The organism is Mariniflexile sp. TRM1-10 (assembly GCF_003425985.1).
GTDB lineage: Bacteria > Bacteroidota > Bacteroidia > Flavobacteriales > Flavobacteriaceae > Mariniflexile.
Genome location: NZ_CP022985.1, coordinates 3,630,416 through 3,688,086, shown reverse-complemented (window position 1 = coordinate 3,688,086; position 57,671 = coordinate 3,630,416). Strand labels below are relative to the sequence as shown.

Below are 57,671 nucleotides of genomic sequence, written 5' to 3'. Positions count from 1 at the left end.
TTGATTTTAGAACCTTGGGATATCAAATTATTAGGAGAGAGACTGAATACTGTTAAACAGCATAAAAAAATAAATGCTTTCATAATGATTTTTAAAAGCCGTTTTCTGAAGAGAAAACACACATTTGTTAATTTAATTTCCATAAATTTGCTTGTTATTAATTAGTTATACAATGGTTAATTAGTAATGGCATAAGGGGATAAAGTTTAACTTTTAGCGAGGTCGTTACTTTGTTCCCTTTATATTTTTATTTAATAATTATTGTTTTATTGTTTATTTCGTAGTTTTTTATTGAACTTGAATTTTTAATTGCAAGCATAATTTCTTCAATATTTTGCTCCTTACCCAACACCCCTCTAAAGTTCTTTTTCTCAAGTGATTTATCTTTAAAAACAACATCCATATCGTACCATCTGGACATTACTTTCATAATTTCTGCCAATGATTTTTCTTTAAAAGCAAATACTCCAGATCTCCATGAAGTTTCATAATAAACATCAATTTCATTTAATGTTATTTTGTTAGTGGTAAGATTTAAAATTGATTGCTGGTTTGGCTTTAACACATAAAGACTACCACGGCGGTTTACATTAACTTTACCATGAACCAATGTCGTAACAATGTTGGTCTCATCTTTATATGCTTTTACGTTAAACCCTGTTCCTAAAACCTCTATATCTTGTTCTTTATGGTTAACCTTAAAGCGCATTCCGTGGTGTTCTGTACTTGGAGATACCTCAAAATAGGCTTCACCATATACAAGTTCTACTTTCCTTGTTTCACCTTCAACAAAAGCTACCGGATATTTTAGTTGCGTTTCAGAATTTAACCAAACTTCTGTGCCATCGGATAATATTACATGAAACTGGCCACCTCTAGGAATGGTTAAGTAATTATACAAAACTTCAGAGGTGTTATTGGTGTTTGTAGATTTATAAACCAATGCTTCTCCCGTACTCTCTAAATTACTTGAAATATACTTTTGTCCTTTTTCTAAAGGTATTACAGTACCATTCTCTAAAGTTAAAGTTGCTTTATCGGTGCCTATTTTAATATTGTTATTTACAATTATTGGCTGTTCATTTAATTTATCATTGCTGTTCACAAAAAAAGTGAGAGCAACTAAAATTAAAAATGATGCAGCTACACCATATTTAAAAAGCTTTTTCTTGAAAAAAGGTATGGTCTTATGTGTTTTTTTATGTGATTTTTCGTTTAACTCTAATTTGATTTTATTGAAAATTTTTCTTTCAATAGCTTCCGCACTAGAGAATTCTTTTGGCCAACTGTCAATTTTTTGATTATTTATAAAGAAACGGAACAATCCATCTCTTTCTTGCTTGGTAATTGAACCATCAACAAGTTTATTTATTAGTAGTAAAAGAAATTTTTTGTTTTTTTTTCTCATCGCTTAAATTAATGACACTTTATATATATGTCGATAAAATAAACGAACACACCTGTTTATAAAACGTTTTTTTTTAATTATTCTTCATTTTTATTAAAAAAAGAATAAATTCTAAACTAAGCGATACACCAATGGATCCCCTAAGAATACTTAAAGCCTTTGTAATATGGCCTTCTACAGTTCGTTGGGAAATTTGTAGCTTTTCAGCGATTTCCTTATTACTCAATTCTTGTTCTCTACTTAGTTTAAATACAACTTTACACTTTTCGGGCAATTGCTCTATAATTGAATCGACATGTTGCACTAGTTCGTCATGTAATAACTTTGTCTCTGGTGTGAAAGACTGAATCTTTTCATTAAAATCGTCTAAAAGTTCAACTTTTATCATTTTTTTATTCTTCCTAAAAAAATCATAAACTTTATAGATCGTACTTGTATATAAATAACTTTTAAGAGAAATACTTATGTTTATACTATCTCTTTTGTTCCATAATTTAACAAAAATATCTTGGACAATATCTTCGCAAACCTCTTTATCTTGAACTAAATTATAAGCAGCCAAATACATCATTTGCCAGTACTTTTTATAAATTAATGAAAGTGCCTCTTCTTTTCCTTGATGGAGCAAATTTATTAATTCCCTATCATTATTGATAATAGCACTAGACATGGTTATCGTATTTTTTATAAAAAAGTCCAAATACCCCTATTGGATAGTTTTAGTATGATTTTGGAAATAAAAGTAAAAATTATTTGAATAAAATTCTATAAAGCTGAAAAATGTTTTCAAAATATACTGTTTTTTAAACTAATTATTACGAATTCTCTAAAAAATTTATTGTTTAGAGTACAGTCTTGACAAGATCCATAAGGGTATTAACAATTCTTTTAATGAGCGTACTAGTTGTTAAGCGAGAAAAGCAAATGGGTTATATTAGAATTGGTTATGCCATGCCTGTTTTTCGATGCCCCGAAAAACAACAAAGGCTCCATCCATTATAAACCCCTTAAAATGTGCAAGGCAAGAGCTTGGTTTTTAAAGTTACCGAGCAAAGTCCCTCTTTAGCCTTTGCCGGGAATTCTGTTAAGAAAATCAAGGCTTTGACTTTCCAATCAAAAGCGGACTTGACTTTAAAGAAGGAGATTGGAATGGAGTTTGAACCCTTCCCGAATTTTATCGGGAACGGGTGGGCAAGTGGAATGGAAATCGAAACCTTTGAAGTTGTGTCCAAGACCCCTTACCGAAGCGCTTTTCCCAAAATGGAGCCTGTCGGAATGCAGGGGAATGGGCTGAGGGTACTAAGGGTAGAAACGGCATCCTTTTGTGGTCCCTTAGAGAGATAACCCGGCCCGCTTGCATTTTTGCGGAGGCTGCTGTGCGTGGGCAGAATGCGGTCGGTGACACGCCCAAATAAAACTAAAAGCTGTAAATTAGGAAGTGTTCGCCAATATTATATAGGCAATGGCATAGATGGCAAATTTGTTTTTTAACTTGCAATACTTATCCTCCATTGAATATATCCAAGCTTCAACAAAATTTTAAACTACTTGTATTTTTCAATAAATATTTGAAAGAAATTACATGCGATATAGTTAATTAAAAAAGTATCATTCTTATGGAAATAGCTTGGTCTCTTTTTGAAGATCTTTCCCATTTCATCAAATTTTTTAAGAAGAACGTCAATATTACCCCAAATGTATTCAGAAAAAATTTTGATAGCACAACTAATTCTCTTATAGACAGTATAGACTGACAACTTAAATACCGATTAAAAATTGTTAAGCTCAATTAAAAACTATTTATTAATTTATACTAAAAGAATTTAAAAAAGTCTTTCTGTTTTATTTAAAAAACTCTCGACCGACTCACTGATATCTATTCCAGATCTTTCAGCTAGGACAATCAGCCACCAAATATTCTCACCTAATTTATGTTTTAACTCTTCTTCTGAACCACCTTTTGGCCAGCGTTGTTGCTGGGACATAATATTTCTGCCTATCAAACCAGCATCGGTTAGGTAGGCCAAAGCATCCTCTTCAACCGACCATTTACTTCCGTGGTGCTGTAGTTCCAACTCGTGGTATCTTTTTCTTAGTTCCAAAGAACGACGAATGATTTCGTCAAAATTGTTGTAGTTCATTTTGTTTTTATTTAGTCAATTAAATCTGCTTTTAAATATGAAATCTTATTGTTTTTGATGGTTATTTCAAAAGTCCCTCCAATTTCTCCCTCTGGAAAGTTACCTGTAAATTTCACTTCCAAATACACATGATGCTCGTCTGAAATATCCAAACTAACGATTTCAGTATTTGTATTATAACCAATAAAATAACTACTAAAATAATCTTCGATTCCTTCATGTCCTAGAAACTTCTTACCCACGGACAGATCGTCTAAAACAGCATCAGTAAAATAAAAATTTAAATATTTTGCGGTATTAAAAGTATTACCAGCCTCAATCCAGTCATTTATAAAAGCCTTTATATTCATACTTATTTTCTTTGTAACCACATAGGGTTGGTTTTTAAAATTTCATGGTATACGCTGCAATTTTCAGAGTGCGCTCCTTTAAGATAACCAATACTCATTAGAAACTCATTTACAATTTCACCGCCGGTAAACTTGAAAGTTTTCTTAAATAATTTCACCCATTCTTCTTTGTTTTTGGGGTGGTGGTATTCAAGCCATTTTTCAAAACTACCAAACTTATCCTGCAATTGAAGTATAGTTTTTGCATTTTCAATTGCGGCATTTACTTTGAGTTTATTGCGGATAATTCCAACATCATTTAATAATCGTTCACGATCTTTTTCGGTGTAATACGCAACTTTTTTAATATTGAAATTATCATAGGCATTGCGAAAACTTTCCTCTTTTTTCAAAATAGTTTCCCAGCTCAATCCTGCTTGATTGATTTCCAATATCAAACGTCCGAATAATTCGTTGTCATCATGAATAGGAAAACCATAGTGATAATCATGATAGTTTTGATGAAGAGTTCGACTGGGTTCTTTCATCATCGGGATATAATTACAGTAACTCATGTTTTATATTTCAATTGATATCATACAAAGGTGCTTAAAATATCTAAAATTCTATTCGCCAAAACGCCTTTAATTGTAGCCATTTTGGCGAAAATATATTTATATTAATTTCTTATAAATCATAAAGATATAGGTTAGGAATATCATTCAAAATCTCTTCACCATATGCAGAACCTGGTGACTGATAACCAATTTTAAAATCATTATTCAAGATACGGTTAGCAACTGCCACAACAGAAATGGGCGTTAATGTATACCCTGATGGCGCATCTATATAGGCTTTTACAACTTTTCCATCTTTCCCAGTTATTTCTGCTGAAAGTCCGTTTCTTCCTGAAGCACGCTCTTCTTCTGATGGACCATCCGGAAGATTTTCTGCTTTCAAATCAGGCATACCTAAGGCCGGTAATTTTAATGAGAAGTATTCTTCTATATTGGGTATTCCTGTTGATTTATAGGTCAAAACAATTCCTCCTAAAGGAGTGGGAAGACATTCAACAGCTTCGTCACCAAAAGAAAAAACCTTGAGTTCCGGGTTTGGGTTTTCTTTTATTTCTCCATTCTTTCTTACCAAAATACCCAAATCTGCAATGTTTTTACTGCTTAGTATCGAACCTTTAGAAAAGCCCCCATAATGTCTGAAACCAACCTTTAATTCCTGTGGATCTTCAACCAATTTTGATAAGTGAACAGCAAGCGCATCATAACTCACAAAAAGTCCAGCTCCGGAAATCAGTTGTATGCCTACGGATTTTGCTTCTTTATCTAATGATTCAGCTAATTGATACGTTTCTAATTCAGCACTGATATCTAGATAATGTACCCCTGCTCTCAAACAGGCATTCATTGCTTGTTTTGCAGTAAACTGAAAGGGACCAGCCGCATTAATCAAAACGAATTTATCAGTCAGGGATTGCTCCCACCCTTTTTCGTCCTCTACATTGAAAATATGAAAAGGTACATTTAATTCTTTTGCCAAAATTTTGATTTTATCATCTTCGCGGGCTGCTATTTCAAAATCAAGGTTTAGCTCTTTGGCTCGAGCGGCTATTATTTTTCCTGTATAACCTGTAGCTCCATAAATGAGCAGTTTGTTTTTTGTAGTATTCATTTTATTTGTAAGTGTTTATTAAAATTATTTTTTTAATGGCTGGATTCAATTCACCACCCATTGCATATTAATTTTTTTTCATTTGAAACAATTGTTTCAAATGAAGCAAAAAAAATTATTGTTTAAGAACTTCTATTAGGAATTGCGCCATTTTTTTTATTCTTTTTTTATCTTGATTAATAATAAATGACTCGTGCCATCCGGTAAAGTTATTGATAATATAATCTGTCAGCATTTTTGCATCATTAGTGATTTTAATCTCATTATTACCAATAGCTTTTTCAACGAAACCTAATATCAAATTATAAGTAAAAGTACTATCACTTCTGAGTATTTTTTGAACTTCTAAATCATCAATAGCCATCTCAAAGGTGGTTTTTATAGCCAGACAGCTGTTTGGTTCATTCGTGATACTATGCACAGCACCATTGATAAACTGCTCAATAGCATTTATTGGACTTGCAACATTTTGAAATTGTTTTTCAGCAGCGTCCCTTCGTGACTCCGTGTAATTCTTAATACACTTTACAAATAATTGGTGTTTATCACCAATTGTATTATAAAGACTGCTGCTATTGATTCCCATCGCGTCGGTAAGATCACGCATAGACGCACCGCTATAGCCTTTCTTCCAAAAGACATCCATCGCTTTAGAAATTGCTAGTACTTCGTCAAATTTTACATTTTTTGGCATATCTGGGACAAATATAGTATTTATTTGAAACAATCGTTTCAAAAGATAAACTATTTTAATTTTTAAAAATTAACTCTTTAAATTTAAGTGGCGTAAGATTGGTTTTATTCTTAAATAACTTCGTAAGCGACTGCGGATGCTCAAAGCCTAGATGATAAGCTATCTCAGCAATATTTAGTTCATCCTTAGCCAATAGTTCCTTAGCTTTTTCTATTACTTTTTCATGAATATACTGCTGGGTATTCTGTCCAATCAAATGACGTAATAAATCACTTAAATATCGAGGTGTCAGTTTTAATTCTTCAGCAGCTGCACTAACTGAAGGCAGCCCATTTGTTAATGACTCTTCATTATTAAAGTAGTTATCCAGATATGTTTCCAATTGGCTTAATATTTCATTATTGAGCAATTTTCTGGTAATAAACTGCCGGTCATAAAAGCGATTTGCGTAATTAAGCAATAGTTCAATCTGTGAGATAATCACATCCTGGCTGAATTTATCAATACGTTCACTCAATTCTTCCTCAATAAATTTATAGATGCTTAAAATTGTTGCTTTTTCTTTTCCAGAAAGATAAAGTGCCTCAGCCGCTGAATAATTGAAAAATCCATATTGTTTAATGTTTGCATTTAATGAATAGGATCTAAGAAAATCAGGATGTATGTGCAATGACATGCCGCTGTAGTCTGCCTCTTCAGTCTGCATTCTTAACAATTGCCCTGGCGCAATGAAAGACATCCCACCTTCTTCAAAATCATAAAATCCCTGACCATACTTCAGCTGGCCTGTAAAATTGGTCTTAAATGATATTTTGTAAAAATTTAATATTATTCCCTGTTCAAAATCCTTAGGATCAAACGCTGCTTCTCCATAATTCAAAATACTGATCAGGGGATGATTGGGAGCGTTTTGTCCCATTGCTTTGTGAAGTTGGGAAAGGGAATTGAATATTACTGGATTGTTTTTCATTTACAACAAATTTATAAAATTATAATTATTATGTCCCTGACATATCCATTTCTGAAATCGACAGGGACTTCACATCATACTAAAATAAAAATTGAGACTTGATTTTTTGAACTTGCTTCTCAGGTCCCAGTTCTAAACGTTCGGAATATAATGCTGCAGCATCTTTTCCTGCTATATATCTTAGCTGATTTTTGTTATCCGTAGCTGCATCAAAAATAACCTGAGCAACTTCTTCAGGACGTGTATAATTGGCAATCTGTTCAGCACTGTACCCTTCACTTACTTTGGTTGCAAGTTGATTATATGCTTCATGCATACCGCCTTGTAGGGAGCGTCCCGCGAAATCGGTCTGCATACCGCCTGGAGCAACTATCTTCACTTTTATTCCAAACTGCGCTACTTCATATAAAAGCCCTTCCGAAAATCCATCGACTCCGAATTTTGTTGCACTATACACCGAACAAGTTGGAAAGCTCAGCAGGCCAAAAGAAGATGTTACATTTATAAACGTGCCGTTTCTCTTTTCTCTAAAATTAGTTACAAAAGCCCTAGTCAAGTTGATAACACCAAATAAATTAGTTTGAATTTGGGTATTGATCTGCTCGTCGCTAAAAGCTTCTAATGGCCCAACTAATCCATAACCAGCATTATTAAGTACGACATCCACAGATTGTGTGGCCAATATTTTCGAAACAGCAGCCTTGATTTGATTTAAATCCGTTACATCAAGAGACAGTAACGTAACATTTTCCAGCTGATTTAATTCTGATTCTCTTTCTGGATTTCGCATTGTCGCGATAACATTCCATCCTTTGCTTTGAAATAACTTGGCCACAGCCTTTCCCAGCCCGCTTGAAGCTCCCGTAATAAAAATTGTCTTTTGCATATTTACTTTGTTTAATTGTACAATGCAAAATTCACACTATTGAGCTGGGAAAAAGTAACCAAAAAAGAAAAAAAGTTAGCCAAAATGACAAATATGGAGAAAACCAAATTTTCAAATTCCCAGCACTGAGCTCTATATAACCGACAAGTTAATTTAAAAATTGGTAAATTCTTTTGTTTGATTGCGACTTGGGACTTGCTGTTAAAATTGCAGGAGTATTTTCAGAAGCTTATTTAGTGGATATTCAACCTTGGATTGCATTAAGGCCTCATATGAAAACTTTATCAGCTTAAGTGCAAATGCAAAAAAATCGGAATGGAATTTTCACTACCATTCCGCTCATTTTGTTATTGAATTTCTAATAAGATTAATTTCCGACGTAGCGGAATAAACGCTTGAAGCGGCACTCGGATTAGAAACTAAGGTATAGAGTTAATAATTATAATACTTACCATTATTGCCTATAAGTTTTACAACCTCTTAAGTTGCCAAAAGGTAGCCAATACATTTAAATGAAATTGTTTGTGGAATGCCCAATTAGTTAAATCATGCAACTAGGAACTAGGTAGGGGGATTAATTATTCTTAAATATTTAATGAAGTTTTATTGTTTATTGTATTCGCAGGTTTAATGGCTGCTTTTTAATGAGTGATAAAAATTCGTCCTTGATACCATCACAAATGGTTACAGAATTATGGGTACAGTTTTTTGATGTAATAGGATCAAAACTGTTGATGGTTATTTTTGACGGCTTGAACTCTTTACATTGCAAATGGGTAAACATGTTCAGTGCTGCTTTGGAGGTAGCATAGGCGGTCATGCAATAATTGGAATAACAAAAGTCTTCATCCTTCATTTTGTTTATATCACCCATTGCACTTGTTATATTAATAATGCTAGGGTCATCACTTTTTTCAAGCAGTGGCTTTAGCAACTTTATCATTCTAATGACTGCAAACAAATTTGTTTCATACACCTGCCTTACGTCATCAATATTGATTTGGTCTATTTTTTGACCAAAACCATTGGCAATTTCTGCATTGTTAATCAATAAGTCCAACCTGCCAAATGTGGAAACAATCCTATTTTTTAATTCCAGAACGCTTTCTTCGGATGTGAAATCTGTTTTAACCAACATATATTCCTGGAGCGATCCAGCTTCCTGCGAAAGCAGCTCATAGCTCTTCTTACTAGCTGCAAGAATTACATCATAATCATTGTTCAATAAAATATTGGCAAAGGTCTTTCCCAAACCATTTCCTGATTCCGTAACAACGGCTATCCTATTCTTTTTCATGGCACTCATAATTTACTTATACAAAAGTAACTAAAATCAATCTCAAAAAAGAACCACTTTCCTTTTATAAATGACCCAAACACACACATTGCAATTCAAGTGCAAATAGCGTTCCAATTCCACTTTATCAATCCATTTGACGGAATTTGTTAGGAGTGGTTCCGCTTAATTGTTTAAAAAACCTCGTAAAATGTGTCGGTTCCTGAAAATTCAATCGGTATGCAATTTCCGCTATGTCCAAGCCGGAATATTTCAATAAGCTTTTACTTTCCAACAGCAACCTTTCCCGAATGATATCTTTTGCACTTTTCCCTGTTAACTTTTTAACCGTGGTTGTAAGGTAATTTGGTGTAATGTTGAGTTGTTCTGCATAATCACCTACATTCTTTGTGTCAACGTACATCTTATCCACCAATATTTCAAATTTCTGGGTAATCATTTGTGCTCTTGTCAGATGATTTTCAGTGGATTTGTAGCGTTCATATACGGCTTTACAGAAATACAAAAAGGATACCAACATCCCTTCGAGCATTTTTTCTTGGTACGGATGGGGATTTTTAAATACGGAATGGATTCTTTGCGCATCGAAATGAAGGGATTCTTGCTCTTCCTTTGTTAGCATCAACACATTGTTTTCAGACATTTTCAAAAACGGAAACTCTTCAACTACATTTGACAACACATTCGTTAAAAACTCTTTTTTGAACATGATATGGAATCCCGCCATTTTTGAATCGCGAACCCAAGAGAACACTTGACCTGGCACTACAAACAATAGAGGGTATTCCTCTAGTGTCAACCAATCTGTATTGAGGTTTAATTTACTATCTCCTACATAGGTCATTAATCCAATTTGATAAAATCCCTGCCTGTATGGGGGCATACATCTTCTGGCCGAAGGCTCTAAACGATCTAATGCATATACGTCAAAATTGGGAATATGGCTTCGGTGAGGAAAGCCTATAGCCTCATGTAAATCATTACTGTTTTCAAAAACAGGGATCTCAGTTTTGGTCATCATATAAAAGTATAAAATAATGACTGAACTATGATGTTTGTGGTCATTAAAATATGTGTTGAAATAATCTTAATTGTTAAATTACTAAAAATGGAACCACGGTGTCCATACCTGAATACCGTAGTTCTAATCAACCAACCAACTACTAAACAAAACTTTTTATTCTGAAACCGTCTCTGTAAGTTTCATGTTTTCAAATTTGTCATTTAATTCCTTTTCAGAAATAATTTCCCATCCGCCCCCCAATGCTTTATAAATTGCAATAAGGGATGTCGCTGAAGAAATTTCGCTAATGGCCAATAAATTTTCGGATTGCAACAGTGTGTTATCTGCTCTTAAATAATCTATAAAACTATCCAAGCCTGCATTAAACCGTTGTTTGGCAAATTTGGCCGCCTCTGCACTTGCTTCAGAAGATTTTCTTAATATGTCCCTTCTTTGCAGTTCATTGGAATAATTTGTCAACGCTGTTTTTATTTCTTCCAAAGCTTGTAATACTGTTTTTTCATACTGATTGAGTGCTGCCAAGGTCAATGCATCCTCTCTTTTAATTTGTTGTTTCACCCTTCCCAAGTTAAATGCTGCCCAGCTTATGTTGGGCATTATACTCCAAGTAAATGACTCCTTGCTACCAAAGTTTGAAAAATCAACTGCAGAAAAACCTATAGACCCGCCAAATTGGATTTTGGGATATAGTTCTGCCACCGACAGGTTGTATTTAGCGATTTGAATCTGCAATGCAGCCTCCGCTCTTCGGATATCCGGTCGACGACGTACTAATTCGTTGACATCACCCAACGCCACCGATGACTCTAAACTTGGTAATGGTTGGTTTTCTACAACGGTTGGATCCAGTTGACCTGGTACTTCTCCTATGAGAACACTTAAACTGTTTTTTAGTGCTTCAAGCCTTGCCTTTAGCGGAGGTACCGAAGCGCGTGTATTTTCCAATTGTGCCAAAGCTCTGGAAACATCCAGATTGTTACTTGTTCCTGCATCTGATAATTTTACCGTTAAATCATAGGTGTCCTGTTGACCTTTCAAATTTCGGGTTGCAATATCCATTAGATACTGTGTCCCTCGCAGTTCCAAATAGGTGTTTGCCACTTCTGCAAAGATGCTCACATAGACCGCTTGCAAATCGGCTACTGATACTTGATTATTGGCATAGGCTCCTTTAACTCGATTGGAAACCCTTCCAAAGAGATCTACCTCCCAAAAAGCGTCAAAACTGCCGTTATAGTTACTAAATGTTGGATTGCTTCCTTGTACGAACACATTTTCCCCCAATCGTGTCCTGGTATAATTACCGTTTGCCGTTACCGTTGGCAACCTATCGAATTTTGTTTCTTTCAACAAGGCTCGCGACGCATATACGTTTGCTATAGCAACATTGATATCTAAATTGTGTTTTCTCGCCTTTTCAATCAGGGTATCCAAAATTGGGTCATTAAATTCCGACCACCAATTTTCAAGTGTTTCGGTTGCCGACATTAATGAATCGAACACCCCATCCTTAAGAAAACTTTCTTGTACTTCTACTCTTGGATGGGCATCAAACTCCCGTTTGTTAATGCCACAGGCCATCAAAAACAAAGATAGTATTATAATAAAAATTAGATTTTTCATGCTTTATGTTTTAAATTATCTCCACATTTTCCACCGTTGGTGGTATAGGTTTTATTGGATCTGTCTTTGAGGACTGTGTTGTCCATTTTCTTCCCAAATAATAAAATACGGGTGTCAAGAAAATTCCAAATACAGTTACTCCCAACATCCCACTAAATACCGCTATTCCTAATGATACCCGAAGCTCTGCTCCTGCACCAGTGGCGATTGCGAGTGGCACCACCCCTAAAATGAAAGCCATAGCGGTCATTAATATAGGTCGTAATCGAAGTTTTGAGGCTTCAATCACCGCTGTTTTTAAGTCCACACCTTGATCTTCCAATTGCTTGGCAAACTCCACTATAAGAATGGCATTTTTACTTGCCAATCCAACCAATACAATCAACCCTATCTGCACCATTATATTATTATCCAATCCTGCCAAATCTATCCCTATCATTGCGGACAATAGCACCATTGGGACAATGAAGATTACAGCTAGAGGCAATACAAGACTCTCAAATTGAGCCGCTAGTAATAGGAATACAAAGACTACTGCCAAGAAAAACGCGATCCCAGCTGTATTGCCCGTTTGTTTTTCCTGATAGGCCAATTCCGTCCATTCATAAGAAATACCTTGAGGAAGGATTTCATCCGCCAACTGTTCCATTCTTTCCAATGCTTCACCGGAACTATAGCCAGGGGACACATTTCCATTTAATGACGCTGCAGGATATAAGTTAAACCTTGGTATCCTTGAAGGTCCGGAAATGTCTTGCTGACTTGCAATTGTGCCCAATGGGACCATTTCACCTTTATCATTACGTACCTTGATGCGTGAGATATCATCTGGAGTGAGTCGGTTGGGTGCATCTGCCTGGGCCGTGACCTGAAATGTCCTGCCTAAATAATTGAACTCATTTACAAAGGCAGAACCCATATAAATCTCCAGTGACTGGAATACGTCCCCTGCATTGACGCCCAATTTTTCAGCCTTTACACGGTCAATATCCAAAAATAATTGAGGTGTTTGGTTATTAAAAAACGTAAAGACATTGCTCACAATTGGGTCTTGATTTGCCGCAGCAGCCAAGGCATAAGTTGCTTTAATAAGTTCGTCCGTCCCTAAATTTGCCCTATCCTGTACCATCATCTTAAACCCACCGGCATTTCCAACACCACGGACTGATGGTGGAGGAATTACAATGACAATGGCATCGTCAATTTGAGCTAATTTTTGTTGGATGGTCGCCAACAGGTCTTCATATTTCAATCCTTTCTTTCTTCTCACTTCAAAATCCTCCAACGGTAAAAATATCGCCGCTGAATTTGAGGCATTTGTAAATGATGCTGCATCAAAACCTGTAAAAGACACAGCATTTTCCACACCATCAATTTCCAATGCAATATCCAAAACCTCTTTCATCACATCATCCGTTCTAGATAATGAAGATCCTGGGGGCAATTGCACCAGTGTAATGAAATACTGTTGGTCCATGGCCGGGATAAATCCTTTTGGGACCCTATTGAATTCAAAACCGGTTATGGCCACCAAACCTCCATATACCAACAGTACCATCAATGACATTCTCACGAGTTTTTGGACACTGTTTCCATAATTTCTAGAGACCCTGTCCATGAAGCCATTAAATCCATTCCCTATATAGGCGAAGGGTTTCAACAACAATGGTGTCTTTTTAGTTGTATTTTTTTCTTCGTGTCTCATGAGTAATGCTGCCATTGCAGGACTCAAGGTCAAGGACACAAAAACAGAAATGGTTGTGGCAACTGCTATGGTCATCCCAAATTGCTTATAAAATTGGCCTGAAATACCGTCCAAGAACGTTGTTGGTATAAAAACGGCAATCAAGACCAAACCTATGGCTATCAATGCCCCACCAACCTCATCCATTGTTTTTCGAGCCGCTTCCTTTGGTGATAATCCTTTAGCTAAATAGCGTTCCATATTTTCTACCACCACAATGGCATCGTCCACCACAATTCCAATTGCCAAGACCAAACCAAATAGCGTCAGGTTATTCAATGAAAAGCCAATCGCTTGCATGACCGCAAAAGTTCCAATAAGGGATACTGGAATGGCCAAAATTGGAATGATTGCTGCCCTCCACGACTGGAGGAACAATAAGATTACCAGAACCACCAAAATGACCGCTTCAAAAATGGTACGGTACACTTCATCTACTGATTTTTGAATGAATTCCGTTGGATTATAAGCAATTTTATATTCTAAATCTTCGGGAAAATTTTTGGAAAGCTCCACCATCCTCGACTTTATTTCTGCTGATGTTTCCAAGGCATTTCCACCTGGCTGTTGAAATATGGGCATCGCTATGGCGGGTTCTTTACCCAAATATCCTTTGGTCGCATAATTTTGAGCCCCTAATTCGACCCGACCAATATCTTTTAACTGGACAATCCTTCCATCACCATCCGATTTGATGATGACATTTTCAAACTGTTCGGTTGTCACCAATTTTCCCTGTGTCTGGATGTTTATTTCGAAAGCGGATTGACTTCCGGAAGGGAGTGTATTTAATGTACCACTGGCGATTTGAACGTTTTGGGAACGTAATGCCGCAACGACTTCACCTGCGGTCATGTCTAAATTTGCTATTTTATCGGGATCCAACCAAATACGCATCGCATATTCAGCAGCTCCAAAAATCTGAATATCCCCAATTCCTTTAATACGTGCCAACTCATCCTTCAACTGAAGTGTGGCATAGTTGCCCATGTATGTTTGGTCATAGGTTTTATTGGGTGAATACATGTTTACCACCAACAAGATATCCGGTGATATTTTTTTTGTTGTAATCCCTAATCTACGAGCAGATTCTGGCAACCTTGGTTCTGCAATTGCAACCCGATTTTGAACCTGTACTTGTGCCCTGTCCAAATCTGTCCCCAGTTCGAAGGCAATTTGAAGTACCACTCTACCATCCGCAGATGATTGTGAGGTCATATATAACATGCCCTCTACACCATTAATTTCCTTTTCCAAAGGTGCCGCCACCGTTTCTGACAGTGTTTTGGCATTCGCTCCCGGGTATAATGCCACCACCTCAACAGTTGGAGGTGCTACATCTGGAAATTGGGATACTGGCAGTGAAACATATGCCAGACCACCCACAATAAGTATGAGTACACTCAATACCGCCGCAAAAATGGGTCTTTTTATAAATATGTGACTAAATTTCATAATTTTCTTTACTAGTTGAGAAATCGAATCCCTTTGCCCCTTCATACAAGCACGTTACGAATGATGAGGAGTCGTTAAAGAACTGCTATCTATTATATTAGAATTATTTGAAGAGGGTAGGGATCACTCTACTTTGGCAACTGCCAATTCTCCTGCCTTATTTTTTATCCAGAACGTTTCAATTGGAGTGACAGCAATCCCTGGACTTATTTTTTGAATGTTGTTAGTAATCAATTTATCATATTGGGTAATCCCATCCCTGATTATCCTTAGTCCGTTGGAATGCAGTGGTCCTAATATTACGTTTTTAGTTGTTACTACATTATCTTCACCCAGCACATATACAAATCGAATGGATTGGTTGGTGCCAATGATATTATCTGGAATCATGATAGCTTCATGTTCTGCGCTGCCCATGATTCTGGCCTTGCCAAACATTCCTGGCTCCAACAAATGATCTTTATTTTCAAGCACCGCCCGACTTTCAATAGTGCCCGTGCTCCTGTCAATTACATTATCAACAAAATCCATCTTGGCCTCGTGGACAAACGCTTCTTCATCCTGTAATTTTATAATCACAGGAATCCCTGAAGTACGAACGGAACCACGTTCCCCTGCCCTTGCTAAACGAGCGTATCTTAAGTAATCGGATTCACTCGCCGTAAAATAAAAGTCTATCGGGCTTGTGGTCACAATCGTGGTTAACAAGGTAGAATTGGAAGTTCCTCCATCTATTAAGTTACCTTCATTGACCATATCCCTGCTGACCAAACCAGTTATTGGGGCTGTCACTCTCGTAAACTCCAAGTTTAACTGTGCATTGTCTACTCTTGATTGCGATAATTGAATGCTTGCTTTTGCAAATTCCAATGCCTGTTTTCTGCGATCATATTCCTCCGTTGAAATTGCTCCAGATTCGCGAAGTGTTTCCACTCTGTCAAAATTATCTAGTGCCGTTTTTAACGAAGCTTTTGCCTGACCAAAATCTGCATTTGCTTGATCGAGAGCAATCCGAAAAGGTCTATCGTCAATGGTAAAGAGAACATCCCCTTTTTTGACCATTTGTCCATCAACAAAGTTGACACTTTCCAAAAACCCACTTACTCGGGCCCGCACTTCCACTTTATTGCTTGCTTCAAAACGGCCAGTATATTCATCCCATTCCGTAATTTTTTCAAAAACTGGAATAGCAACCTCTACCGGCATAGCCTGTACAGTTGATGCAGGAGCCTTGTCCTCTTTGTTGTTTGCAGCAAAGGCTGCTGTTACAATTATGACTATTAATAGCCCTATCACTGTTAGCACAGTTTTGGACATCCTATTCGTATTTACATTAAATTTTTTCATGACTTGTTTGTTTTTTGCTTCATTGATTTTGATTCAACAAATTTATTCTTTGATGGCTTCGTATCGGTAACCAATATGTTTGTATAAATGACCATAATCTAATCAATTTAAAAATTGATTAGAATAAAAAATTTCCAGAAAACAGATTATCCTCGGAGGCAGAGTCATAGAGGTATACTTCGACTAGGCTCAGTACAGGTTTCGCCTGTTTCATTTTGACCTCTGTGCCAAAAACCGAAATTTTGTGTTTTACCTCACCCAGAACTGCCCGAAAAGGCAGTTCTGGCCTCTCCAAAGGAGAGGTGAATTAGACACCCCGCAGATCCTTTAGGGAATTATTTAGATTAATTACGATATCAAATCGGTCACATTGGTCATAAATTTTCATTTCAAATTCATTAATAGTGTTGTACCTAAGCTAGAGTAGTCTCTATACCTAAGAATGGTTTTTAAATATTTAAATATGAAAATTACCTGCTCATTCTTGTTTTACAATTATTGGTAGGTTTCCGAACAGTTTTAATTGTGAAGTGGTTTTAAACTAAGAGACTGTCTAAATACCTAAAAACAAAAAACACTGCTAACTTACAGTTACCAGTGTTTTGATATTTCCTATTTTTAGGTTCGTCGGGATAACAGAACTAACTTACAAATTTTAAGATGCTGTTTATCAGTAATTTATATGGTTTTATTGGGTGGATTCACCGAATTGTACACTAAAGTCAAAAAGAGCTATTTAAAAACAAAATTTTATTTGTTTTTATTGGTATAAATATACAAATTTTATCAGATATCCATAAACTATATTAAGAGAATCCTCATAGTATAAAATTTTGGTTCAAAGATTTTATATAATATCATTTGTATTCATTCCTTCTTAATTACAATAAATTAAGTGTTTATTTGGTTTTAATACATAAAAATCTAATATCTGTACAAAACAAAAATCTAAAATCCATCTAAGTGCTTTTGAAATTGTTCATCAGTAAGTTTTAGATAGGATTTCTCGTTAAGATTCTGAAATGTCCCACCGTTCATTTTATGTGCCTAAAAACGATATGGGTCATAAAAATAAGTGGCATATAGCCCGATTTGTTTCCTTTCTCTCAACGAACTGCAAACACATCTTAACGTCCTTTAAAGAGGGTGCAGAAGATGTTGGTTTTGTTGGGAGTGTGTTCATTCATTTCTAAAAAAAAGTTCTATGCTTATTTCAAACGGTTGACAATATTTTGAAAGTTTGACCAAATTATTTTTTTTACATCTTCTTCATTTATTTTCCATTCTTTAGCTAAAAATGAAATTACAGTTTGTACTTGTCCAGGTTTTAGAGGAGAATTATTTTCTTCAATAAATGGGCCATCAGTTTCAGTCAAAATGAATTCTTTAGGTATTTTAGAGATTATCTTTCTTCCTGACATAGATTTTACCATTGCAGGATTAATAGAGAAATAATAACCCTCTGGAACAATTTCATCAATTAAATTAAGTCCACCAGAATACCAATGAAAAATTGCATTTCTGATTTTGTACTTCTTTAGTAGATTCAAAACTTCCTTCTCGGCTTTTCTTGAATGAATGCTTAAAAGTTTTTTTTTGTCCGCAATTATACTCAAGATACTTTCAAATGTTCGAATTTGTATTTCTTTAGTATCAATACCTTCTTTTGAGAAATCTAATCCAACTTCTCCAATGTATGATGTTTTTGAAAGATTTTGTAGAAATTTTGGGAATTCCTTTTTATAGTGCTGGGCATACAAGGGATGCATACCTAATGCTTGCCTTACTTTATTCTTATTCTGAAAAAATGGAAAGCCCCTCTCAAAATGACTCGGTAAATTAGTCATTGAAAGAATAGCAAATCCATTCTTATCACATTCGTTAAGAATTAATTCCGGCTTGGGGTATAAATCAATGTGGCAATGTGTATCTAACATCTAAACTCCTGCTTTTGCTTTAACCGTTGAGTTTCCGACTTTTTTAGTCCATAGTTTTAATTCTTCTCTAGTCCGCCAAACAACCTCGACATATTGATTGAGCTTAGACAAATTCTTCACCCCACCTACAATCAATTCTTGCTTAATTTCTTCTTTGGTGATTGGATTATTTAAAAAATCTAACATAGCTCCAGAATCTTGAGATTTGTCACGCTTTTCTTTTATAGGAAATAAGTTATTGATTAAATCTCCATACTTTGATTTGTCCTTTAGAGTTAATAATGATGCTTGTCTATATATACAGGGCATACAAACTCCACAATGATTTGCGTTTCGATTCGTCCAATCTTTCACGTGACCCCTTTTTCCACAGGAGTTAGAATGTTCAATTAAATCTAAAAGATTAGAATTATTTTTTAAACACTCTTGTACCATTTGCCCTTTCGTTTTAAACTCATATGGGTTGGAAATGTGAGTATTAATAGAAAGTTTATTCCATATAGAAATCAAGATTTCTAAAACATATGGATGTGTTGTTCTTGTACTGCAAGAACTTCTCCTTGAAGCACTAAGCGGAAAATTTAAAGAAACAGTTCCATTTTCAGGAATTATAATATTTTTTGTTTTCGTAGCCTCTGCAGCTATTAAAGCCAATCCAACAAACAAAATTGACCTGCTTCTAAAAGTTTTTTCTCTTCCAATACCTGCTTCTCTTTGCAACGTGACTTTAATGGAGTCTATGTATGCAAATTGATTTGGATAGATTTTTACTAAACTAGGAATTATTTTCCCTTGATCTTTTAAAACCCCTCTCATTTGAGGATCGTAATGCGAAACGAATAAAACTCTTTTTTTAGGATTTTGCTTTAGAAAATCCAAAGCCCCAATAAGCGAATCCAAGCCACCCGATAACAAATTAACTTGTTCAAACGGAACTGAATATTCCTTGTCTAAGGGTATTTTGGGTATATCAAAAGTTTCATTCCTAAATCCAACATCCCAATAGTCTCCGGTTAAGAAAGATAATAATCTATTTAAATCAGCCTTACATGCATTCCATTTTGAAGGATTATGAACTGGAAAGCTAACTTTCAGTTCTCTTGACCAACCATCTACTGAATTCTGCTTTCTTTCTACAAATCTATCTATTCCATAAACTGAGGCACTTATTATAAAGAAATCGAACACCTCTTTGCTAACGAGATTGGCAAATGGTAAAAGTGTTTCCAAATCAATATTAAGCGTAGAACTTCCACCAGAAGTCTCCTCAATATTTATCAAAGCTGTACCAGAAGATTTATCATAGGTAAGTTTACTAATGCTAATCGTTTTCATCGCAAATGATTTTAATTACAGAATCAAAAATATTTTCTATTTCTTTTTGGCCGTCATTTCCTTTCCAGTCAATTTTTGAAACAGGTCTTTGGGTATTTAAAACTTTTACTTGACCAAGAATATCGGCTTTAATTATTTTGAAGGTTTCTTTTCCAATTTCTGCTCCCTTTTGCTGTTTTACTTTTTCTTCAAACCTTTGAGATAGATGCTCGAATATATATAAGCCCCAAAACTTACAAAGTAATTCTGCGAACCCTGTTCCTTCAACATACCCTTTAACAAGTAGCTCGAATTTATCTAAATCATTTCCGGCCAATATTGCAAGCTCTTTCATAATTTCGCAAGAAGCATTGTTGGCAGCAGTTTCGTCCATCCCTTCATTAGAATCTGAACAAAACACAAGTAGATAGTCAAGAACCTCTTGAAAGCTTTTTCCCTGCAATGAACCAAACCCAATATCATCTAAGGCTTGCTGCAAGCCTTTACTTGCAACACCGGTAAAGAAACTTGTTATCTTTCCTGCTGACTTTCTACCTGCTTTACCAATAGAAGATGACTTTCCACTACTGATTTTCGACCTACCACCGCCAGTTTTTACTAGATTATTAAATGCAGCTTTGAGATGCGCTAACCGTCTGTCAAAAATCCGTTTAAATTGCTTCGCTTCATCTTGAGAAGTAGTATTTTCATTATTATCAAGTTCTTTCTCCTTTTCAACGGTTTTAGATATGTGAGTTATACTCCTACTCAAATCTCCCCAATTAGTTTCACCTCTAACTCCTGGAGTCATTCGTTGTGTTGTTCCCATTATTTTTTAGAATTTAATGCTTTATAGATTTGCGATGTCTTTTCAAACTGACTATATAGAGATTTGACATTTTTATTTTTTCCTTCTGCCAGTGTAAATTCACTACGTAAACTAAATGGTATTTTTCTGTTGTCTGCTTTTGCTATTGCCCTACCATAAGATTCAATTATTCCAGATGCATTTTTAGACATCATTTCAATGAAAACTTTATGAATACTATCATTTTCCGGAAACTTAATCAATTCCTTTTCTAGTAGAGATAGCAGTATTTCATTTTCTGTTTCATTTAATTTTCCGATTACTTCTTGTGTAATAGTATTTTCCAAAATACTTCCTGAGCCGTGGTTTATTAGTTTTTTAGTTAAGCTCCGAATATGTGGCGGAATCAAAGATGCTCCACTGATTGTAGTAGAAAGCTGATCTCTTGAAATCCAGTAATAATCTCTTAAATCAACGTTTGCAAGTTTTGGTTCGGCATTGACCCACTTCATTACTTTTTCCGAAGCCCATTCAGTTGAAAATTGTTTTTTTATTTCTTCTGTATTTTCTGCTCCTGCTAACTTTTCAAGCTCAATAATTTGTTTGGGCTCTCCTTTTTGTAGAGATTGCCAATTGTATATTTCTTTAAATAAATTTGTAGAAGCATATTCCAATACCATTAGTTTTGCTAGAATATCTATTTTGAAATCTGACAATTTAGCAACCTTGACAAGTCTATTTCTTAAAGTGAAAGTGTTTAAAAATCTTTTAATTTGTCGTGGATTCCCTTTCAATCCTTCTGTAATAATTGGAGATAGTGAAGCTATTAGAGAAACGTTTTCCGTCAATTCTTTCCTTTGCTCTTCTGTAGCTATTTCTTGAATATCTCCTAATCCAAAAACATCATACCTGTTATTCTCTCTGTTTGTTTTGAAAGCGTCTATTACCTTTGGAAAGTCATTTTCCATTGCCTTCTTACAGAAAAGTAATGTTAGGTAAGTTTCAACTTCGTTGTCTGTTAACTTAGGCAAATAGTAAGGTATTTGAATCAATTTCTCCAAATAGTCACTTACAATACGTTTATTTCTACTGTCTGGGTCATCCGCATTTTCAATACTATCAGTCCTATAACGATGTTCAATTGCGTGTCTTACTATTCTTGGGTCTGCCCCAATTACAAATGCTGTTTTCTCAACATTTAAGAATAATTTTATCGCTTCAAGGTTTTCAATAAGTCTGTCAGGAGTACATCTGTCCAAATCATCAATGATTACAACAAGTTTCTTTATTCCTGACTTGTCTATCATTTCTTTGAAATCATCACGAAATTCACGAACTATTGTTACTTCCTCATCTTCATTCTTTTTGATTATTTCTTTTAAAAAATCTTCAGCACCTTCTCCAGTAAGCTTTTCAGCTACATCTTTCGGTTGAAGCTGCGAAAATTCATTTACTAAGAATGGCAATAAAGAAGCTCCGCCTGTTAAGTAAGCTGATGCTCCAGGAACAATGACTTTTTTAAAACTTAATCCTAATAAACGCATCCATTTTACGGATTTGAACAGCTTTTTTGTTTTGTCCTTTACTTTATTTCCAATTGTCTTATGCTTGTCAAACTTTTCAATGATAGATTCTAACAAAGCTGCCTTTGCATCATCGTATCCTTCAAATACCCAACCGTTAAAATAGAGTACAAGAGTACCGTCTTTAAATCCGTCTTCCTCACCTCCGGTTAATTCTTGTTCTACAATTTTAAGAATGCTTGATTTTCCGCTTCCCCAATCTCCAAATACGCCGATTGTTACAGGTAAAACTTTATCATCGTTGATTACATCAACTAATAAATCTGCGTGTACTTTAAAGCCTAATAAGTCTTCTGAAGTTTCATTATCTGCCCACATATATATATATTTGATGTTTAATTATTCATTCCTATTTAATTTTCTTGCCGAAAATCTCTTTAAAATACTACCCTCAAGTTTTATTTCTTTTGATATTTAAATCTATTTTTTTTATTTATAAAATAACTTCCTATTGCTGATAAACTCATCAATTATTCAAACACATTTTCAGACACATCAAAATACTGATAAACCGCCCCATTGTGAAACTCTATTTCTAAAATGCGTGCTTCTTTATCATATCCTACCGAGGCAATATTGAAGACGCTACTTGGGGTCTTTAAATAGTATGCTCACTTTTCATGGTTCGGATGAGCCAAATTTTATATGCTCATTGGGATAGTTATTTGAAAAGTCTTCAACATTTTCGGAAAAAGCCAATAGTTGAGAGATTAACCAGTCTCTACTGCTGTGAGCACTATCAGTATTCTCCTTTAAGATTTATTACATCTTTGTTAAATTCATCAAATGCTTGATTTACATTTTTTGCCATATTATTAATTCTGTCTGTTTTTTATAATCTCTGCTAACTTACTCATATTCAAAATTTTTATTCTTTTACACATCCATTTTGCATGGTTATACGGAACTTTAAATTCCTTCTATCTTTTTATCCATGTTTCTTCATTTTAAATAAGACCATAATAAAACAATATAAATGTCAAATGTAAATCGCTTTACATAACATTGAATACGGAAAACCGCAAGCGTTCATAAATAAAATGCTAAATCAGTAGTAGGGAGATGTTAAATGTAATAAATAATAGTAAGTAATTACTCTTTAAAAAGAGCAAATTTTCTGAATTTAGAATCATTTTACATTACACAGAAATCCAGTTGGTTGCTATATGCTATACTAATAAACAAAACATAACCATATAGTTGTAATACATTGAGAAACTTTAACATCTAAATATAATTGAAGTAATAATATTATTTAATGATGTATTATAATTATTAATTAGTGCTAAAAAACAAATTACCCCAATATCTAATGACTTCTTTGTCTCTGTTTCCTATTTCAGAGATAAAGAGCCTAAGACAGGCATCAATATTATTTAAGTTTTTGAATTTAAGCGTTTTATCTTAATCCCTTCTTAGTTCCTCTTGTGAGCCTAAGATGGAATTTTTAAGCGGATGCTATATGAGTGCTTTAGAAGACGCCAGCGTGGGCAAAAATATCAAGGCATTTGCCAAGTTTATTGCTTGGCTTGTAGAAGAAGGGATGAAAGGAACTCCAGTGGCTAAGGTTTAAAAGGTCAGATGCCATAAAATCAACTATACTCAACATATGAACAATTATAGTGCAAATATAACAATTAGCATAATAGCGCTTTTTAGCGATATTTGACATAATTACAGCTTCGTTATATAAAAAATTATTGTGTAGTATTTAAAATGTCGACGCAACTTTTGTATTGTGATCAGGAGTGATTTTTGAATTGGTATCGTTAAACACTTCTTTCACGATCTTGTACAAATCTGGAATCACCGTTTTTGCCAATTTGGAATTACTGTTCAAAAGTACGCAAATCCCTAAATCGTCTTCAGGATAGACTGCTATTTCATTTCGGTAATTGTTAACACTTCCTCCATGATGCAAGATGGTTTTTTGCTCATCCAGATCCATAAATTTATGGATTCTCCACCCAAAGCCATAGTAAGAGCTTACATGCCCTGGCCAACGCTGGTAATATTTGCTGTGCCCCTTAATTTCTATAAATGGGTTAAACGCTTCCTGTAAAGCAGTCTTATCCATAATTTCCGGATGATGGCCCAACAATAACTGCATCCATTTGGCCATATCAAGTGCACTGGCATTGATGCCTCCTGCAGCAACAGCATTGTAATAATGATCGTTAAGTTTTAAGGTTTTCCAGCCGTGGCGTCTTTTTGAATGAGGTAAGGCAACATTTTCTGCATGTGCTAAAGTTTCATAATCCATTGAGGTATGATCCATTTGCAATGGCTTGAAAAATTTAGTATTCAATAATGTGGAAATATCTTGTCCGGTTTCTTGATGCATCATCTCACCAGAAAGCGCAAACATAGCATTCTGATAACTATACATCGAACCTGGTTTGCAAATTGGTATTACAGCTTTAAAGCGACTGGCAATTTCCGTTAATGGCAATCCAGCCTCAATAAGATTGGTGTAACTATGGTAAGGTGTCCCTGAAGTATGCGATAAAATGTTGGCCAGTGTTATGTGATCGCTATTATTGCTGTCTCCCAATTGAAATCCAGGAATATAGTCACTGACCTTATCTGACCAATCTAATTTGCCTTCACACTTTAAATCGGCAGCCAAAACGCCTGTAAACCCTTTTGACAGCGATCCGAGTCGGAATATTGTTTCTTCATCGACACCATCATTAAAACTAATATTCTTTTTGCCGAATCCATCAGAGATTACGATAGAACCTCCTCTAACAATACTAACTCCGGATCCTACAATATCTCCTGAAGCTATAGCCTTTTTAAAATATGTATTAAGGGCATCTTTCAAATTTTGCTGATGCACTTTATACAATTTTACCTCTTTCTGAATTATCTCTTTCTGATTGACCAAAGGTTTATCAACACTATTTGACATTATTACACCTTCTTCAGGAATTGAAGCAGGTATAATAACACTTGAGGTAAGCACAAAAAGTGTAAAAATGATGAGTATTGGTTTTTCCCAGATTTTGAATCTCAACATAAGTAAATTATCATTTAGTTTTGGATGCAATACTACAAATATATGACGAAATACTTATATAATCGACAAAATACATTTTTTTAAATCATTTCATTTTAAACATGTGATTTATTTCAACATCCCGCAATTCGACTTCGCTCAGTACAGGCTAGTCGCATAAAAAGTGTTTACTCACTCCACTCCTATTTGATAAATAGGAGCTCGTGAATCTTGAATGAGTTTGGTTAGCACCAAATCGACGAAGATGATTTGCGAACACCTCTTTCTCAAATAAAATGAGGCGAGCAAAGCTCAAGTTATCCTACAACTTTGCTCAGTTTAAACTTCACACGGTACATTTTAGTAAATTTTATAACAATTAGCGTTATAGTGCTTTTAGATAATATTTGACATGATTGAAGTTATAATGTATCAGTTTTGTTTATAAATGTTTTTATAAGTAAAATCAACTTATAAAATTAACTCACTGGTATTTAAACGTTTATAATCATATTTTAAACGATAAAGTTTCACAGTTCGCTAGAAATAAAAGAACTTAAGAAATCTTATTTCCTTAATTCTACAATTCTTTCCTGCGGTATTACATAGTTTACCATGAGAATGATAGTTTTATATTTGGCTTTAACATTATTTACAACCATTGGTTTTTCACAAAATTTTCATTCGCCAAATACTATTTCCATTATTTCTTCACAAGGCGGGGTCAATAAAACCAAATCAATATTGCTTACATGGACGCTTGGTGAGAATATTGTTGAAACAAGTTACATTAATAAAGGCATAATTACTCAAGGATTTCATCAAAGCTTTTTTGATAATGCTTCCACGTTAGGATTAAACATGAGTTCAGAAAGCAAATTTAAACCTGTTGTGTTTCCAAACCCTGTAAACCATAAACTTCATATTAATTTAGGACTAAATACAGATTCAAAATTCAACGTAAAAATTTACGATCTAACAGGTAGATTAACTCTAGAATCTTTCACAAATATTAAAGGACCAGAATTTTGGATTGATGTTGTGAATTTTAAGTCAGGTATTTATATCCTTAAAATTTCAAATGAAAATGAATCTTTCATTGAGGTTTATAAAATAATAAAGAATTAATAAAAAACTACAACCATGAAAAAACTTATCCTTTTTTTTGTTTTTAGCTTATTTCTGACCACAGGTTTTGCTCAGGTCACTTCTCAAGGGATGAAATATCAGGCTATAGCCAGAGATCTTTCTGGGAATATTTTAGCAGAGCAACAAGTTTCTTTAATTGTTAATCTACATAGCAGTAATAAAAATGCTCTAAAAATTTATTATTCTGAAGAACATACAATTATAACCAATCAATTTGGTCTTTTTTCGCTTGTAATTGGAGAGGGTGAAAAAGGCAAAGGAAATTTTATTAATATACCTTGGAGCAATGATGATATTTGGATGGAAATAGCTATTAAATATGGGAATGACAGCAGTTATTCTACAATAAGCGATAGTAAATTGCTCTCAGTTCCTTATGCCTTTCATGCCAATACGGCATCAAAACTCACAATGAACGGTAATAATATTGGAAATAATAATTTGAATACAGGAACTGCACATGGGGTTCCTGCAAATGTTTGGTCGCTTCAAGGTAATAGGAATTCAAATCCAGAAATTGATAAATTAGGAACTACCGATACTGCTGGTTTGAGTATTGTAACAAATGATATTGAGCGTATTGAAGTAACAACAGATAGTATTAAATTTAAACTCCCAACCAAATTTTTAGAGCCAAGTACGTTTACAGAATTATATGTTGAAGGAAATACTTTTTTAAATACAAAAGATGGCGAAACCATTAACTACGGTAATTTTACCGTTGAGAACCAAAGCCCTACTATGCTTACTGGTGAATTAAATGTAGGCACAAGTGATTTAAATAGCATTACCAATTTAAATGGACAGGTTACAATAAATGCAACTTTTTCCAATAGCCTTCAAAATAATATTAACACCTATCCTTTAAGAGTTTCAGGTAGTGGGCAGGGCATTGCAATTACAGTAAATGACGAAGACCCTGGCTGGGATAATAACTTCGTGACATTCTTTAGTGGCGATGGAGAGGCCGTTGGAAGGATTGAAGGTGGTACAAAATTGGCCAGACAAACAGTAATTGATATCATTGATGCTATTCAAGCTGGTGACCCCAATATTGTTATTAGCGGTGTGTCTTATGCATTTGATAGTACAGAAGACTTAAAGGGACTGTATTCTGCGCATATAGAGCCTAACAAAGAGTTTTTTGTAGGTTATGCTGAAAGAACCTTGGAAGTATGGAAATCTTCAGGTAAGTTATTAATTAATGTGATTCCTGCTATTTTTACAGTATGTGTTGAGGATTGTGATGACCCCTTTGCGGAAATTTGGGCTGTTATAGTTGCGGCTACTAAAAGAAAGGCGTTTTTATTAAAGCATGTTATAAATGTTGGTAAAGGTGGTGGAGTAAGTTTTGAATCTGGTGGTGCTGATTATGCCGAGTGGTTAAAAAAAGCCAATCGGAATGAAACAATTACCTATGGTGAAGTTGTTGGAATAAAAAATGGCGTTATTTCGAAAACATTTGTTGAAGCAGATCAATTTATGGCCATTACAAGCAATCCGATAATTGTAGGTGCCATGCCTAAAAAAGGATTTGAAGATAATTATGAAAAAGTAGCGCTTATGGGTCAAGTCCCCATTTTGGTTATTGGCGAAACTCAAATGGGAGATTATATCTTACCTTCAGGAAAAGGAGATGGTACTGCAAAATCTATTGGCCCTGAGAAAATGTTAGCCAGCGACTATTCGAAAATTATTGGTGTAGCATGGTCAAAATCGGAAGTGAATGAAACTTTAAGTTATATAAATACAGCCGTTGGTTTCAATACCAATCAAATGGGGATGATGCTCAACAATATGCAATCTGTTATAAATATGATGCAGCATGAATTGGTGAAATTAAATCCTGAATACAAACCGGTACTATTTAATACCGCTGAAAATGCTTTGATTCAAACTACAAATAATAACAAAGAAACGTTTGGACTCACAAAAAGCGACTTAGAACAATTATTGAATTTACTTGAGAACGGCTCAATTGACGAAGAAGAATTGGAAATATTATTTGGGGACTCCAAAGCTGAAATAGAGAAAGCTTTAGTTACTATGGCAGATTGTGAAGATAAATGGATTATATCTAATTTAAGGTGTTGGATAAGAGACGTTATAGCAGATTGGGATAATTTTGATACTACAGGCATTAATGTTAATGACAATGTTGTTTTAAACTTACTTTTAGAATCAACATTTTTTCTTAGACATGTAAAAACTCGTTTAGAAAATAATGGTATGATGGATATATTTAATGAGATAAAGCCTGAAGATCTCGATTTTGATCCTGATATCCAAAATGTTGTGGAGACTATTCAAAATGGTGGCCTTTTAGATAATTTAAAGGAAGAAGGAATTTTACGACCAGAGCGATTAGGAGAAATTAATGATAAAATTATTAGAAGAATACATATACTCAAAGAACTCATAGGATTCTTGGGGTCAAACTAAATTAATAATTTAAAACAGAAAGCAAAATAGCTATTCCAAACACATGATGCTTCCCTCCTACGTCGTCGCATAAAAAGTGTTCCATTAACATTGTAGAAGAAACTTTTGAGAATAAATTTTTTCAAGAAATTATAGATAAACTTATGCTTTTACCAAAGCTCAAGTTACATAACGTGGTACATTATATTATATACAAATGAATCCATTTTATCATTAATGTTCACTTTATTTAACGTTCATTATTCATGAACAATTCAAATATGTGAACACACTTTCATGGTGAAACAACTTGAAAAAGAAAAGATGCAATTCTATTTTGATTATTAACTAAGAATAGTATTCCCCAATAATAAGTTATAAACCCATTAAATTTACAACCATAAAGTGTCTAGAAAAGTGGAAATATGAATTTAGAAAGGAATAGCAAGAGGGTAACACGCTGCGCGATGTTACTGATTCACATTTATTTGATATTCAATTAATTAAACCATGAATTTCTTTGCTGTTTCTTAAATTTGCAGTAAATTCGATTTTCACCCCAGTAAAACCAATGTTTCATTGTAACAATCCAATAAATTATGGATGATTTTAATACGATTCGGCTAAAGAGAAAAACCATTGATAAATTTAAAAAATATTCTAAAAAAACAAGTCCAAGTTATTCCGAAACGCTGGATTTTATGATTGCCTTTTTTGAGGACAACCATCTATCTCCCTATGACACCTTAAGAACGGGCACTACGTCTTTATCCAATATATTGGACAAGCGCATGGATGCCATTGTCTCCATTCTAAAAAATGTTGAAGAAACCCAATTGAAGCCAACCAAGAAAATGCTTGAATCTTTATTTGAGGAAGTGGAAGATATGCAACCTTTGAAAACCGAAAAAAAAGACTTCCCAGAACCAAAATTAATCACGGAAAAAGAAGAACTCACTTATTACCGTGATGCCTATTTTAAAAAGCAGACCGAGCTCCATGAGCTTAAGCATAGATTCAAGGATATGGTCGAAAAATTCAAACCAGTAAAACATACCTTTAGTACCAATTCCTATGTCATGAAAATAACCGAACAGGAATACATGGCATTGAAAAACGGTATGGCTTAAACTGTTTTCTACCGCACCCGCTTTGGGCGGGCTTGCTGCGTTTTTAAAGCGATGGATTCCCCTCGCTCAGTTTGGAACTAACACAAAAAAACGGTTTTTAATCACAGCCCCTGAATCCATCACTTTAAAAACGGTTGCCCTGTTGGCGTAAAAACCCTATTTCCATGCAACCGTGGAAAGTGGTCTTAATGGTGTTATGGGACTAGCTAGCCAACAGCCCAAAAACCCAGAACCTGCCTTAAAAAACCAAGAAGCTTTCTTAATTTTCGGTATGCCACTTTTTTATGGTCTTTCACCGTATTGACAGAGATGGACAGTGCCTTGGCGATCTCATCGTTTGTATAATCTTTGATGCTGAGCCTTATCACCTGGGCTGCTTTGACCGGTAGTGCCCTGATGGCGTCTTCTATGATAACGGTAGTTTCCACGATTACGGCCTCGGACATAAGGAATTCTTCCGTGCCATAGATTTCCATGTTTTCCTGTCCATAACGCTCTGTGAGCAGATGCTGTTTGCTCTTAAGGTGGTTGAGACATTTATTCCTTACGGCTTTATAAAAATATCCCGTGGTATGACCTTCATCATGAAAAACGGTTCTGTCTTCCCATACCTTGATAAATACCTCCTGAACGATGTCTTTTGAAGTTTCCAAACTATCGAGGTACTTGTATGCGAACACGCATAGTTGTGGATACAGGCTCTTAAAAAGTTTGTTGTAGTCCTTAAGTGTCAGTTCTTTTCCGCCTTGCTTCATGGCTTTGTGCCTTCCCTGCCAATAGCCACCACATCATTAGTTTCGATGCACCCTTTTATGTTCTTGGTCAGCGTATAGATGGATACCAGTTCCCTATTGGTAAAATATACGCTTGGTAACGATTCATAGAACGTGTCGAATTCCTTTCTTAATAAAAGCTGTGTTCCCGTGTTGTATGCCAGGTCGGTATATATAATGCCCATAACCTTGAGTGCCGTGCCACAGTGTTCTTTAACGGCATTGCTGAGGCTTGACCTCTCCAGCAATAGTGCCAGTGAGTCTAGAATATCGTGCTGTGGCAATATAAAGGAGTTGGGGTCTATAGGTTTCTTGTTGTCTTCCATGAGGGTCAGGTTTTGGGTTAATACATGCTTCTTTTTAATGTCTGCAAAGTTGAAGTTGCCTGAAAAACAAGGCCAATACTCCATTAATCCATTTGTATATAGAAACAAAAAAAAGGCATGGAACTCAGCTTACTGCATCAGAGGTACTGGTATACCGTGCTACAATAAGTGAGCCCACGCCCATTGAGAGACGAGAGTATCTTACTTATCATGTTCCTTTAAATTACCAGTTTTCCGTTCAAGATTCTAAGCGAATGTTTCTAAATATTTTAATTTGAATAATCACAAACACATCAATACTAGACAAATATAATAAAATTTCGGTTGTATACAACCTGATTATAAACAATCCTTTAAATATAATCTGATTGTTTTAATTTCATTCTCATGAAGACGCATAAGAAAAAAGAATATCATCCAGTTGTAGATGCCTTAGGAAAAAGGATAAAAAACACCATTAAATCAACTTCATTGGTACAAAAAGATGTGGCACATGATGCGAATATGGATGTCGAAAATCTCCGTAAGTACATGAGAGGAGACCAAGAAATGAAAATAAGCACCCTCATGAGAATCTCTCATGGGCTTAAGTTAACTGTTAGTGAACTCCTCGAAGGTATAGAAAAGGAAATTAATTAGAAATAAGTTAATAGAATTAAAAATTTGATCAATATCTTTTGACATTAATAATTTCATTCAATCATATTTACGAAAAAATAGTATATTCATTAAGAAATTTTCCCGCTTCAAGCTTTTTAGTTTTTTAATTTTGTTTCTCCATTATTACATTCAGCCTCTATAGAAAATTCAAAAACTACATATAACGCAAATCTTAGATTTCTATTTGTCTGTTAATCTTATAAAATTCCCTTTCAATACGCTCCCGTTTTCTTGTGAAGAGCGCATTGAAAGGGAATTCTATTTCAGCCCTGAAAAAATGTTGTTTTGGCTTGTTACTCCAATTGTTGCTTTTTTGTTTCAAATCGCTGCATGTAGGTTGCCTATATCCTACCTTAACTTGCTTAGCATTTAACGTTTGTAAGTAAACATTAAATGAAACCCAATTCGATTTACACTTTTGATTAATTAGAAAAAAAATAAAACTGTTTGATTGTTTATAAAATACTACTAAATTGCATAAAGAATTTTCTTCTTTTTATAGGGTGGTAAAATATGTTATGTACAAAAACATTCACATACCGTCAAATATGGTTGAGTAAGAATATAAAATCTCATTATATAAACAAATTAGAGGCTATGGTAGGACACCCACAACCAAAGAAAATTAAATCATAAATGAAACGAAAGTATTGGATATTATCTCCAAATGTTATGAATGGAGAAGATGAGGCGGACTGGAAAGACTCTATACAAGATTTAAAACGAGCATTTATTGGATATGACGACAAGCATCGTTTTGGTCAAATGTTTAAAAATGAAATTCGTATTGGCGATGTAATTCTTATTGCGCAAGGACAAAACTCAAATAAAAAATTCTTCTTGTGTGGAATTGTAGATTCTGAAGCAAGATATGAGTATGTGGACGGAACACCCAACACATCACAAAACCGAAAATTAAAATTTACAATTCCTAAAGAACGTCTAGACGAATTATGGCTTGACTTCAATGATAGCACTTGGGGAGAATCAAAACAACCTGCTACACTATATCATTTAAAACCCAACGAAGTTGAAGCAGACAATAAAATTGTGAACTCATTATCGGCTGAATTAAACAAACAAATTATCAAACAACTAATGGCAAACATAAAATTATCGGAAGAAAGACAATCTCAAATCAAAGCCCTTTGGAACAAATTCAAAAGTGAAACCAAAGAAGAAGATAAGAGATTTAATAATCAAGAGATTGACCATTTGATTACACAATGGAAACTATACAGGGATAAAATTGTAAATAACACATTAAGTTTAGACGATTACACAAATACTTTAGGAAGTGCTACAGCAACAATGCCCGGAGGCTATTTATGCAATTTTTTGGAACGTACAACTCGAACTGTTTTAGGTTCTTCTAAACCAGGTAATGCAGAAAATTTTGAAGTAAAACTTAATAATGACAACCAAACGTATTTTATCAAAAGTCAAAAAAAGCAGAATGCCACTCGACAAGAAGCGGAAACTTACTTCAACGACTACATCAAAAATCTATTTCGGAGCATTGCTTCGACATCTGACCCGTTAGAAAAAATACGTTTGGTAGAAGATACAGGTTATAGTGCTAAACAGATTTTGATGAAATTAACTGTTTTAGATAATCTATCAGACTTTTTATATATCTATTCTACACAATGGCTAGACGAATTATACAACGAATTTATTGATAGTGATTCCGAAGGAATTCTCACCAAAAACCATCACGTTTGTATTGTCGCAAAAAAACTATTAGGTATAAACGAACAGGACAAAGGCGAACTTATTTTACTCTCACGTTTTTTGTGGCGTTATGGAAATTCAAAAGCTATTGCTGACTTAAACAATCCAAACGTAATAATGTATGGACCACCAGGAACCGGTAAAACATATTCAGTAATCAATAGTTTGGATTTTGTTTGTCAAGGCGACAGTTCTAGATACGAAATATTACAGTTTCATCCGTCATTTACCTACGAAGATTTCATTGAAGGAATAAAACCCAAAGGTGTTTCAAAAGACGGAAATATCCGTTTTGAATTAGTAAACGGAGTTTTTAAGAACTTTTGCATTAAAGCTAAAAATAACCCTGAAAAGGCTTTTTATTTCGTAGTGGACGAAATAAATAGAGCCAATCTTTCAACTGTATTTGGAGAAACCTTATCACTTTTGGAAAAAGATTATCGCCACGACAGCAAAAACAATAAGAATTTACTTAGAACTCAATATTCAACTCTTATTGAAGATTTAATTAACGAAGACAGCGAAAAATATAAACATTTAGCTTACTGTATTGATAATAATGAGGTGAAATTTGGTGTTCCTGAAAATGTGTTTTTCATAGGAATGATGAATGATGTTGACAAAAGCATTGACGCTTTCGATTTAGCACTTCGCAGAAGATTTAAGTGGATAAGAAAAGATTGCGATTACGAAGTAATTGAAGAAGAAACACGTTTTAGAGGCAAAGAGGAATTTAGCAATATTGGTCAATATATAAAATCTTGCGAAAAATTAAACAATTATATTTCTAATGAATTGGGATTAGGCAAATCGTATGAATTTGGTCATTCCTTTTTTATGAAGATAAGCGGCATTTCTAAACGAAAAGAAATTACCCCAAACAATGTAGAAGTTTTATTCAACTTGTATCTACGCCCAACATTGAAAGAATATTTAAGAGCTGTATTTGCGGAAAGTGAATTAGACAATAAGTTAGATGAAGCCTTGAATAAATTTAAAGAAACATTGAAATAAAATGAGAATTAGCGTACCTGTCAATCATAATTTTTACGAAGAAGCACCTATTCCAGAAGCGGATTTGGGGAATATTTTCAACGTAAAAAGGTCAGGCGTTAAATATTTGCAACAAATATTTTCTTCTGTTTATGAGTTAAAACTTGGAGCAGAACAACTAAAGCAAGTCAAAGTATTCAATTTCAAACGTAATCGTTTTTTTGAGCAAGACGAAGAACGTCTTATTCTAAAACTTTATTCCAAAGAAAAGGAAGGAAAAGAGAAAGAATATTTTATTCAGACTGGTTTATACGCTGGTGTTCTTTTTCACAAGGGTTGTAAAATCAATATTACAACAAAGTATGGTGACACTTTTTTAAAGCGTATGCTCAATTTAGTAAATGATATTTATGTTGATAACGAGCAAATCAACGCTAAAAAGGACGAAACAGAAAATCAGTTTTTGTTTATAATAGCTCACTTATTTATTCAATCATTAGAAAAAGCTGTTGTCTTAGGTTTACCACAACAATACCAAAAACATCAAGAAAGAAGCCACAAAGTAAGAGGCAGTATAGACTTTAACGACTACTTAAAAAGAGATATTCCGTTTCAGGGAAAACTAACTACAACTTTCAGAGAGCGAATGTATGTTCAGGAAATCGTAGATGTTCTATATTTAGCATTGAGAAAATTAGAAAATGTTTTTGGAAAAGAAATTCACAGCCGCTTACTTGGATTGAACCAACAATTAAAACAGCAGTATTCGGGACGTTTTGTAAGCTATGAAACAATACGAAAAGCTAAAACACATCAAACGATATACAATCCAATGTATCGTGGTTTTAAAAAAGTATTGGAGTATGCCGAAATAATTTTGCTAAATAAAGATTTAATGCTCAATAATGAAAGGCAAGATATAGCAACAACAGGCTACCTATTTGACATTGCAGAATTGTATGAACTATATCTTGAAAAACTTTTAAATAGAAACTTCCCCGAATGGTTTGTAAGCGGTCAAGTAGAAATTCCAATTTATCAAAAACAATTCTATCGCAGGTCTATGTTTCCAGATTTAATAATGACACATAAAACAAGCGGGAAAATTATTGCTCTTGATGCAAAATTCAAAAAAATGGAAATGCAGAGCAAAGACATTGATAGAGCGGATTTGCATCAAATACATTCTTATTCTGGTTATTATCAGGACGATTTAATCGCAAGCGGTTTGATTTACCCATTATCAAAGAAAATAGACTTTGAATATTCTCATACTGAAACTTTATATGGTGATAATAATAATGAAGTTCACTTTGTGGTTGATGGAGTCTTTGTTTTTGAAAATCAAACGATGGGAGAACTTATTGAAAACGAAAATGAATTTATAAAACGAATTTCACATTTGACGAATAGACACGTAAATCACAATCTGCAACAGCAGTTTTGCGTCAGGCGGGGCTAACGGCTTCTTATGAAAATTTGTGCTAAATTTAAACTGTTTGCCTCATATAAGGTGCAGTGCTAAAAATCCCCTGACTGGGTGTAGCTGAGAAAAGTTAGAGGCAAGTTTGTGGACTAAAAAAGAGAGACCGAGAGGTTAACTACAAAAGATGTATAATATAACCCTTATTGGTACTATACATTTGGAAAATGGACAATGTAATTCTGATGAATTGCACAAGATTATCGAACCTATAAATCCCGAGGTGATTTTTGATGAATTGACGACCCGTTTTTCTGATATGTATTATAGCGACTCGTTTGATATGTATTGTGCCAACAACATTTTGCTTAATCGGCATCCTCCAGTAGTACCTCTTGAAGTAAAATGTATCAAAAGATATAAAGAAAACTATAACATTAAAATTTTTCCTGTCGATATTGATGTAACCCAAAAATTATCTAAATACCAACAGGAAATTCACTTTATGATTCATACATTCTTCAAATACGAAGATTATAAAAAGTTAGATAATGAGAAAGAGGCTTTGATAGCACAGGAAGGTTTTCATTTTCTCAATAGCAATAAATTTTTAGACTTATTAAATGAAAAGGAGGTTCTAGAAAAAAATATTATGGAATCTGAAATCCAGAAGAATAGATTACTTAATATTTACAAATTATTTCACGCAGAACAATACGATAATCGCGAAAACGCAATGCTTCAGAATATTTACAATTACAGCAAAGGAAACCAATATAATCAAGCAGTGTTTTTAATTGGTGCCGAACATAAAAAGTCAATAATGCGAAAAATTACAGAGTACGAAAAACTATCAGAAATTAAATTGAATTGGACAATTTATGGCAACAAATAGAAAACCTGCCTCTAACACCGCATTTGCTAAATACCTGTTTTTTTTAGTAAGTTGTAGCATTTTTCAAACCAAGAAAATTCTATCTCAGCGGAAAAAACTCTGCCCCTATTTCTGCTCCTATTCAATGCGAGAAACGTTGTGTGTAATTTTGCCACGTCCCGAAGACTCCTAGCCTTCATATAAATAATAAAATTCCCTTTCAATACGCTCCCGTTTTCTTGTGAAGAGCGCATTGAAAGGGAATTCAATTTCAGCCCTGAAAAAATGTTGTTTTGGTTTGTTGTTCTGATTGTTGCTTTTTTGTTTCAAATCGCTGTAATAGGTTGCCTATGTCCTCGCTTATCTTGGTTTCCACTACCCTAGCATAGATTTGTGTGGTCGATAGCTTGCTGTGTCCCAAAAGCTTTGATACGGTTTCTAAAGGCACGCCATTGGATAGCATGACAGTCGTAGCAAACGTGTGTCTGGCGACATGGAAGGTCAGATTCTTATGGATGCCGCAGTCCTTGGCTATATCCTTTAAATAAACATTGATTTTCTGATTGGAATAAAGTGGCAATACATTTTCACCATTCATATATTCTGAAAACGTTTTGTACTTATTTATGATTTCTAAAGCTTTAGGTAAAATGGGAATCTTAACCGTTTCATTTGTTTTTTCCCGTTTGGTAAAAATCCAATAGTTATTATCAATACCTCTAGAGATATGATTGCTTTTAAGCATCTTAACATCAACATAAGACAGCCCTGTATAACATGAAAACAAAAAACAATCCTTAACCCGTTCCAATGCCTCTTTTGTGAAAAGCGTACTTTCAATTCGTTCCAGTTCCCTTTCCGAAAGATACTGTCTATCAAATTTTTTGAATTTAAGCTGAAAAAGTTGAAATGGGTTTTTATTTATCCATTCCAATTTGCAGGCAAGATTTATCATTTTTTTTAAGCGTTCCAAATGCTTCATCACACCGTTATTGGTTAAGGTCAATTCGTTTTTCGAATTCCTGCTGTTCCTTAAAAAAATCTCAAAATCACAAATGAACCTATGGTTTAGTTGCTTTAAATAAATATCATTTGTCTTTAGTTCATCAGCTAAAAATGTATATAGGTATTTTTCAGTAGTGTAATAATTCTTCATGGTGCCGAACTTTAAAACATCAACCATGTTTGTATTATGGTATTTGATAATATCCCTTAAAGTCTTATGGTTTTCATCTTCACCCAAGTATCTTGCCTTTACGGCAGTGGCAGAAACCATTTTACCTTCCGCAAATAATTGTTTTTGGCAATCCAATAATTTACTATGTACCTCATCCAGATAGGCGTTTAAAAATCTTATTTTTGATGTATTTCCCCTACATTTTCCCTTATTATTATCCCAATCGTTAATTTGGACGATTCGTTTTAAACTAATTTCTGCCCGTTTTCCATTAATAGTAACACGTGCATAAATTGATAATTTATCTGCGGACTTGGATAATTTTCTTGTGAAGAAAAGTACTGAAAATGTGGTGTTTGTCTTCATTTTGCGAGTTTTAAGTTAAACAATTTTGGTTGTAAAACAAAAGTCAAATTGCTCTTAAAAGCTCTTTAAAATTACGACAATTTTGATAAGAAGTGATTCACCGAATTGTACACCTTTTTGTTGATTTCAATTGATTTCAAATGATATCAAAAAAAATTAAAACACTGAAAATCATATAATTAACAGTGTTCTAATTTTATAAAAATAGGGTTCGTCGGGATGACAGGATTTGAACCTGCGACCACACGGCCCCCAGCCGTGTACGCTACCGGACTGCGCCACATCCCGAATTAATTTTCCAACAGGTATCTTTTTATACCTCGCTTTTTTATTTTTCGTTCCAATTGCACCGCCTCTGATCGAGAGTTACAATTATAATACTTTTTCAGTTCCCAAGGTATTCCCCTGGATGTAAATTTCTTCCCTCCACTATTGTGGACTTTTAAGCGCTTTGACAAATCATTAGTCTGCCCTACATAATACCTATTTATACTTTCGCTGTAAATGATATAAACAACATATTGCAAAACCATTATTTTTTTTGGCGACCATCACGCCATCGGCGTGATACGCTACCGGACTGCGCCACATCCCGAAATTACATTTAAGTGATGACTATCACTAAATAGTTAATCATGGTTTATGGAAGTTCTAACTGTGATAAAGTGTCGTTTATCGTGAACTTTCCGAAGGGCCACATCCCGTTTAAAATTTGGTGCAAAGAAAACACATTTTATTAAAAAATTAAAAATAAAATGCATAAAGAATACCTATAAAAAAATAAAAGCCGAAGCAAAGTCCGGCTTGTACATATAATAAAAGTTGTTATTTAATTATAAGTTGATGTAGAAACTTCAAACGTAGCGTCTTTACCTGCTAAATAACGTTCTGCATCAAGCGCAGCCATACATCCTGTTCCAGCAGCGGTAACGGCTTGTCTGTAAACATGATCTGCAGCGTCACCCGACACAAATACGCCTTCAATATTAGTTTTTGAAGTTCCGGGTACATTTATAATATAGCCTGTTTCATCTAAATTTAAAAAACCTTTAAATATATCTGTGTTTGGTTTATGACCAATTGCTACAAAAAATCCTGTTGCGGGAATTACGTGTTTTTCATTGGTTTTATTATTAAAAGCCCTTACACCTGTAACTACTTGTCCGTCACCTAAAACCTCATCAGTTTCCGTATTAAACAATATTTCGATATTTGGTGTGTTCTTAACCCTGTTAGCCATAATTTTTGACGCTCTAAATTCATCACGTCTTACCAACATGGTTACTTTTTTACATAATTTAGAAAGATAGTGCGCCTCTTCACAAGCCGAATCGCCAGCACCTACAATAACTACTTCTTGATTTCTATAAAAGAACCCATCACAAACAGCACAAGCTGAAACACCGCCTCCTAATTTTAAATATTTCTGTTCAGAATCTAAACCTAAATATTTAGCAGATGCTCCTGTTGAAATAATAACTGTATCACAATGAATTTCCTTAGTTTCATTAACCCATACTTTATGTACATCGCCCGAGAAATCTACTTTAGTAACCCAGCCATCACGCACATCGGTTTCAAAGCGTTCTGCTTGCTTTTGTAACTCCAACATCATTTCTGGTCCTGTGATACCATCTGGATACCCAGGGAAATTTTCAACTTCATTGGTCGTTGTTAATTGACCTCCTGGTTGGGTTCCTTGATATAAAACGGGCTTCATGTTGGCTCTAGCGGCATAAATCGCTGCGGTATATCCTGCTGGTCCCGAACCAATTATTAAACATTTTACTTTTTCAATTGTATCTGACATAATCACTATTAATTTTAATCTTAACAAAAGTAGAATTTTTGACTCAAAACTTGCATTAAAATTATCAAAAGATATTATCATCGTATAAGTACTTATTATCCAATATTTTATTTCTCCCGTTTTTTTCGTAACTTGTAGTAGTATGATTATTAATTAAACTCTTCATTTATGAAAACATTTATACTTATTTTCTGTACGTCCTTTATATTTTCCTGTAACAACAATAAAAACGTTGAACAGCCTATAAAAGAACATTCTTTAGAAGGTGCATGGGAATTAGTTAGCTTTTTGAACTATAAACAAGATGGTTCTGTAGATACTATAAAATCTTCCAACGTATACAAACAAATGAAGATGTTTTCTAAAACTAAGATTATGTGGAGCAGATTACGGGCATGGGACTCTTTAGACTGGTTTGGAGTTGGAGATTATACTTTTAAAGATGGTACATTAACCGAAGTTTTAGATTATGGTTCTCATGCTATGAGTAGCCGTATAAAAGCAAAAAAGAAATTTATTTTCGATATAACAATTGACGAAAACTCATTTACCCAAGTTGAAATTGATAGCTTAGGTCACCCTATATATGCCGAAAATTACAAACGCGTGGAATAAAAAAAGCCAAACTATTAAGTTCAGCTTTTTCCTTTTATAAAAATTATAATAACTTGTTCAATTATTTTCTAACAGCTTTAACAATTGCAAGTGCATTTCTTACGTCTTGCTCTAGTTTTGCATAATCCTTGTTAGCTATAATGTCTTTAGAAATTAACTGAGATCCCATACCTACACAAGTTACACCAGCATCAAACCAACCTTTTAGATTTTCTTCTGTTGGAGATACACCACCTGTAGGCATAATGCTTGTCCAAGGTTGTGGTCCTTTTATTCCTTTTACGAATTGTGGCCCGTAAATATCACCAGGGAAAAGTTTTACTATTTCGCAACCTAACTCTTCTGCTCTAGCTATTTCGGTTAATGTTCCACAGCCTGGAGACCATAATACTTTTTTACGGTTACAAGCAATGGCGATATCCTCTCTTAAAACAGGAGTTACTATAAAGTTTGCTCCTAAAGCCATGTATAAAGATGCTGCAGCTCCATCGGTAACAGAACCAACACCCATGATCATGCCTGGTAATTCTTTAATAGCATATTTGGTTAATTCACCAAAAACCTCGTGAGCAAAATCACCACGCGCCGTAAATTCCATTAATCTTGCGCCACCATCGTAGCAAGCTTTTAATACCCTTTTACTTAACTCAATGTCATTATGAAAAAACAAAGGAATCATCCCTGTATCTTTCATGGCTTGAGCTACTTCTAATCTTGAAAATTGTGCCATTTTTATTGTTTTTATTTTTTTAATTCCAGTTTAATATTTTCTTAAAATCATATGCCTCTGGATTGGGGACATATTTTTTTGCTTGTTGGTAATCTTTCTCTTGAATATAGAATAAATTATTGATGAACAGTTGTGCCATATCAGAATTGATGTCTACCAACCGTGGTGGAATCTTTCCGTTTTCATCCTCAAAATCCTTTAAAAATAACGGTGTAATATCTCCCCTTGAGTTTGCACTAACAATACAACCTGAAATACCTTGGTCATACAATTTTTTAACGCCTATACCTAGTAGGGTACACAAAGTTAAATCGAATGCAATGGGATTACAACATCTTAATTCGTAACCAAGTTCTACTGGTCTTGATTTTACGACTAGTCCCAGTTCCTTTAATTTAACTTGTAATAAATAGTTAAAGATATGCGATTTACTGACGTTACCTAATTCTGGATGCCCATGATCATCATACGTAAAGTTTATACCTGAATTTATGATTTCTTTTTCATCCATAAAATGAAAAACGCCTTCACTTACCAAAGCGACCCCATATTCAACACCTTCTAATTTACATTTAACGATTGAAGAAATAATCATATTGATTATCTTATCGAATGTAATCGTTGTTTTGTTAAACATTTCTGGGATAATCATCATTTGAAAGTGACAAGCCGAAGCAATTCCGAAAGCTAAATGACCTGCAGAACGACCCATGGCCGACATAACAAACCAATTTTCGCTAGTTCTGGCATCTTCATAAACCGTATTACCTATACGAACACCTTCATCTTTTGCTGTATGAAAACCAAATGTTGGGTTTCTATCTGGCAAAGGCAAATCGTTATCTATGGTTTTTGGAACATGGACGTGTGCAACCGATAAATCCTGGGTTTGAAGATACTTTGTTAATCTATTAGCGGTTGAAGCTGTATCGTCTCCACCAATAGTTACCAATAATTTTACATTATTTTTTTTGAAAAAATCAGCTTTAAAATCGCTGTCTTTGGGTTTGAATCTACTCATGATCAAAGTAGAACCTCCACGACTAAAAATACGATCGGCATGATGGAAATCAAAAATTTTCACTTCGGGATTCTCTGAAAGTAGCCCTTGGTATCCATGATGAACGCCTATAACCTCATACCCATCTTTCATAAAGGTTTTAGCAACCGTACTTATAACAGTATTAATACCTGGTGCAGGACCGCCACCACAAATAATCGCAATTGATTTTTTCATACACTATTAAGAATCTTAAAGATTTAGTTGAAGCCAAAGAATAAATTTAAAAAGCCTGCAAGGTTTTGAAAATCTTGCAGGCTATAAATTTATTATCGAGCAACTCTACCTGATGCATCACCACCCATAAGTTTGGTTACTTCATCAACAGTTACTAAGTTAGCATCACCTTTAATAGTGTGTTTTAAACAAGATGCCGCTACGGCAAAATCTAAAGCATTTTGATCGTTATCTGGATACGTTAATAATCCATATATTAAACCACCCATAAATGAATCTCCACCACCTACTCTATCAACAATATCGGTAATTTGGTATTGACGGGTTTGTAACATTTGTTTACCATCATATAAAACCCCAGCCCATGTGTTGTGAGATGCAGAAATAGAACCTCTTAACGTTGTGATTACTTTTTTAGCTCTTGGGAATTTTTTCATCATTTGTTGACAAACCGATAAGAAAGCTTCAGCCTTCACATCATGTCCATGCGTTTGAACTGCTGCTCCTTCTGGCTTAATGCCAAAGTGCATTTCAGCATCTTCTTCGTTACCAAGAATAACATCACAATAAGAAGTTAATTCAGTCATGATAGCTTCACGGTCTCCACCGTATTTCCATAACTTTGCACGGTAATTTAAGTCGGTTGAAATAGTAACACCTAATTTGCTAGCCGCTTTAACAGCTTCTAAACAAACATCGGCAGAACTTTGGGAAATAGCTGGTGTAATACCTGTCCAGTGGAACCACTCTACACCTTTAAATACTTCTTCCCAATTAATCATACCAGATTGAATTGTAGCCATAGAAGAGTGTGCTCTGTCATAAACGACTTTACTACCTCTAGATACCGCTCCTGTTTCCAAAAAATATATACCTAAACGGTCTCCACCCCAAACAATTTTATCTACACCAACACCTCTTTTACGCATTTCCATCATCGCACATTCACCAATGTCATTTTTAGGTAAACGGGTTATAAAATCTACAGAAATACCATAATTTGCTAATGATACTGCTACGTTAGATTCTCCACCGCCATAAACAACATCAAAATTGTCTGCTTGAGAAAATCTTAAAAATCCTTGAGGTGCTAATCGTAGCATGATCTCACCAAATGTAACTACTCTACTCATGTTATTAAATTATAAATTTAGTTAAATTAAATTTTGCTTAAACGTTTAAGCAAAGGCTTATTAGTAAATATAACAAAAACATTAAATAAACTTATCTATTTTGTTTATAAAAACTAATGTACTATTTTTGCTTAAACGATTAAGCAAAAATATATAAAAAATTGAGAAACAAAAAAAAAACGACCATAAAAGACATTGCTAGCGTTTTAAATATCTCTCCCGCAGCAGTTTCAAAGGCATTGCATGATGATTCACGCATAAGTGCCAAAACAAAGGAAGCTGTAAAAAAGGTGGCGAAAGACTTAAATTATCAACCCAATCACCTAGCAAGTGCGCTTCGTAGAGGAAAAAGCAATTTGGTAGGCGTCATAGTTCCCAGAACCAACAGTCACTTCTTTTCTTCGGTGATTCAAAATATTGAAGAAGTTTTAAATAAAGAAGGTTATAATATTATCATTACCCAATCGAACGAATCTTATAAAAAAGAATGCCGTAATATTGATACGCTGTTATTCACACAGGTTGATGGCATCATTGCTTCCATGGCCAATGAAACCATCAGTTTAGATTTTTACGAGAAAATTAAATCAAAAGGCATTCCCTTAATTCTATTTGACCGTGGTGAAAACGATTTGAATGTCGATTATATTGGTATAAATGATTACGACAGCAGCCACATGATTGTTGAGCATTTAGTGCAACAGGGTTGTAAACGCATAGCACATATTGGTGGCTATAGGCATACGCGTATTTTTAATAACAGAATAAGAGGTTATATTGATGCTATTAAAAAACATCATTTACCATTAGATGAAGCACTACTAATAGAAAGCAGCCTTACTTTAGAAGACGGTCGGGATAAAATGATGCAACTGCTAAACTTAAAAAACAGACCCGATGCCGTTTATGTTGCTGGAGATTATGCCGCTTTAGGGGCGTTACAAGTGTTAAAAGAAAACAACATTGAAATACCTAATACTATTGCTTTAGTTGGTTTTGGTAACGAACCTTTTACATCTATGGTAACCCCGTCTATTTCCAGCATAAACCAACACAGTGATGACATTGGAAAACTGGCAGCACAAACCTTTTTAAAACGTGTAAACGACCTAAAAACGAAACAAACATTAAATAAAATAATACTTGATGCTGAATTGATTGTTAGAGACTCTTCTCATGTGAAGAACCTATAGCATAAAATCTTCTCTTATAGGACTAAAAACGTCTATTAAAACACCGCTTTTTTTACAAATGGTTCCATGCATGGTATTTGGCGGGATATAAAGGGCATCTCCTTCTTTAACTAATTTCACTTCGTTATCAACTGTAAATTCAAACTCACCGCTAGCCACATACGTCACTTGTGAGTGGTAATGGCTATGCAAAGTGCCAACGCCTCCAGCTTCAAAATGAACATTTACAAGCATAATTCTATCATCATAGGCCATAATTTTTCTTTTTATTCCGCCTCCTAATTCTTCCCATTCAATATCATCTCCTAATAAAAAAATGTTGCTTGCTCCAAAACTCTTCATATTATTTATTTTTATAAGCGTTAATTGAACAAATGTACTTTTTTCTGAATTATTAATAAAATAGATTATAGTATATGACAAAAATTAAATCGTCTCACATAGGTTTCTGCCGAAGTCCAATCCAAAATACTTCTGCATATAGCTTCGACAAGCTCAACTTGACAGACTGTGTTCGATAAAACCAGTTTAAACCATACATTGTCGGACTGAGCTTGTCGAAGTCCCCGCTCGTGACGGCGGAGTAAAAAAGTAAGCAAAGAGAGATTGCTATTCAAATGTTTATTTGCATTTCTCCACTAGCGCAAGCATCTTGCTTGTGCCGTTAACCAAGCTAACATTTGATTTTTATTCATATTTCTAAACTTAAATTTATATTCATAGCAATTTGTTTCATCTGGTCTATTTTCTATTTTCTATTCTCTTTATTCTATTCTCTTTTAACGAAACAGTCTCTAAAACATACTGATTGGCAATATTTGTAAATTCCTTAATTTGCTGTTGCTCCCATACAGCATCTTTATCTAATTCTTCAGCCAACATTTTTGCCACCATAGGAATTATTTCTAATGTTGCGCGGGCATCTAAAAACAAGGTGCGAACACGTCGAGCCAAAATATCTTCTACGGTTCTTGCCATTTCGTATCGAATCGCCCAAATAATTTCTGCTTTGGTATGGGGTAACCGTTCATGTACTGTTTCACCCAATTCAGGATTTGTTGCAATTAAACTTTGAATGCCCTCTTGGTCGCTTCCGTAAATATATTGATGGCGGGTTTTATCATTAGATGTTGTAGCGCCATGAATTTTTATGTTTTTTGTTTTACATGATACATACTTCAATTTCCCTATCGAAATAGCTTTATTTATGGTATCCTGCGCCATGCGTCTATAGGTCGTCCATTTGCCACCGGTAATGGTTATTAATTCAGAATTTGAAACGATAATTTTATGGCTTCTGGAAATTTCCTTTGTTTTTTCAGACTTATCTTTTGGTGCTGCCAGTGGTCTTAGGCCTGCAAAAATGCTCAACACATCCTCTTTACCCACTTTTTTGGTTAGATAATTATTTGCCGTAGTCATGATGAAATCTACTTCTTTGTCTAAAGCTGTTGGTTCTAAACTGTGACTATCAAGTAACGTATCGGTGGTACCAACAACCACTTTATTATGCCATGGCACCAAAAACAATACCCTGCCGTCAGTGGTTTTTGGTATCATAATAGCATCCTTTCCGGGCAAAAAAGATTTATCTAAAACTAAATGGATTCCTTGGCTTGGACGCACCATGTCTTTTGCTTCTGAATTATCCATTTTCAAAATCTCATCGGTAAAAACACCTGTAGCATTTATAACAACTTTGGCGTTTAAGGTATAGGTGGCCTTAGTTTCCATATCTTCAGCTATAACTCCATTGACTATGCCATCATCGTTTTTCGACAACTGATTTACTTTAAAATGATTTAAAACAGTAGCCCCATGTTCTATGGCCGTTTGGGCAATATTTACCGCTAACCTGGAATCGTCAAACTGTCCATCATGATACACCACACCTCCTTTAAGTTTTCCATTTTTGATAGTACTTAATCTTGAAAGGGTGTCTTTTTTGTTAATCCGCATCGATTTTCCAAAACTTAATTTACCTGCTAGCGTATCATAAATTTTAAGCCCTATAGTATATTTAAATGTGTCCCACCACGTATAGTTTGGAATTATAAAAGACTGATTGCAGACTAAATGTGAGGCATTCTTCAATAACAAGCCTCTTTCGTATAGTGCTTCCTTTACTAAATCAATGTTGCCTTGCGCTAAATAACGAACACCGCCATGAAGCAGTTTTGTGCTTCGACTAGAGGTTCCTTTTGCGAAATCTACTTGTTCTAATAAAAGGGTGCTAAATCCACGTGTGACACTATCTAAAGCAACACCTAATCCAGTGGCGCCTCCTCCAATAATTATCACATCCCAAGCAGGCTGCTTTTTTAATTGGATTATCAAAGTATTTCTGTTAAACAAATTGGTTGTTTTTTGTTTAAATGTAATAACTTTTTTATGAAGTCATTTAAACTTTTCTTTTTACCTGCAAAAATGATTTTCAATCCGTTCCTATGAGCTTTTTCCGCTTTTCATTTAAGATGGTATTAATTATTCCTCAACAGGTTCAATTTTCTTTATTAATGTAAATAATACCAAAAGAGATAGTGGAATAGTTACTGCTATGACTATGAAAGCTGGCGTATACGAATTTGTGGTAATTTGCCCTATAAACCAATTCATTACCATGACTGAAATTGCACCTACCGTACCTGCTAATCCTGCTAAGGTACCTACGGAAGGGCCTTTAAACAAATCGCTTGATATGGTTTGAATGTTTCCAATAGCAAACTGGAATCCAAATAGCACAAATGTAGCTATGTAAATAAATGTCATAAAATTATTCTCGTTTACCAAGAAAATAATTCCCAATAATCCTAAGAAAATCATGATTCCTCCTAATGTGATAGTCAATTTTCGTGATGCATCTACAGTCATTATTTCCATTAATTTACCCGAAAACCATCCCCCTGCGATACTTCCTGCTGCGCCACCAAGATAAGAAATCCATATAGTAGCGCCAATTTCCTCTATACTTAAATCAAATTTTGAATGTAAGTAGATAGGCATCCAACCCACAAAAAACCACCAGATTGGTTCAATAAAAAAACTACAAAGCAATACCCCCCAAGATTCTTTATAGCTTAAAATTTTCCGTAAACTTAAGCTTTTCACCTTTTTCTTATCAATGAGTTCGTCTTTATCAATTCTATCGGAGACAATAAGATTTCTTTCTTCCTCAGTTACCCATGGATGCTTTTCTGGAGTGGACTTGTTCAGAAACAACCAAGGGATTACCCAAAGCACTCCAACAGCTCCTAAAATGATATAAGTCGTTTTCCAACCAAATTGGGCATATAAAAATATAATTATAAATGGTGCTATCACATTTCCTATGGAAGCTCCTGCATTAAAAATACCTTGGGCAATGGCTCTTTCTTTTATAGGAAACCACTCGCCATTGCTTTTTACTGCACCAGGCCAGTTACCTGCTTCTCCCAAACCTAAAAGCCCCCTAACTATGGAGAGCGAAATCAACCCGCGCGCAAAAGCATGAAACACGGATGCTAATGACCATACAACAATAGATACCACAAACCCTAAACGTGTACCAATGATGTCGTATAATTTCCCAGATAAAAATTTGCCTGCGGCATAAGTAGCCATAAATACGTTTAACATAATAGCATAATCGGTATTATCCATACCTAAATCTTTACCCATTTCTGGCCACAACAATGCAAACGCAGTTCTATCTACATAATTTATAACGGTAGCTATAAAAATCAATGTAATAATCCACCAACGTAAACCTTTAATTTTCATCTTTTTATATTTTTTAATTTTTAATTGTCATGCTTCGACAAGCTTCACTTGCTATCTTCGCTGCAAAATATATTTTGCATATTACTAATGCTCAGCACAAGCTTGGAATACCCTTAACAAATCATCCGCGTGTGTGTGAATGCTATTCTCATGGGTGTTTCATTTTTTATTATTTTTATTTTACCTCACCTAGAACCGCCTTTTCGGGCAGTTCTGACCTCTTCAAAGGAGAGGTGAATTGGATACCCCCGAGGCTGAGCCTTCAGGGAATTATTTAAATTAAATGGCAATAGGGAAGTGCTTCTAAAACACATGCATGTTTTAAAATAGTTGCTTTTAATACGTTTGGTTATGATGTAATACAGTAAAACTATATCGTGAAGCAGATGTCCCGACCTTGCCTTATTTGAAAAACAAAAAGCGCTTTAATTTGTTCTTCTAACTATTGTGATTTTATATTATAACAATACTGGTACAATACGCTAAAATGATCTTTCATTTTTTGTTTTGCCAATACAGGATCTTGTTTCTTTATAGCCTCATAAATTTCTGTGTGTTCTTGAATTCCTATAACCGACAATCTTTTATCACAAACATGATACTTTTCAAAATTCATAATTATTTGTGGTGTGATAGTTAACATGAATGTATTCAAAGTGCTATTACCACTTGCTTTTGCTATTGCTAAATGAAATAACAAATCTTCTTGTACAGCATCTTCACCAGATAACACCTTTTCTTTATAAGCATCTAATGTGTTTTTTATGTTTTTTAAATCTTCATCGGTACGTCTTAATGCTGCCAACCGCACTGTTTTTAATTCCAACAATATTCTTGTTTCTACCAACGATTTAAAGTCTGGAGACTCTAGTCTTAAAATATCTTCAATCATTCCATTCATGGCAACAACGCCTATGTTGGCAACAAAAGTGCCACTTTGCGGTATTGATTTTAACAATCCGTAAAATTCTAATTTTTGAATGGCATCCCTAACATTACTCCTGCTAACCTCAAACTTTTCAGATAACATTCTTTCTGAAGGTAGCTTGTCTCCTGGCTCCAGGTTTTTATAATTAATCAATTCCTTTATTTTAGAGATTATAGTATTTTGAATCTCTAAATTGTCATTTTTAGTAAGTATTTCTAATTTCATTTTTATAAATAATTATTCCCTCAGGTTAACCACAATATTATGTTAAAATTACAATAATCCCATCATAAAAAACGCATTAAGTTACCCTTTTTTAGAATTTGAAACCAACTTATTTCATAAGCTAACTGGTAGAAAAATCTTATTAAACTGGATAACCATATTGGTTTACCAAATATATGCAAATTTTGTTAAAAAAAATGTTTCCATATGTTTTTTTTGCAAACTAATAATTGATTAATAGAATATGACTACATAAAATCTTCACGAATTGGACTAAATACATCTATTAAGACGCCACTTTTTTTACAAATAGCCCCATGCAATACATGTGGTGGAATATAAAAGGCATCACCTCCTTTTAGTAATCTTGTTTTATCTCCTATGGTAAGTTCAAACTCGCCGCTTACCACATAGGTGACTTGTGAATGGTAATGCTCATGCATGGGACCTATACCTCCAGCTTCAAAGTGAACGTTTACTAACATAATGTTATCATCATAGGCCATAATTTTACGTTTTACCCCCTCACCTACAACTTCCCAAGGGATGTCATCTCCCAATAAAAATTCTTTACTTGCTCCAAAACTTTTTTTCATTCTATATAATATATTTTAATTAATTTGAAATCGCCATGATTTGGAAACGCTAACACTACTGAAAATAAAGCGATACCATATGACCTTTAAAAAACAATGAATATTTACATATGAAATAAACAATAAGCACCTTTCCATTGATAGGTCTTCTCTTCTATCTTTATTTGATGGGTACTATTTTTTGAATTGTCTTTAAAAGAAAATGTAAACATGCTTTTTCCAGCACTTTCGGTTTCAATTACCAGTGCTATACATGAGTCATCACTATAAACAACATCTAATTTTTTAATATTGCTGAAGGCATTAACTGCTGCTTCACTAACGGGATTGTAATGCCCATGGGATTCTAGAACAGATATAAAATAAGTGTCTTTACTGTTCTTTTTTCTGATAATGAATCCTGCATCTCTTCTTAAATTAAAATTCGGATCGTTAGCGCCTATGCGGGCAAATATTAAATCGTCATTGTTTGAAACGACCGATGTAAGTGTATAAAATCGGTCTTTATTCAACCAAGATATTTTAGCATTCCCTGTTTCCGATGTACCCTCAGCTTCACTCCATAGATGTTGGTATCCATTTTTAGTTCCTAAAGGCTTTAAGCTTTCAGGTGTTGTGTATTTAAAATTTACAGCTATCAATTGTCCTAAATAATAATACGGCAAATCAAATTGATGTTCACTTTCAGCATGGATCTTAATGATATCCAAAAGATATGGATTCTCGAAACTGTCATCTTTTATAAATACCATGGTTCGATGCAATTCAGTACCCGGATATGCATTTGTTTCCGTAGCACTTACAACTTGAATGTTTGGATTGGAAACATCAAATAAATATTTTTCGGAATGGTGCAAACTGCCTGTTTCAAAATCACCACCAAAATGTGAAGTTTCGTCTTGATTTATGGTATTATGGGCAATGGTTTGTTTTGCCCATGTGGTGTTTTCTTTTAAATAATTGCCTCCTCCCTTTTGTTGAATATTTACAAAACGCGCCATTCCATAATCTTGAACCACTTCGTTTCCAGCTTCATAATAAGAGAATGATAATTTATCGTAATGCCCGTGACTTAAACCTTGTGCAGAATATTTCATCACTAAAGTAAGCGCGTCTTTTGTGCTATTTGTTCTTAATATGGCTACGCCACCTTCGTCACCATTTTTTCCGTCAGATAGATCGATTGATTTTTTAATAAAAGGGGTTTCTAAACCATTGCGTATTCCAAGGGCTACCGATAAACCTGCATCGTCGAGCGACACCTCGCCTTGTGCTTTTGCTATAGATAATAATTCGGTTTTATTACCGCCATAAAAATACCCAATATTTACTGCCGACACCAATTCCCTTGAGTAATACGACATGCCTTTTTGAGCATCATTTAATGGGAAGAAATTGCCCTTGGCATCGGTTAAATGTAACAATGTATTTATCGATTTCAATAGCACGCTATCTTTATACTCAAAGATTTTAAGCTCAGGTTTTACGTTTTGTAACGCTTCTGCAAAAACCAAAAAGGGATACATGGCGTACCGTTGGTAATAAGGTCCTTCGGTATAATAACCATCTGGTGAAAATGGTTCTTCTAAATTTGCAAGAAACCCTACTTTTTGCCCTTTCTTTTTTATAAAACCTCCATCATTGTCTTTGGCATTGGGGTCTATATTATCGGTTTTTAATCCATGCAATGCGATTTCGAGCAATTCAGCATCGTCCATAACCAATGCTATCATACCAACTGCCACATTACCCCACGTACTATGGTTATGTACCCGATTGAAAAACTGTGGATTTTCTACCGAAATAAACCTTGCAAATGGTTTAAAAAGATTTTCTTCTAAATGAGCACGTTCTTTTTCAGTCAAATAATTATACACACAATCGTACGCTTGACTTACATACACCAACCAATTGGAATCGTTTAAACATTGCCAAAACAGTTTGCCACGTGCATACGACCTTGTTTGTGGATGTACCGGAAGTGTTGGATATATTCTAGCGTATTCCAAAAGCATTTCCTTAACGTAACTTGCATATTTTTCATCATCAAATATTTGATATAAAATACCTGCTTTTTGTAAAATTAGAAAGTTCCTTTTGTGTCGCTCGTGCGTATAGCCCCCAGAATAATCTTTTGGGATGGGTACTTCAATGCCATTTAAAATGCTGGCATCTACTTCGGCTTTTACTTTTGCTAAAGTGTCATCAAAAAGAGGAACGGTTCCTAACTGCGCTTTTATGTTTTCAACACCTGTTTTTGTAAGTATTAAACTGGGGTGTTCTTGTTTACTTGATTTTTTTGCATTAGAAATTCCTTTCGATTGTGCTTTGCAAGAAGCAACAATCAATAGTAATGCAACTAATAGAGATGGTATTTTGTTTTTTAAAAACATGTTTGTTTTTTTGAAATTATTCTTTGCTCACAATCAGTGAATGCTTCCCCTTGTGAAAACTAATGATTTGATTGCATTTTAAAAATACGCTTTATAATATTATTTTAACGTGGGTTCGATTTAAAAACAATTCTATATTTAAGGATAAACTAAGTTGTCACCTTGAGCGCAGTCGAAAGGTTATTAAAATCGATAACTTCTATAGGTTTCGACTGCGCTCAACCTGACATCAAAATCTAAGTAAATTATTTTTAATTAAATACATTCTTGATTATATCGAACTCACTTTATTTTATGTTAATTTTGAATGTCTTCTAATTCCTCGATATAAAAATCCGCAAATTTCACTTGTTCATCCCTCAAATCTGATGCGTTTTGTAAGCTTCTGTAAATGCCCCATTTGGGACGTAAAAATTGAGCATCGGTTTTCCACATTCTTATGGAATCATTGCTGTAGTTTAGTAATACTTTGCCATTGTCAGCTCTAGTTAAAGTCACTTCATACTTGCCTTTTCCAATCTCGCCATAGGTGATTCGCTCATAAACTTCTACCCAAACACCTTTAAAATCTTCTAAAGGCACATCGATTAAATTATTCTGCTCCATGTTGGAAGCATATCTGATTTGAAATGCATCCACTTTCAATTTTCTTAATGTGAAAGTGATGCTTGGCATGGCATCTTCAGTACCTCCAACTGCCTTTATTTGGTGGATATGTGTGAATTTATTCGATGCTTGAAAGTGTTTATCCAATTTGAATTTCCATTTATAAACAACCGTTTCTCCAAGTGTTGCAATAAGATTGTCGGGGGATTGTTTATAGGTTTTGATTTCGGTACGTTCCCTATCAAACTTTTTACAACGGTCATTATCTTCTTCCACATGGGCATGAAACACAAATACATATTTCTTTAAATCAGCATCCCATGTTTCGGTAATGTGATTTCCAAAATCCTTATGGGCACAATCGGGTGTTTCTATCACATCATAGTTGGGTGCCAAAACGTTATTGATCAATTCATAGGTTTTCCCTTTACCATCAGCTTCCAGAATGGTTTGTGCATTCGGTGAGAGGGCAGATAAAATCAAAAATAGGATGAAGATTTGTTTCAAGACGTAAATTATTTAATGATTAATTTTTGGGTGTGCTTACCTATTTCCGTATCGATTTGAACTAAATATACGCCTGAAATTAGTTTTGACACATCTATTTCCGATAAATCATCTGAATCAATTTGCAATACTTTTTTACCTGTCATCGTACTTATGATGATTGATTTTAGTTGTATTCCATCTGTTTGAATGTAGAATTGATATGACGCAGGATTTGGATATATTTTTATGTTGCTGACAATGTCACTTTCAATAACTGACAAGGTATCGCCGTAAGCATTTGGACCAACATCGTTTATTCCAATGGGCGTGTAAACAATACCACTGCTGCTAAAATGGTCAGCACCAACGCTGCTCAATGTGGGACGTGATTGTCCTTCAATATCTTCATCAATAATTAAAGAAGACGCGCCATTTTCTTTTGTGGGTGTTGTGTTTGTGGCTTTCCAAATGCTCCCTGTCAAAGCTAAATTTGGATTCTCATTAGAGATTTCATCGGAAGTAAATGTATAGCCATCACCATTTAAAATAGCGTCATCCATAGGATACATCACATTATTGACCCAAGTCACTTCGCCGGCTTGGTCATTGTATATTTTAACCAGGCTGTGTTCTGAACCTATGACTAAATTATTGGCTATGGTTATATCTTGCAATGCTTGGTCATAAGAACCATTGCTTTTTGCGTAGCCTATTTCGATGCCGTAAGCGTTATTGACCAAAGTATTGTTGGCAATAGTGATGCGTTCGCCTCTATAATGCAAACTTTGATCGGTATCAATGCCGTCAATGGCATCGCCTTGTGTCAAGGTTATTGGTGCGTCAAAACGGGTGCCTTGCAAGCCTTCAAGGTAATTGTTAACAATCACATGGTCTGTACCGTAAGCTCTAATGCCGCCTGTATAAATCGTTTGTTCTTGATTAGCATCATTTATAAATATGCCATTGGCTTTTCCGTCTCCAAAAAAGTAATTGCCTTCCACACGGTTTCTGTTGCCTTGGCGTAAAGTTAAAGACCCATAACTTCTCTTAAAAGTATTGTGTCTTACCACATTATCACAAGATTTCACAGAGACAATCTCTGGGTCGCCGTCACAGTCTTCAAACAAATTGAATTCTACGGTTGTAAAACCACTGGTTGTTGACAATTGACTGTTGCCTATTCTAATGGATTCTTTTTCGTTTTCAATTCGTGGTGTATTATTATAAAAGTAGTTATGGTCAATTCTGTCGTATTGCGATTGTTGGTTGACGGTTTTGTCTTCGTTGTAAGTGCCATCAATAGTGATATAATTCCCTGCTGTGGTTTTATTTTGAAACGTATTGTGGTCAATTCTATTGTGGTGGCTCAAAAACTGAAACGTATAATCATTATAATAACCTGTTATTACAATCCATTTGAGTGAGCTGGTTGTTTGTGTTTCAAAAACATTTCTGGTAATTCTGATATTGTTGGACGCTTCTAATTTCACCAATGTACTATTACCAGTGCAATCAAATACAAAACCTTCCAGCGTAATATGTGCTGCCTTTTTAAACACAAAATAGGAATTGCCGGTTAAGGTTACGCCTCCAACGGTTTCCGCTTTTATAACAATCGGGTTTTCGGCCGTTGCGATTTTGGTGAAACTTGCATAAAAATCAGGATAAGTCCCATTTGAAACAATAAATGTTTCACCCCCAGAAGAGGCATTCACTAAATTCTGCAAATTGGTATCTGTTGTCACATAGGTTTGTGCAGAAAGTGTTATTGATGATAGAAACAACAAGAAAAAGTTAAGTAATGATTTGATAGACATAGTTTAGGTTTTTAAATGACATGCAGAAACGTTTTTAAGAGTCCTGCATGTCATTAAGGGGATTTATTGTTTGATTAACTTGTGTGTCATTCTGTTTCCATTTGTAGTGGTCATATTTATGAAATACAATCCTCTAGCTAAATTTGAAATAGATAATGGATTCTTACCCGCATTAAAATGGCCTTTCATTAACGTTTGACCATTCATATTGATGAGTTGGTATGATGCATTATCATTAAGTGAAATCGTAACATGCTCCTTAGTCGGATTTGGATACATTGAAAATTCAAATGCATTGAAATCTTCAGTTCCTAGGGTTGCGCATTCTGTGGCATCCAATACAAAATTGGTATTGGTACCTACAGAATAATTACTGCCTATGGCTGTTTCCAGAGGGCCACCAGGAGCAAAATCTGAAGCATTATCAGTATACACACAAGACAAATTGTTGTTGGTACTTATTTTGAAATACGTAAAAGACGTATATGGAATGGCTCCTAAATCTATATTGGTTAAATCATTGCCAAAAGCTCCTAATTTCTCTAAACTTAAATTCCCAGATACATCAAGACTTCCTGTAATCGCATTGTTTTGAAAGCGCAAATATGTTAATGTCGTAAATCCTGTGATGTCTAAACTCGTTAAATTGTTATTAAAACAATCCAATCTTTGAATGCCGGTATTTCCAGAAACATTAATACTTGTTAATAGATTATCATTAACATACACGTACCTTAATCTTGTCGGATCGGTCAATTGTGTTGTAGCCAAGGAAGCATCCAACGATTCAAGCGAACAACCATAGCCTTTAATGTGGTAAATCACTCTACAACCTGAAATATCCACGGCAGTTACACCTGTATTGTTGTAAAAATATAAGTTGGTCAATTTATCTAAACCTGACACATCCACAGTGCCTGTTAGAGCATTATCCTGAACATAAAGATTTTTTAATTTGATAAAGGATTTTACACCTGTAATATCAGTTACAGTTGTAACCCCTGCCGTTGGTAAATCGATATCTGTTATTAAATTGATATCGGTAAATGTTATGGAACCATCAGTTGTGCTTCCATCTGGTGTAATATTGGCTGCAAATGCCGTTTCTAAATAGGCTTCAAAAGCAGGATCGGGAATAGCCACGGTAGTTTGCGAAAAGGCCATTATATTTGTTAGCAACATAGCGGCGGATAGTAATTTTGTTTTCATAATAGTTTAGATATTAGTTGGTATTCAATGATTATTGTAATCCTAATTCGTTTAAGAAAGACCACATGTCTTTGCTCATTTCGCTTTTCTCTTCTTTGGTGAATTTTCCATGGTTGCCACCTTCAATAGTCAGCATTTTAGTTTTTACACCATTGGATTTTAATTTTTCATATAGCGCAACCGACTGGTCATAAGGCACAATGGGATCAGCATCGCCATGAACAATATACACTGGCGGACTATTTTTGGTAACATAATACAAAGGCGAAACAGATTCAACGAATTTTTGATTATCAAAACCTTTCCCTAACCAGTTCTTCGCAGATTTCCATTTACTCAGTGGCACCAAATCGGTAACACCATATTTATCTATAATAGCAGCTACTTTAATATCGCCATCGTACTTGCAGTTGATGTCAAATTTTTTATCGTTTGCCAATAGTCCTGCCATAAGCGCCAAGTGTCCGCCCGAAGAACCACCCATAACCACTATTTTATTGGTGTCAATATTCAATGCTTTGGCATGCTTGTACAAATAAATCAGGGCGCAGCGTACATCTTCAATAGCTGCAGGCGCAGGTGCCACACCAACCAAACGATATTCGACATTGGCAACGGCATAGCCATTTTTGAAAAATGAACCATAGCCCGTTTGAGA

The 57,671-nt window shown here is 34.6% G+C and carries 48 protein-coding genes and 1 tRNA gene (2 of these 49 running past the window's edge); 9 read left to right on the top strand and 40 right to left on the bottom strand.

Annotation, left to right across the window (positions count from 1 at the left end; translation table 11 throughout):
- The 21 genes from CJ739_RS15345 to CJ739_RS15230 form a co-directional block, all read right to left on the bottom strand.
- Positions 1 to 83: the start of a SusC/RagA family TonB-linked outer membrane protein gene (locus tag CJ739_RS15345; RefSeq protein ID WP_236951523.1), read on the bottom strand. 3,412 nt of this gene lie to the left of the window's left edge; 83 of the gene's 3,495 nt are visible here — the first part of the coding sequence; it begins with the start codon at positions 81 to 83; its stop codon lies off the left edge, out of view.
- 164 nt (positions 84 to 247) lie between these two features.
- Entirely contained in the window at positions 248 to 1,408 is a 1,161-nt protein-coding gene (locus CJ739_RS15340; RefSeq protein WP_117176864.1) for a FecR family protein, read from the bottom strand.
- A 73-nt stretch (positions 1,409 to 1,481) separates the two neighbouring features.
- Positions 1,482 to 2,078 carry an RNA polymerase sigma factor gene (locus tag CJ739_RS15335; protein WP_117176862.1) on the bottom strand — a complete coding sequence of 199 codons (597 nt, stop codon included), beginning with the start codon at positions 2,076 to 2,078 and terminating at the stop codon, positions 1,482 to 1,484.
- A 1,153-nt stretch (positions 2,079 to 3,231) separates the two neighbouring features.
- On the bottom strand, positions 3,232 to 3,549 hold the full coding sequence (locus tag CJ739_RS15320) for a nucleoside triphosphate pyrophosphohydrolase family protein (protein WP_117176856.1): 318 nt from the start codon (positions 3,547 to 3,549) through the stop codon (positions 3,232 to 3,234).
- 11 nt (positions 3,550 to 3,560) lie between these two features.
- On the bottom strand, positions 3,561 to 3,899 hold the full coding sequence (locus CJ739_RS15315; RefSeq protein WP_117176854.1) for a nuclear transport factor 2 family protein: 339 nt from the start codon (positions 3,897 to 3,899) through the stop codon (positions 3,561 to 3,563).
- Positions 3,900 to 3,901: 2 nt separating this feature from the next.
- Positions 3,902 to 4,453 carry a DNA-3-methyladenine glycosylase I gene (locus CJ739_RS15310; RefSeq protein WP_117176852.1) on the bottom strand — a complete coding sequence of 184 codons (552 nt, stop codon included), beginning with the start codon at positions 4,451 to 4,453 and terminating at the stop codon, positions 3,902 to 3,904.
- A gap of 112 nt (positions 4,454 to 4,565) precedes the next feature.
- Positions 4,566 to 5,564 carry a saccharopine dehydrogenase family protein gene (locus tag CJ739_RS15305; protein WP_117176850.1) on the bottom strand — a complete coding sequence of 333 codons (999 nt, stop codon included), beginning with the start codon at positions 5,562 to 5,564 and terminating at the stop codon, positions 4,566 to 4,568.
- A 115-nt stretch (positions 5,565 to 5,679) separates the two neighbouring features.
- Entirely contained in the window at positions 5,680 to 6,300 is a 621-nt protein-coding gene (locus tag CJ739_RS15300) for a TetR/AcrR family transcriptional regulator (protein ID WP_236951522.1), read from the bottom strand.
- Between the two features lie 13 nt (positions 6,301 to 6,313).
- Positions 6,314 to 7,228: a helix-turn-helix domain-containing protein gene (locus CJ739_RS15295; RefSeq protein ID WP_117176848.1), complete on the bottom strand. Its 915-nt coding sequence runs from the start codon at positions 7,226 to 7,228 to the stop codon at positions 6,314 to 6,316.
- Between the two features lie 79 nt (positions 7,229 to 7,307).
- The gene (locus tag CJ739_RS15290; protein ID WP_117176846.1) at positions 7,308 to 8,114 is read right to left on the bottom strand and encodes an SDR family oxidoreductase; all 807 of its coding nucleotides are present in this window, start codon (positions 8,112 to 8,114) and stop codon (positions 7,308 to 7,310) included.
- 610 nt (positions 8,115 to 8,724) lie between these two features.
- Positions 8,725 to 9,411, bottom strand: a complete 687-nt coding sequence (locus CJ739_RS15285) for an SDR family NAD(P)-dependent oxidoreductase (protein WP_117179048.1) — start codon at positions 9,409 to 9,411, stop codon at positions 8,725 to 8,727.
- A gap of 127 nt (positions 9,412 to 9,538) precedes the next feature.
- Complete coding sequence (locus CJ739_RS15280) at positions 9,539 to 10,432, bottom strand: helix-turn-helix domain-containing protein (RefSeq protein WP_236951521.1); 894 nt, start codon at positions 10,430 to 10,432, stop codon at positions 9,539 to 9,541.
- Positions 10,433 to 10,588: 156 nt separating this feature from the next.
- Positions 10,589 to 12,058, bottom strand: coding sequence for an efflux transporter outer membrane subunit (locus CJ739_RS15275; protein WP_117176842.1), 1,470 nt, complete (start codon positions 12,056 to 12,058; stop codon positions 10,589 to 10,591).
- Positions 12,059 to 12,068: 10 nt separating this feature from the next.
- The gene (locus tag CJ739_RS15270; protein WP_117179046.1) at positions 12,069 to 15,257 is read right to left on the bottom strand and encodes an efflux RND transporter permease subunit; all 3,189 of its coding nucleotides are present in this window, start codon (positions 15,255 to 15,257) and stop codon (positions 12,069 to 12,071) included.
- Between the two features lie 123 nt (positions 15,258 to 15,380).
- A complete protein-coding gene (locus CJ739_RS15265) occupies positions 15,381 to 16,604 on the bottom strand; it encodes an efflux RND transporter periplasmic adaptor subunit (protein ID WP_117176840.1) in 1,224 nt (407 codons plus the stop codon).
- 1,208 nt (positions 16,605 to 17,812) lie between these two features.
- Positions 17,813 to 18,541: a Qat anti-phage system TatD family nuclease QatD gene (gene qatD / locus CJ739_RS15255; protein ID WP_117176838.1), complete on the bottom strand. Its 729-nt coding sequence runs from the start codon at positions 18,539 to 18,541 to the stop codon at positions 17,813 to 17,815.
- Positions 18,542 to 19,876 (bottom strand): Qat anti-phage system QueC-like protein QatC, encoded by a 1,335-nt coding sequence (qatC, locus tag CJ739_RS15250; RefSeq protein ID WP_117176836.1) that lies wholly within the window; start codon positions 19,874 to 19,876, stop codon positions 18,542 to 18,544.
- Positions 19,863 to 20,684 (bottom strand): Qat anti-phage system associated protein QatB, encoded by an 822-nt coding sequence (locus tag CJ739_RS15245; RefSeq protein ID WP_117176834.1) that lies wholly within the window; start codon positions 20,682 to 20,684, stop codon positions 19,863 to 19,865. Before CJ739_RS15245 ends, qatC begins: the two co-directional genes overlap by 14 nt.
- Complete coding sequence (locus CJ739_RS15240) at positions 20,684 to 22,564, bottom strand: KAP family P-loop NTPase fold protein (protein WP_117176832.1); 1,881 nt, start codon at positions 22,562 to 22,564, stop codon at positions 20,684 to 20,686. The genes CJ739_RS15245 and CJ739_RS15240 overlap by 1 nt, the downstream gene beginning before the upstream one ends.
- Positions 22,565 to 22,716: 152 nt before the next feature.
- On the bottom strand, positions 22,717 to 22,821 hold the full coding sequence (locus tag CJ739_RS20770) for a KTSC domain-containing protein (protein ID WP_117179044.1): 105 nt from the start codon (positions 22,819 to 22,821) through the stop codon (positions 22,717 to 22,719).
- Positions 22,822 to 23,957: 1,136 nt separating this feature from the next.
- A complete protein-coding gene (locus CJ739_RS15230; protein WP_236951520.1) occupies positions 23,958 to 25,268 on the bottom strand; it encodes a serine hydrolase domain-containing protein in 1,311 nt (436 codons plus the stop codon).
- 594 nt (positions 25,269 to 25,862) lie between these two features.
- Between CJ739_RS15230 and CJ739_RS15225 the strand changes: the two genes are divergently transcribed.
- The 3 genes from CJ739_RS15225 to CJ739_RS15215 all read left to right on the top strand — a co-directional run bounded on the left by CJ739_RS15225 (position 25,863) and on the right by CJ739_RS15215 (position 29,947).
- Entirely contained in the window at positions 25,863 to 26,375 is a 513-nt protein-coding gene (locus CJ739_RS15225) for a T9SS type A sorting domain-containing protein (RefSeq protein ID WP_117176830.1), read from the top strand.
- Positions 26,376 to 26,390: 15 nt separating this feature from the next.
- Positions 26,391 to 28,838 (top strand): hypothetical protein, encoded by a 2,448-nt coding sequence (locus tag CJ739_RS15220; RefSeq protein ID WP_117176828.1) that lies wholly within the window; start codon positions 26,391 to 26,393, stop codon positions 28,836 to 28,838.
- A 578-nt stretch (positions 28,839 to 29,416) separates the two neighbouring features.
- Positions 29,417 to 29,947 (top strand): BfmA/BtgA family mobilization protein, encoded by a 531-nt coding sequence (locus tag CJ739_RS15215; RefSeq protein ID WP_117176826.1) that lies wholly within the window; start codon positions 29,417 to 29,419, stop codon positions 29,945 to 29,947.
- Positions 29,948 to 30,153: 206 nt separating this feature from the next.
- On the opposite strand, the gene CJ739_RS15210 is transcribed toward CJ739_RS15215, so the two are convergent.
- The gene (locus CJ739_RS15210; RefSeq protein WP_117176824.1) at positions 30,154 to 30,702 is read right to left on the bottom strand and encodes an RNA polymerase sigma-70 factor; all 549 of its coding nucleotides are present in this window, start codon (positions 30,700 to 30,702) and stop codon (positions 30,154 to 30,156) included.
- Positions 30,699 to 31,130, bottom strand: a complete 432-nt coding sequence (locus CJ739_RS15205) for a hypothetical protein (protein ID WP_117176822.1) — start codon at positions 31,128 to 31,130, stop codon at positions 30,699 to 30,701. Before CJ739_RS15205 ends, CJ739_RS15210 begins: the two co-directional genes overlap by 4 nt.
- 303 nt (positions 31,131 to 31,433) lie before the next feature.
- On the opposite strand from CJ739_RS15205, the gene CJ739_RS15200 reads away from it, so the two are divergent.
- The 4 genes from CJ739_RS15200 to CJ739_RS15185 all read left to right on the top strand — a co-directional run bounded on the left by CJ739_RS15200 (position 31,434) and on the right by CJ739_RS15185 (position 36,751).
- Positions 31,434 to 31,685 (top strand): helix-turn-helix domain-containing protein, encoded by a 252-nt coding sequence (locus tag CJ739_RS15200; protein WP_117176820.1) that lies wholly within the window; start codon positions 31,434 to 31,436, stop codon positions 31,683 to 31,685.
- 657 nt (positions 31,686 to 32,342) lie between these two features.
- The gene (locus CJ739_RS15195) at positions 32,343 to 34,454 is read left to right on the top strand and encodes an AAA family ATPase (protein WP_117176818.1); all 2,112 of its coding nucleotides are present in this window, start codon (positions 32,343 to 32,345) and stop codon (positions 34,452 to 34,454) included.
- A 1-nt stretch (position 34,455) separates the two neighbouring features.
- Positions 34,456 to 35,895: an McrC family protein gene (locus tag CJ739_RS15190; RefSeq protein ID WP_117176816.1), complete on the top strand. Its 1,440-nt coding sequence runs from the start codon at positions 34,456 to 34,458 to the stop codon at positions 35,893 to 35,895.
- Positions 35,896 to 36,043: 148 nt separating this feature from the next.
- Entirely contained in the window at positions 36,044 to 36,751 is a 708-nt protein-coding gene (locus tag CJ739_RS15185; protein WP_117176814.1) for a hypothetical protein, read from the top strand.
- Between the two features lie 250 nt (positions 36,752 to 37,001).
- Here CJ739_RS15185 and CJ739_RS15175 read toward each other — a convergent pair whose 3' ends face one another.
- From CJ739_RS15175 to trxB, 4 genes are all read right to left on the bottom strand, one after another.
- Positions 37,002 to 38,273: a site-specific integrase gene (locus CJ739_RS15175; RefSeq protein ID WP_117176810.1), complete on the bottom strand. Its 1,272-nt coding sequence runs from the start codon at positions 38,271 to 38,273 to the stop codon at positions 37,002 to 37,004.
- Between the two features lie 214 nt (positions 38,274 to 38,487).
- Positions 38,488 to 38,561: transfer RNA gene (locus tag CJ739_RS15170), tRNA-Pro, on the bottom strand.
- A gap of 2 nt (positions 38,562 to 38,563) precedes the next feature.
- Positions 38,564 to 38,806, bottom strand: a complete 243-nt coding sequence (locus tag CJ739_RS15165; protein ID WP_205419369.1) for a GIY-YIG nuclease family protein — start codon at positions 38,804 to 38,806, stop codon at positions 38,564 to 38,566.
- 296 nt (positions 38,807 to 39,102) lie between these two features.
- Positions 39,103 to 40,083: a thioredoxin-disulfide reductase gene (gene trxB / locus CJ739_RS15160; protein WP_117179038.1), complete on the bottom strand. Its 981-nt coding sequence runs from the start codon at positions 40,081 to 40,083 to the stop codon at positions 39,103 to 39,105.
- A gap of 168 nt (positions 40,084 to 40,251) precedes the next feature.
- Here trxB and CJ739_RS15155 point away from each other — a divergent pair, with 168 nt between their 5' ends.
- Entirely contained in the window at positions 40,252 to 40,698 is a 447-nt protein-coding gene (locus tag CJ739_RS15155; protein WP_117176808.1) for a hypothetical protein, read from the top strand.
- A gap of 61 nt (positions 40,699 to 40,759) precedes the next feature.
- On the opposite strand, the gene CJ739_RS15150 is transcribed toward CJ739_RS15155, so the two are convergent.
- From CJ739_RS15150 to CJ739_RS15140, 3 genes are all read right to left on the bottom strand, one after another.
- Positions 40,760 to 41,428 (bottom strand): bifunctional 4-hydroxy-2-oxoglutarate aldolase/2-dehydro-3-deoxy-phosphogluconate aldolase, encoded by a 669-nt coding sequence (locus CJ739_RS15150; RefSeq protein WP_117176806.1) that lies wholly within the window; start codon positions 41,426 to 41,428, stop codon positions 40,760 to 40,762.
- Positions 41,429 to 41,447: 19 nt separating this feature from the next.
- Entirely contained in the window at positions 41,448 to 42,665 is a 1,218-nt protein-coding gene (locus tag CJ739_RS15145; protein WP_117176804.1) for a 6-phosphofructokinase, read from the bottom strand.
- A gap of 92 nt (positions 42,666 to 42,757) precedes the next feature.
- Positions 42,758 to 43,798 (bottom strand): sugar kinase, encoded by a 1,041-nt coding sequence (locus tag CJ739_RS15140; RefSeq protein ID WP_117176802.1) that lies wholly within the window; start codon positions 43,796 to 43,798, stop codon positions 42,758 to 42,760.
- Between the two features lie 161 nt (positions 43,799 to 43,959).
- Here CJ739_RS15140 and CJ739_RS15135 point away from each other — a divergent pair, with 161 nt between their 5' ends.
- The gene (locus tag CJ739_RS15135) at positions 43,960 to 44,991 is read left to right on the top strand and encodes a LacI family DNA-binding transcriptional regulator (RefSeq protein ID WP_117176800.1); all 1,032 of its coding nucleotides are present in this window, start codon (positions 43,960 to 43,962) and stop codon (positions 44,989 to 44,991) included.
- Here CJ739_RS15135 and CJ739_RS15130 read toward each other — a convergent pair.
- From CJ739_RS15130 to CJ739_RS15085, 10 genes are all read right to left on the bottom strand, one after another.
- Positions 44,986 to 45,333: a cupin domain-containing protein gene (locus tag CJ739_RS15130; RefSeq protein WP_117176798.1), complete on the bottom strand. Its 348-nt coding sequence runs from the start codon at positions 45,331 to 45,333 to the stop codon at positions 44,986 to 44,988. The genes CJ739_RS15135 and CJ739_RS15130 overlap by 6 nt on opposite strands.
- 399 nt (positions 45,334 to 45,732) lie before the next feature.
- Positions 45,733 to 47,328: a glycerol-3-phosphate dehydrogenase/oxidase gene (locus CJ739_RS15125; protein WP_236951519.1), complete on the bottom strand. Its 1,596-nt coding sequence runs from the start codon at positions 47,326 to 47,328 to the stop codon at positions 45,733 to 45,735.
- A 147-nt stretch (positions 47,329 to 47,475) separates the two neighbouring features.
- Positions 47,476 to 48,750 (bottom strand): MFS transporter, encoded by a 1,275-nt coding sequence (locus CJ739_RS15120; RefSeq protein ID WP_117176794.1) that lies wholly within the window; start codon positions 48,748 to 48,750, stop codon positions 47,476 to 47,478.
- A gap of 442 nt (positions 48,751 to 49,192) precedes the next feature.
- Entirely contained in the window at positions 49,193 to 49,903 is a 711-nt protein-coding gene (locus tag CJ739_RS15115; RefSeq protein WP_117176792.1) for a FadR/GntR family transcriptional regulator, read from the bottom strand.
- Between the two features lie 248 nt (positions 49,904 to 50,151).
- Positions 50,152 to 50,499, bottom strand: a complete 348-nt coding sequence (locus CJ739_RS15110; RefSeq protein ID WP_117176790.1) for a cupin domain-containing protein — start codon at positions 50,497 to 50,499, stop codon at positions 50,152 to 50,154.
- Between the two features lie 104 nt (positions 50,500 to 50,603).
- Positions 50,604 to 52,892, bottom strand: a complete 2,289-nt coding sequence (locus tag CJ739_RS15105; protein WP_117176788.1) for an alginate lyase family protein — start codon at positions 52,890 to 52,892, stop codon at positions 50,604 to 50,606.
- A gap of 297 nt (positions 52,893 to 53,189) precedes the next feature.
- Positions 53,190 to 54,005 carry a heparin lyase I family protein gene (locus tag CJ739_RS15100; protein ID WP_162880233.1) on the bottom strand — a complete coding sequence of 272 codons (816 nt, stop codon included), beginning with the start codon at positions 54,003 to 54,005 and terminating at the stop codon, positions 53,190 to 53,192.
- Between the two features lie 8 nt (positions 54,006 to 54,013).
- The gene (locus CJ739_RS15095; protein WP_117176783.1) at positions 54,014 to 55,804 is read right to left on the bottom strand and encodes a chondroitinase-B domain-containing protein; all 1,791 of its coding nucleotides are present in this window, start codon (positions 55,802 to 55,804) and stop codon (positions 54,014 to 54,016) included.
- 63 nt (positions 55,805 to 55,867) lie between these two features.
- The gene (locus CJ739_RS15090; protein WP_117176781.1) at positions 55,868 to 57,013 is read right to left on the bottom strand and encodes a T9SS type A sorting domain-containing protein; all 1,146 of its coding nucleotides are present in this window, start codon (positions 57,011 to 57,013) and stop codon (positions 55,868 to 55,870) included.
- Positions 57,014 to 57,044: 31 nt separating this feature from the next.
- Positions 57,045 to 57,671: the 3' portion of an alpha/beta hydrolase gene (locus tag CJ739_RS15085; protein WP_117176779.1), read on the bottom strand. It continues 243 nt past the right edge of the window; only the last 627 of its 870 coding nucleotides appear in the window; the start codon falls outside the window, past its right edge; it ends in the stop codon at positions 57,045 to 57,047.

Coding starts and splice junctions, on each gene's coding strand:
- CJ739_RS15340 (WP_117176864.1), bottom strand. CDS start 1,408: ATGAGAAAAAAAAACAAAAAATTTCTTTTACTACTAATAAATAAACTT.
- CJ739_RS15335 (WP_117176862.1), bottom strand. CDS start 2,078: ATGTCTAGTGCTATTATCAATAATGATAGGGAATTAATAAATTTGCTC.
- CJ739_RS15320 (WP_117176856.1), bottom strand. CDS start 3,549: ATGAACTACAACAATTTTGACGAAATCATTCGTCGTTCTTTGGAACTA.
- CJ739_RS15315 (WP_117176854.1), bottom strand. CDS start 3,899: ATGAATATAAAGGCTTTTATAAATGACTGGATTGAGGCTGGTAATACT.
- CJ739_RS15310 (WP_117176852.1), bottom strand. CDS start 4,453: ATGAGTTACTGTAATTATATCCCGATGATGAAAGAACCCAGTCGAACT.
- CJ739_RS15305 (WP_117176850.1), bottom strand. CDS start 5,564: ATGAATACTACAAAAAACAAACTGCTCATTTATGGAGCTACAGGTTAT.
- CJ739_RS15295 (WP_117176848.1), bottom strand. CDS start 7,228: ATGAAAAACAATCCAGTAATATTCAATTCCCTTTCCCAACTTCACAAA.
- CJ739_RS15290 (WP_117176846.1), bottom strand. CDS start 8,114: ATGCAAAAGACAATTTTTATTACGGGAGCTTCAAGCGGGCTGGGAAAG.
- CJ739_RS15285 (WP_117179048.1), bottom strand. CDS start 9,411: ATGAAAAAGAATAGGATAGCCGTTGTTACGGAATCAGGAAATGGTTTG.
- CJ739_RS15280 (WP_236951521.1), bottom strand. CDS start 10,432: ATGATGACCAAAACTGAGATCCCTGTTTTTGAAAACAGTAATGATTTA.
- CJ739_RS15275 (WP_117176842.1), bottom strand. CDS start 12,058: ATGAAAAATCTAATTTTTATTATAATACTATCTTTGTTTTTGATGGCC.
- CJ739_RS15270 (WP_117179046.1), bottom strand. CDS start 15,257: ATGAAATTTAGTCACATATTTATAAAAAGACCCATTTTTGCGGCGGTA.
- CJ739_RS15265 (WP_117176840.1), bottom strand. CDS start 16,604: ATGAAAAAATTTAATGTAAATACGAATAGGATGTCCAAAACTGTGCTA.
- qatD (WP_117176838.1), bottom strand. CDS start 18,541: ATGTTAGATACACATTGCCACATTGATTTATACCCCAAGCCGGAATTA.
- qatC (WP_117176836.1), bottom strand. CDS start 19,876: ATGAAAACGATTAGCATTAGTAAACTTACCTATGATAAATCTTCTGGT.
- CJ739_RS15245 (WP_117176834.1), bottom strand. CDS start 20,684: ATGGGAACAACACAACGAATGACTCCAGGAGTTAGAGGTGAAACTAAT.
- CJ739_RS15240 (WP_117176832.1), bottom strand. CDS start 22,564: ATGTGGGCAGATAATGAAACTTCAGAAGACTTATTAGGCTTTAAAGTA.
- CJ739_RS15230 (WP_236951520.1), bottom strand. CDS start 25,268: ATGTTGAGATTCAAAATCTGGGAAAAACCAATACTCATCATTTTTACA.
- CJ739_RS15225 (WP_117176830.1), top strand. CDS start 25,863: ATGAGAATGATAGTTTTATATTTGGCTTTAACATTATTTACAACCATT.
- CJ739_RS15220 (WP_117176828.1), top strand. CDS start 26,391: ATGAAAAAACTTATCCTTTTTTTTGTTTTTAGCTTATTTCTGACCACA.
- CJ739_RS15215 (WP_117176826.1), top strand. CDS start 29,417: ATGGATGATTTTAATACGATTCGGCTAAAGAGAAAAACCATTGATAAA.
- CJ739_RS15210 (WP_117176824.1), bottom strand. CDS start 30,702: ATGAAGCAAGGCGGAAAAGAACTGACACTTAAGGACTACAACAAACTT.
- CJ739_RS15205 (WP_117176822.1), bottom strand. CDS start 31,130: ATGGAGTATTGGCCTTGTTTTTCAGGCAACTTCAACTTTGCAGACATT.
- CJ739_RS15200 (WP_117176820.1), top strand. CDS start 31,434: ATGAAGACGCATAAGAAAAAAGAATATCATCCAGTTGTAGATGCCTTA.
- CJ739_RS15195 (WP_117176818.1), top strand. CDS start 32,343: ATGAAACGAAAGTATTGGATATTATCTCCAAATGTTATGAATGGAGAA.
- CJ739_RS15190 (WP_117176816.1), top strand. CDS start 34,456: ATGAGAATTAGCGTACCTGTCAATCATAATTTTTACGAAGAAGCACCT.
- CJ739_RS15185 (WP_117176814.1), top strand. CDS start 36,044: ATGTATAATATAACCCTTATTGGTACTATACATTTGGAAAATGGACAA.
- CJ739_RS15175 (WP_117176810.1), bottom strand. CDS start 38,273: ATGAAGACAAACACCACATTTTCAGTACTTTTCTTCACAAGAAAATTA.
- CJ739_RS15165 (WP_205419369.1), bottom strand. CDS start 38,806: ATGGTTTTGCAATATGTTGTTTATATCATTTACAGCGAAAGTATAAAT.
- trxB (WP_117179038.1), bottom strand. CDS start 40,083: ATGTCAGATACAATTGAAAAAGTAAAATGTTTAATAATTGGTTCGGGA.
- CJ739_RS15155 (WP_117176808.1), top strand. CDS start 40,252: ATGAAAACATTTATACTTATTTTCTGTACGTCCTTTATATTTTCCTGT.
- CJ739_RS15150 (WP_117176806.1), bottom strand. CDS start 41,428: ATGGCACAATTTTCAAGATTAGAAGTAGCTCAAGCCATGAAAGATACA.
- CJ739_RS15145 (WP_117176804.1), bottom strand. CDS start 42,665: ATGAAAAAATCAATTGCGATTATTTGTGGTGGCGGTCCTGCACCAGGT.
- CJ739_RS15140 (WP_117176802.1), bottom strand. CDS start 43,798: ATGAGTAGAGTAGTTACATTTGGTGAGATCATGCTACGATTAGCACCT.
- CJ739_RS15130 (WP_117176798.1), bottom strand. CDS start 45,333: ATGAAGAGTTTTGGAGCAAGCAACATTTTTTTATTAGGAGATGATATT.
- CJ739_RS15120 (WP_117176794.1), bottom strand. CDS start 48,750: ATGAAAATTAAAGGTTTACGTTGGTGGATTATTACATTGATTTTTATA.
- CJ739_RS15115 (WP_117176792.1), bottom strand. CDS start 49,903: ATGAAATTAGAAATACTTACTAAAAATGACAATTTAGAGATTCAAAAT.
- CJ739_RS15110 (WP_117176790.1), bottom strand. CDS start 50,499: ATGAAAAAAAGTTTTGGAGCAAGTAAAGAATTTTTATTGGGAGATGAC.
- CJ739_RS15105 (WP_117176788.1), bottom strand. CDS start 52,892: ATGTTTTTAAAAAACAAAATACCATCTCTATTAGTTGCATTACTATTG.
- CJ739_RS15095 (WP_117176783.1), bottom strand. CDS start 55,804: ATGTCTATCAAATCATTACTTAACTTTTTCTTGTTGTTTCTATCATCA.
- CJ739_RS15090 (WP_117176781.1), bottom strand. CDS start 57,013: ATGAAAACAAAATTACTATCCGCCGCTATGTTGCTAACAAATATAATG.